General features: G+C 71.3%; 53 protein-coding genes and 6 pseudogenes (1 of these 59 cut by a window edge). 31 read left to right on the top strand and 28 right to left on the bottom strand.

The window, feature by feature from the left end; translation table 11 throughout:
- Positions 1 to 111: 111 nt before the first annotated feature.
- The 8 genes and pseudogenes from ACFW6P_RS20425 to ACFW6P_RS20460 all read left to right on the top strand — a co-directional run bounded on the left by ACFW6P_RS20425 (position 112) and on the right by ACFW6P_RS20460 (position 7,004).
- The gene (locus ACFW6P_RS20425) at positions 112 to 756 is read left to right on the top strand and encodes an HAD family hydrolase (RefSeq protein WP_386424320.1); all 645 of its coding nucleotides are present in this window, start codon (positions 112 to 114) and stop codon (positions 754 to 756) included.
- Positions 757 to 844: 88 nt separating this feature from the next.
- A pseudogene (locus ACFW6P_RS20430) lies at positions 845 to 2,030 on the top strand (MFS transporter).
- Positions 1,981 to 3,153, top strand: a complete 1,173-nt coding sequence (locus ACFW6P_RS20435; protein ID WP_386355878.1) for an acetoin utilization protein AcuC — start codon at positions 1,981 to 1,983, stop codon at positions 3,151 to 3,153. Before ACFW6P_RS20430 ends, ACFW6P_RS20435 begins: the two are co-directional and overlap by 50 nt.
- Positions 3,154 to 3,245: 92 nt before the next feature.
- Positions 3,246 to 4,061: a phosphatase gene (locus ACFW6P_RS20440; protein WP_386355875.1), complete on the top strand. Its 816-nt coding sequence runs from the start codon at positions 3,246 to 3,248 to the stop codon at positions 4,059 to 4,061.
- Positions 4,062 to 4,190: 129 nt separating this feature from the next.
- Entirely contained in the window at positions 4,191 to 4,403 is a 213-nt protein-coding gene (locus tag ACFW6P_RS20445; protein WP_004984898.1) for a helix-turn-helix domain-containing protein, read from the top strand.
- Between the two features lie 154 nt (positions 4,404 to 4,557).
- Positions 4,558 to 4,656 (top strand): 30S ribosomal protein bS22, encoded by a 99-nt coding sequence (locus tag ACFW6P_RS20450; protein WP_003948845.1) that lies wholly within the window; start codon positions 4,558 to 4,560, stop codon positions 4,654 to 4,656.
- A gap of 216 nt (positions 4,657 to 4,872) precedes the next feature.
- Positions 4,873 to 5,934, top strand: coding sequence for an NAD-dependent epimerase/dehydratase family protein (locus ACFW6P_RS20455; protein ID WP_386355873.1), 1,062 nt, complete (start codon positions 4,873 to 4,875; stop codon positions 5,932 to 5,934).
- Between the two features lie 14 nt (positions 5,935 to 5,948).
- A complete protein-coding gene (locus ACFW6P_RS20460) occupies positions 5,949 to 7,004 on the top strand; it encodes a lysophospholipid acyltransferase family protein (RefSeq protein ID WP_386355870.1) in 1,056 nt (351 codons plus the stop codon).
- A 58-nt stretch (positions 7,005 to 7,062) separates the two neighbouring features.
- Here the strand turns inward: ACFW6P_RS20460 and ACFW6P_RS20465 are convergent, their stop codons facing one another.
- The 3 genes from ACFW6P_RS20465 to ACFW6P_RS20475 all read right to left on the bottom strand — a co-directional run bounded on the left by ACFW6P_RS20465 (position 7,063) and on the right by ACFW6P_RS20475 (position 10,574).
- A complete protein-coding gene (locus ACFW6P_RS20465; RefSeq protein WP_386355867.1) occupies positions 7,063 to 8,301 on the bottom strand; it encodes a DUF5667 domain-containing protein in 1,239 nt (412 codons plus the stop codon).
- A gap of 237 nt (positions 8,302 to 8,538) precedes the next feature.
- Complete coding sequence (locus ACFW6P_RS20470) at positions 8,539 to 9,309, bottom strand: ECF subfamily RNA polymerase sigma factor, BldN family (protein ID WP_386355865.1); 771 nt, start codon at positions 9,307 to 9,309, stop codon at positions 8,539 to 8,541.
- Positions 9,310 to 9,659: 350 nt separating this feature from the next.
- Positions 9,660 to 10,574, bottom strand: a complete 915-nt coding sequence (locus ACFW6P_RS20475) for an HAD family hydrolase (RefSeq protein WP_386355862.1) — start codon at positions 10,572 to 10,574, stop codon at positions 9,660 to 9,662.
- Between the two features lie 163 nt (positions 10,575 to 10,737).
- Between ACFW6P_RS20475 and ACFW6P_RS20480 the strand changes: the two genes are divergently transcribed.
- The 5 genes from ACFW6P_RS20480 (at position 10,738) to ACFW6P_RS20500 (ending at position 16,490) form a co-directional block, all read left to right on the top strand.
- Positions 10,738 to 11,013 (top strand): glutaredoxin family protein, encoded by a 276-nt coding sequence (locus ACFW6P_RS20480; protein WP_386355860.1) that lies wholly within the window; start codon positions 10,738 to 10,740, stop codon positions 11,011 to 11,013.
- A gap of 314 nt (positions 11,014 to 11,327) precedes the next feature.
- A complete protein-coding gene (locus ACFW6P_RS20485) occupies positions 11,328 to 12,083 on the top strand; it encodes a redox-sensing transcriptional repressor Rex (RefSeq protein WP_386355858.1) in 756 nt (251 codons plus the stop codon).
- A complete protein-coding gene (locus tag ACFW6P_RS20490) occupies positions 12,080 to 13,831 on the top strand; it encodes a glutamyl-tRNA reductase (protein WP_386355855.1) in 1,752 nt (583 codons plus the stop codon). Before ACFW6P_RS20485 ends, ACFW6P_RS20490 begins: the two co-directional genes overlap by 4 nt.
- A complete protein-coding gene (hemC, locus tag ACFW6P_RS20495) occupies positions 13,828 to 14,787 on the top strand; it encodes a hydroxymethylbilane synthase (RefSeq protein WP_386355852.1) in 960 nt (319 codons plus the stop codon). Before ACFW6P_RS20490 ends, hemC begins: the two co-directional genes overlap by 4 nt.
- The gene (locus ACFW6P_RS20500) at positions 14,784 to 16,490 is read left to right on the top strand and encodes a uroporphyrinogen-III synthase (RefSeq protein WP_386355849.1); all 1,707 of its coding nucleotides are present in this window, start codon (positions 14,784 to 14,786) and stop codon (positions 16,488 to 16,490) included. The genes hemC and ACFW6P_RS20500 overlap by 4 nt, the downstream gene beginning before the upstream one ends.
- Positions 16,491 to 16,569: 79 nt before the next feature.
- On the opposite strand, the gene ACFW6P_RS20505 is transcribed toward ACFW6P_RS20500, so the two are convergent.
- A complete protein-coding gene (locus ACFW6P_RS20505) occupies positions 16,570 to 16,776 on the bottom strand; it encodes a DUF397 domain-containing protein (RefSeq protein WP_386355846.1) in 207 nt (68 codons plus the stop codon).
- Positions 16,773 to 17,606 carry a helix-turn-helix transcriptional regulator gene (locus tag ACFW6P_RS20510; protein WP_386424322.1) on the bottom strand — a complete coding sequence of 278 codons (834 nt, stop codon included), beginning with the start codon at positions 17,604 to 17,606 and terminating at the stop codon, positions 16,773 to 16,775. Before ACFW6P_RS20510 ends, ACFW6P_RS20505 begins: the two co-directional genes overlap by 4 nt.
- A gap of 207 nt (positions 17,607 to 17,813) precedes the next feature.
- On the opposite strand from ACFW6P_RS20510, the gene ACFW6P_RS20515 reads away from it, so the two are divergent.
- Genes ACFW6P_RS20515 through tgmC form a run of 3 tightly spaced genes read left to right on the top strand, consistent with a single transcriptional unit; the run spans position 17,814 to position 20,272 of the window.
- Complete coding sequence (locus ACFW6P_RS20515; protein ID WP_386355840.1) at positions 17,814 to 18,080, top strand: putative ATP-grasp-modified RiPP; 267 nt, start codon at positions 17,814 to 17,816, stop codon at positions 18,078 to 18,080.
- Between the two features lie 3 nt (positions 18,081 to 18,083).
- Positions 18,084 to 19,064 (top strand): ATP-grasp ribosomal peptide maturase, encoded by a 981-nt coding sequence (tgmB, locus tag ACFW6P_RS20520; RefSeq protein WP_386355838.1) that lies wholly within the window; start codon positions 18,084 to 18,086, stop codon positions 19,062 to 19,064.
- On the top strand, positions 19,061 to 20,272 hold the full coding sequence (tgmC, locus tag ACFW6P_RS20525) for an ATP-grasp peptide maturase system methyltransferase (RefSeq protein WP_386355835.1): 1,212 nt from the start codon (positions 19,061 to 19,063) through the stop codon (positions 20,270 to 20,272). Before tgmB ends, tgmC begins: the two co-directional genes overlap by 4 nt.
- 78 nt (positions 20,273 to 20,350) lie before the next feature.
- Here the strand turns inward: tgmC and ACFW6P_RS20530 are convergent, their stop codons facing one another.
- Entirely contained in the window at positions 20,351 to 21,325 is a 975-nt protein-coding gene (locus tag ACFW6P_RS20530) for a rubrerythrin family protein (RefSeq protein WP_386424324.1), read from the bottom strand.
- A 303-nt stretch (positions 21,326 to 21,628) separates the two neighbouring features.
- On the opposite strand from ACFW6P_RS20530, the gene ACFW6P_RS20535 reads away from it, so the two are divergent.
- Positions 21,629 to 22,165 carry a hypothetical protein gene (locus ACFW6P_RS20535; protein WP_386424326.1) on the top strand — a complete coding sequence of 179 codons (537 nt, stop codon included), beginning with the start codon at positions 21,629 to 21,631 and terminating at the stop codon, positions 22,163 to 22,165.
- Positions 22,166 to 22,254: 89 nt separating this feature from the next.
- The gene (hemB, locus tag ACFW6P_RS20540; RefSeq protein WP_386355828.1) at positions 22,255 to 23,253 is read left to right on the top strand and encodes a porphobilinogen synthase; all 999 of its coding nucleotides are present in this window, start codon (positions 22,255 to 22,257) and stop codon (positions 23,251 to 23,253) included.
- Between the two features lie 23 nt (positions 23,254 to 23,276).
- Here the strand turns inward: hemB and ACFW6P_RS20545 are convergent.
- Positions 23,277 to 23,561: pseudogene (locus tag ACFW6P_RS20545) on the bottom strand (DUF4232 domain-containing protein); the annotation flags it as partial.
- A 3-nt stretch (positions 23,562 to 23,564) separates the two neighbouring features.
- Here ACFW6P_RS20545 and ACFW6P_RS20550 point away from each other — a divergent pair.
- The 3 genes and pseudogenes from ACFW6P_RS20550 to ACFW6P_RS20560 all read left to right on the top strand — a co-directional run.
- Positions 23,565 to 23,786: pseudogene (locus ACFW6P_RS20550) on the top strand (transcriptional regulator); the annotation flags it as partial.
- 188 nt (positions 23,787 to 23,974) lie between these two features.
- On the top strand, positions 23,975 to 25,189 hold the full coding sequence (locus ACFW6P_RS20555) for a PLP-dependent aminotransferase family protein (protein ID WP_386355825.1): 1,215 nt from the start codon (positions 23,975 to 23,977) through the stop codon (positions 25,187 to 25,189).
- Between the two features lie 22 nt (positions 25,190 to 25,211).
- Positions 25,212 to 25,367 carry a hypothetical protein gene (locus tag ACFW6P_RS20560; protein WP_386355822.1) on the top strand — a complete coding sequence of 52 codons (156 nt, stop codon included), beginning with the start codon at positions 25,212 to 25,214 and terminating at the stop codon, positions 25,365 to 25,367.
- 72 nt (positions 25,368 to 25,439) lie between these two features.
- Here the strand turns inward: ACFW6P_RS20560 and argS are convergent, their stop codons facing one another.
- The gene (gene argS / locus ACFW6P_RS20565; protein WP_386355820.1) at positions 25,440 to 27,203 is read right to left on the bottom strand and encodes an arginine--tRNA ligase; all 1,764 of its coding nucleotides are present in this window, start codon (positions 27,201 to 27,203) and stop codon (positions 25,440 to 25,442) included.
- Positions 27,204 to 27,352: 149 nt separating this feature from the next.
- Between argS and lysS the strand changes: the two genes are divergently transcribed.
- On the top strand, positions 27,353 to 29,098 hold the full coding sequence (gene lysS / locus ACFW6P_RS20570; RefSeq protein WP_386355817.1) for a lysine--tRNA ligase: 1,746 nt from the start codon (positions 27,353 to 27,355) through the stop codon (positions 29,096 to 29,098).
- Between the two features lie 75 nt (positions 29,099 to 29,173).
- Here the strand turns inward: lysS and ACFW6P_RS20575 are convergent, their stop codons facing one another.
- From ACFW6P_RS20575 to ACFW6P_RS20585, 3 genes are all read right to left on the bottom strand, one after another.
- Positions 29,174 to 30,427, bottom strand: coding sequence for a DUF2637 domain-containing protein (locus ACFW6P_RS20575; RefSeq protein WP_386355814.1), 1,254 nt, complete (start codon positions 30,425 to 30,427; stop codon positions 29,174 to 29,176).
- A 115-nt stretch (positions 30,428 to 30,542) separates the two neighbouring features.
- Positions 30,543 to 31,439 carry a DUF3558 family protein gene (locus ACFW6P_RS20580; protein WP_386424328.1) on the bottom strand — a complete coding sequence of 299 codons (897 nt, stop codon included), beginning with the start codon at positions 31,437 to 31,439 and terminating at the stop codon, positions 30,543 to 30,545.
- A 118-nt stretch (positions 31,440 to 31,557) separates the two neighbouring features.
- Positions 31,558 to 32,406: a DUF3558 domain-containing protein gene (locus ACFW6P_RS20585; protein WP_386355808.1), complete on the bottom strand. Its 849-nt coding sequence runs from the start codon at positions 32,404 to 32,406 to the stop codon at positions 31,558 to 31,560.
- Positions 32,407 to 32,577: 171 nt separating this feature from the next.
- On the opposite strand from ACFW6P_RS20585, the gene ACFW6P_RS20590 reads away from it, so the two are divergent.
- Positions 32,578 to 33,771 (top strand): RtcB family protein, encoded by a 1,194-nt coding sequence (locus tag ACFW6P_RS20590; RefSeq protein WP_386355805.1) that lies wholly within the window; start codon positions 32,578 to 32,580, stop codon positions 33,769 to 33,771.
- 44 nt (positions 33,772 to 33,815) lie between these two features.
- On the opposite strand, the gene ACFW6P_RS20595 is transcribed toward ACFW6P_RS20590, so the two are convergent.
- The 3 genes from ACFW6P_RS20595 to ACFW6P_RS20605 form a co-directional block, all read right to left on the bottom strand.
- Entirely contained in the window at positions 33,816 to 34,112 is a 297-nt protein-coding gene (locus ACFW6P_RS20595) for a hypothetical protein (protein WP_386355803.1), read from the bottom strand.
- 312 nt (positions 34,113 to 34,424) lie between these two features.
- Entirely contained in the window at positions 34,425 to 35,201 is a 777-nt protein-coding gene (locus tag ACFW6P_RS20600) for an SDR family NAD(P)-dependent oxidoreductase (RefSeq protein WP_386355800.1), read from the bottom strand.
- Between the two features lie 100 nt (positions 35,202 to 35,301).
- The gene (locus tag ACFW6P_RS20605) at positions 35,302 to 35,637 is read right to left on the bottom strand and encodes a YnfA family protein (protein WP_386355797.1); all 336 of its coding nucleotides are present in this window, start codon (positions 35,635 to 35,637) and stop codon (positions 35,302 to 35,304) included.
- 86 nt (positions 35,638 to 35,723) lie between these two features.
- On the opposite strand from ACFW6P_RS20605, the gene ACFW6P_RS20610 reads away from it, so the two are divergent.
- The 5 genes and pseudogenes from ACFW6P_RS20610 (at position 35,724) to ACFW6P_RS20630 (ending at position 41,281) form a co-directional block, all read left to right on the top strand.
- Complete coding sequence (locus ACFW6P_RS20610; protein WP_386355794.1) at positions 35,724 to 36,800, top strand: LLM class flavin-dependent oxidoreductase; 1,077 nt, start codon at positions 35,724 to 35,726, stop codon at positions 36,798 to 36,800.
- Between the two features lie 107 nt (positions 36,801 to 36,907).
- Positions 36,908 to 37,627 carry a response regulator transcription factor gene (locus ACFW6P_RS20615; protein ID WP_386355791.1) on the top strand — a complete coding sequence of 240 codons (720 nt, stop codon included), beginning with the start codon at positions 36,908 to 36,910 and terminating at the stop codon, positions 37,625 to 37,627.
- The gene (locus ACFW6P_RS20620) at positions 37,628 to 39,043 is read left to right on the top strand and encodes an ATP-binding protein (RefSeq protein WP_386355788.1); all 1,416 of its coding nucleotides are present in this window, start codon (positions 37,628 to 37,630) and stop codon (positions 39,041 to 39,043) included. It abuts the gene before it with no gap.
- 185 nt (positions 39,044 to 39,228) lie between these two features.
- Complete coding sequence (locus ACFW6P_RS20625; RefSeq protein ID WP_386355785.1) at positions 39,229 to 39,678, top strand: nucleoside deaminase; 450 nt, start codon at positions 39,229 to 39,231, stop codon at positions 39,676 to 39,678.
- A 191-nt stretch (positions 39,679 to 39,869) separates the two neighbouring features.
- Positions 39,870 to 41,281: pseudogene (locus ACFW6P_RS20630) on the top strand (condensation domain-containing protein).
- 12 nt (positions 41,282 to 41,293) lie between these two features.
- Here ACFW6P_RS20630 and ccsB read toward each other — a convergent pair.
- From ccsB to hemL, 7 genes are all read right to left on the bottom strand, one after another.
- Positions 41,294 to 42,391, bottom strand: a complete 1,098-nt coding sequence (gene ccsB, locus ACFW6P_RS20635) for a c-type cytochrome biogenesis protein CcsB (protein WP_386355780.1) — start codon at positions 42,389 to 42,391, stop codon at positions 41,294 to 41,296.
- Positions 42,388 to 44,118 carry a cytochrome c biogenesis protein ResB gene (locus ACFW6P_RS20640; RefSeq protein WP_386355777.1) on the bottom strand — a complete coding sequence of 577 codons (1,731 nt, stop codon included), beginning with the start codon at positions 44,116 to 44,118 and terminating at the stop codon, positions 42,388 to 42,390. The genes ccsB and ACFW6P_RS20640 overlap by 4 nt, the downstream gene beginning before the upstream one ends.
- A gap of 3 nt (positions 44,119 to 44,121) precedes the next feature.
- Positions 44,122 to 44,895 (bottom strand): cytochrome c biogenesis CcdA family protein, encoded by a 774-nt coding sequence (locus ACFW6P_RS20645; protein WP_386355774.1) that lies wholly within the window; start codon positions 44,893 to 44,895, stop codon positions 44,122 to 44,124.
- 1 nt (position 44,896) lies between these two features.
- Positions 44,897 to 45,526, bottom strand: coding sequence for a TlpA family protein disulfide reductase (locus ACFW6P_RS20650; protein WP_386355771.1), 630 nt, complete (start codon positions 45,524 to 45,526; stop codon positions 44,897 to 44,899).
- Between the two features lie 66 nt (positions 45,527 to 45,592).
- Positions 45,593 to 46,858: a hypothetical protein gene (locus tag ACFW6P_RS20655; RefSeq protein ID WP_386424330.1), complete on the bottom strand. Its 1,266-nt coding sequence runs from the start codon at positions 46,856 to 46,858 to the stop codon at positions 45,593 to 45,595.
- A 156-nt stretch (positions 46,859 to 47,014) separates the two neighbouring features.
- A complete protein-coding gene (locus tag ACFW6P_RS20660) occupies positions 47,015 to 47,716 on the bottom strand; it encodes a histidine phosphatase family protein (RefSeq protein ID WP_386424332.1) in 702 nt (233 codons plus the stop codon).
- Complete coding sequence (gene hemL / locus ACFW6P_RS20665) at positions 47,713 to 49,029, bottom strand: glutamate-1-semialdehyde 2,1-aminomutase (protein ID WP_386355762.1); 1,317 nt, start codon at positions 49,027 to 49,029, stop codon at positions 47,713 to 47,715. The genes ACFW6P_RS20660 and hemL overlap by 4 nt, the downstream gene beginning before the upstream one ends.
- Before the next feature lie 508 nt (positions 49,030 to 49,537).
- On the opposite strand from hemL, the gene ACFW6P_RS20670 reads away from it, so the two are divergent.
- Positions 49,538 to 49,975, top strand: coding sequence for a hypothetical protein (locus tag ACFW6P_RS20670; RefSeq protein ID WP_003974483.1), 438 nt, complete (start codon positions 49,538 to 49,540; stop codon positions 49,973 to 49,975).
- 105 nt (positions 49,976 to 50,080) lie between these two features.
- Here the strand turns inward: ACFW6P_RS20670 and ACFW6P_RS20675 are convergent, their stop codons facing one another.
- The 4 genes and pseudogenes from ACFW6P_RS20675 to ACFW6P_RS20690 form a co-directional block, all read right to left on the bottom strand.
- The gene (locus tag ACFW6P_RS20675; RefSeq protein WP_386424340.1) at positions 50,081 to 50,470 is read right to left on the bottom strand and encodes a hypothetical protein; all 390 of its coding nucleotides are present in this window, start codon (positions 50,468 to 50,470) and stop codon (positions 50,081 to 50,083) included.
- 17 nt (positions 50,471 to 50,487) lie between these two features.
- Positions 50,488 to 50,748 (bottom strand): annotated as a pseudogene (tgmA, locus tag ACFW6P_RS20680) (putative ATP-grasp-modified RiPP); the annotation flags it as partial.
- A 121-nt stretch (positions 50,749 to 50,869) separates the two neighbouring features.
- Positions 50,870 to 51,232: a hypothetical protein gene (locus ACFW6P_RS20685; protein ID WP_386424334.1), complete on the bottom strand. Its 363-nt coding sequence runs from the start codon at positions 51,230 to 51,232 to the stop codon at positions 50,870 to 50,872.
- Entirely contained in the window at positions 51,226 to 51,642 is a 417-nt protein-coding gene (locus ACFW6P_RS20690) for an ATP-binding protein (RefSeq protein WP_386355895.1), read from the bottom strand. Before ACFW6P_RS20690 ends, ACFW6P_RS20685 begins: the two co-directional genes overlap by 7 nt.
- Before the next feature lie 253 nt (positions 51,643 to 51,895).
- Here ACFW6P_RS20690 and ACFW6P_RS20695 point away from each other — a divergent pair, with 253 nt between their 5' ends.
- Both ACFW6P_RS20695 and ACFW6P_RS20700 read left to right on the top strand, forming a co-directional pair.
- Complete coding sequence (locus tag ACFW6P_RS20695; RefSeq protein WP_386424336.1) at positions 51,896 to 53,149, top strand: helix-turn-helix domain-containing protein; 1,254 nt, start codon at positions 51,896 to 51,898, stop codon at positions 53,147 to 53,149.
- A complete protein-coding gene (locus tag ACFW6P_RS20700; RefSeq protein WP_386355755.1) occupies positions 53,134 to 53,664 on the top strand; it encodes a GNAT family N-acetyltransferase in 531 nt (176 codons plus the stop codon). The genes ACFW6P_RS20695 and ACFW6P_RS20700 overlap by 16 nt, the downstream gene beginning before the upstream one ends.
- Before the next feature lie 7 nt (positions 53,665 to 53,671).
- Here ACFW6P_RS20700 and ACFW6P_RS20705 read toward each other — a convergent pair.
- The 3 genes and pseudogenes from ACFW6P_RS20705 to ACFW6P_RS20715 all read right to left on the bottom strand — a co-directional run.
- A pseudogene (locus tag ACFW6P_RS20705) lies at positions 53,672 to 54,335 on the bottom strand (YdcF family protein).
- Positions 54,336 to 54,551: 216 nt separating this feature from the next.
- On the bottom strand, positions 54,552 to 54,830 hold the full coding sequence (locus ACFW6P_RS20710) for a DarT ssDNA thymidine ADP-ribosyltransferase family protein (RefSeq protein ID WP_386355892.1): 279 nt from the start codon (positions 54,828 to 54,830) through the stop codon (positions 54,552 to 54,554).
- 141 nt (positions 54,831 to 54,971) lie between these two features.
- Positions 54,972 to 55,411, bottom strand: the 3' portion of a protein-coding gene (locus ACFW6P_RS20715) for a hypothetical protein (RefSeq protein WP_386355752.1). Its footprint extends 391 nt past the window's final position; the window shows 440 of its 831 coding nt (coding positions 392-831); its start codon lies beyond the right edge, outside the window — the gene reads right to left on this strand; its stop codon occupies positions 54,972 to 54,974.

The raw sequence follows: 55,411 nt of genomic DNA on the forward strand, positions 1-55,411 counted from the left end.
CCGATGGTACTGCAGGGGGGACCCTGTGGGAGAGTAGGACGCCGCCGAACAATTATTGGGAGAACCCCCGCATCTGGTGATGCGGGGGTTCTCTGCGTTTACGCTCGAATCATGCGCTACGACCTCGTGATCTTCGACAACGACGGTGTCCTCGTCGACAGCGAACCGATTTCCAACCGGCTGCTGGCCGCCTATCTGACCGAGCTCGGCCACCCGACGTCGTACGAGGACTCCCTGCGCGACTACATGGGCTCCGCCATGCACCGCATTCACGACCTGGTGCGGGAGCGGACCGGGCAGCGGCTGCCGGCCGACTTCGACGACGTCTTCCACGCCTGGGTCTTCGCCGCCTTCGAACAGGACCTGAAACCGGTGCCCCGAGTCGAGGAGGTCCTGCAGAAGCTCGTCGCCGACTCCGTGCCGTACTGCGTGGCGTCGTCCGGAAGCCATGAGCGGATCCGGGTGGGGCACCGGACGACCGGACTCGACCGGTTCTTCGACGAGAGGCGGATCTTCAGTTCGGAGGACGTGGGCAGGGGGAAGCCGGCGCCGGACCTGTTCCTGCACGCGGCCGAGCGGATGGGGGTGGCGCCGGAGCGGTGCGTCGTCGTCGAGGACAGTCCACTGGGGGTGCAGGCGGCGGTCGCGGCCGGCATGGACGTCCACGGCTTCACCGCCATGACGCCCGCGGAGCGGCTGGCCGGGGCCGGACGGCTCTTCTCCGACATGGCCGAGCTGCCCGACCTGCTCGCGTGAGAAGCGCGTGGCAACCGAAGGAAGCTGAACCGCATTCATCTTCGGCTGGATCTACCCACGGGTAAGCCCGAGCCCTACGCTCGCCGCCATGACTGATGTGCTGCGGCGCGGCAGGGGCTCGCTGGCGTTCGGCTTCTTCGTGCAGGGGATCGCCTTCGCTCTGCTCGTGACGCGGATCCCCGCCGTCCAGGACCGGTACGGGGTGTCCGACGCCCTGCTGCCGGCGTTCCTGGCCGCGGTGCCGATCCTCGCGGGCATCGGGAGTGTCGCCACCGAGCGGCTGGTGCGGCGGCTCCCTCCGAGCCGGCTGCTGCGGTGGTCGCAGCCGGTGGTGCTGCTGGCGCTGCTCGGTGTCGGGGCCGGGGAGCGGAGGGTGGAACTCGCGGTCGCGCTCGCCGTGTTCGGGCTGGCCGTCGGGATGCTGGACGCGTCGGTGAACATGCTCGGGGTGAGCCTGCAGCGGGCGTACGGGCGCAGCATCATGCTCAGTTTCCACGCGGCCTACAGCCTGGGCGGGATCGTGGGGGCCTCGCTGGCGTGGGTGGGGGCGCACGGGGGGCTGGCGTTGCGGGTGTCGTACCTGCCGGCCGTGCTGGTGGGGAGCCGGTGGTACGTCGACGACCGGGGCGCGGGAGAAGGCCGAGGGGGAGGAGCGGGTCGTCGTCTTCCGGTGGCTGCTGCCGCTGTGCCTGGTGATGACGGTCGCGTACATCGGGGACTCGACGGTCTCCCACTGGAGCGCGAAGTACCTGCAGGACGTGCTCGGCAGTTCGGAGCAGCTGGCGACGGTGCCGTACAACGTGTACATGGTCACGACGCTGCTGGGGCGGACCATCGGGGACTTCGGGGTGCGGCGGTTCGGGGCCGTGGCGGTCGTGCGGGCGGGTGCGCTGGTGGCGGCCGGTGGGTTCGCGGTGGTGGCGGCAGCGCCCGGGGCGTGGGTCGGGATGCTGGGGTTCACCCTGCTGGGGCTGGGGTTGTGCGTGCTGGTGCCGCAGACCTTCGCGGCGGCCGGGAGGCTGTTCCCGGGGGCTTCGGACGCGGTCGTGGCGCGGCTGAACGTCTTCAACTACGTGGGGTTCCTGGTCGGTTCGCCTTTGGTGGGTGCGCTCGGCGAGCTGTGGAGCTACCGCGGGGCGATGCTCGTGCCGATGGTGTTGGTGCTGGTGACGCTGGTGTACGCCCGGTCGTTCGCGCCTCGGCCCGACCGATACGGTGGCGGGCATGAGCGGCCGCGCACAGCTGATGTGGGACGAGGCAGTAACGGGCTATGACTTCGGTCCGGGGCATCCGATGGACCCCGTCCGCCTCGCCCTGACCCGGAGGCTCGTCGACGCCTTCGGGCTGGACCGGGAGGTGGACGTGGTGGCCGCCAAGGCGGCCGGGGAGTCGACGCTGCGGCTCGTCCACCGGCAGGACTACATCGAGGCCGTGAAGGCCGCCTCGGCGGATCCGGGGGCGGCGGACCAGTCGTACGGGCTGGGGACTGTGGACGATCCGGCGTTCGCGGGGATGCACGAGGTGTCGTCGCTGATCGCCGGGCAGTCGGTCGGGGCGGCGGAGGCGGTGTGGCGGGGTGAGGCGCTGCACGCGGTGAACTTCGCGGGCGGGCTGCACCACGCGATGCCGGGCGGCGCCTCCGGGTTCTGCGTCTACAACGACGCCTCGCTGGCGATCGCCCGGCTGCTGGAGCTGGGCGCCGAGCGGGTGGCGTACGTCGATGTCGACGTGCATCACGGGGACGGGGTGCAGGCGGCCTTCTGGGACGACCCGCGGGTGCTGACGATCTCGCTGCACGAGCATCCCCGGACGCTGTTCCCGCAGACCGGGTGGCCGCAGGAGACCGGGCCGGAGTCGGCGGAGGGCTCGGCGGTGAACGTGGCGCTGCCGGCCGGGACCGGGGACGCGGGGTGGCTGCGGGCGTTCCACGCGGTCGTGCCGGAGCTGATCGCCGACTTCCGGCCGCAGGTGCTGGTGACGCAGCACGGGGCCGACACGCACTTCGAGGATCCGCTGGCGCATCTGGCGGTGTCGCTGGACGCGCAGCGGGCGGTGCAGGCGGCCTGTCACGACCTGGCGCACGCGCACGCCGACGGGCGGTGGGTGGCCCTGGGAGGGGGCGGCTACGCCGTGGTGGACGTCGTGCCGCGGTCCTGGACGCATCTGGTCGCGATCGCTGCGGGCCGGGCCGTGGACCCGGAGTCGGTGATCCCGGAGTCATGGCGGCAGCACGTGTTCGCGAGGACGCGGCAGCTGGCCCCGGGGCGGATGACGGACGGGCGCTGGCCCGTTCGGTGGGCCTCCTGGGAGGAGGGCTACGACCCGGCCGACCGGCTGGACCAGGCGGTGCTGGCGGTCCGGCGGGCGGTGTTCCCGCTGCGGGGGCTGCTGGCGTGACGCCCGGCCGGTGAGGGCGGTCCGTACGCCGGTCGTGCGGTGTTCCGGGGTTTCCGGGGACATGTGCGGCTCCGGTCACGGACGATCTTTTCGTGCTGACCTCCGAAGCTCTGCGTGCGCACCTGGTGGGCGCGCGGCTCGCCGGTACCGTGGCCACCTCGCGTGAGGAGAGCCTGCGCAGCTACCGGCTCTTCGCCGCGCGGGACCCCCGGGTGCTCCTCGGGATCGATCCCGAGGGTGCCTGGGAGCAGCGGGACGTGATCGAGTTGATGGCGGACCGGTGTGGGGTTTCGGCCGACTTCCGGGAGACTTCCGGCCAGGATGTGATCGATCCGGAGCGTACGCTGGTCGCGCTGGACGCCTTCGCGGACCGTCTGGCCGACGCCGCCCGGCGGGGTGCGCCCGTGCTTCTCGGCACCGGTCACCCGCACCGGCTGCTCGGTTTCTACGCCGCTCTGGCAGACGCGCTGTCGGCGGCGGGATGTGCCGTCCTCACCCCGGCGCAGGGTCGCTGTGTCGACATGACGACCCGGTTCGGTCTACGCACGCACCACCTCGACTACGTACGAGGCGTCGCGCTGGTGCGGACACCCGGCGCGGAACGCCCCGGTTGTGAGCCCGGCGCGCATACGCACTCACCCCTGCCGGTCCGTACGGCGCTGGCCGCTGCCGCGGAGGCCGGCGGGCCTCTGCCCGAGCTGGTGATCGGGGACCACGGCTGGGCCTGCGGGGCAGGTCAGCTGGGGTTCGAGGCCATCGGCCCGGCCGACACGGACGACCCGGCGCTGTTCGTGGGGGAGGCCGAGGGGTCCGTTTCCGTCGTCGTCCCACTCGATGACGGCGTCCGGTCCGATTACTACCTGCCGCTGACCCGCTACGTAATCAATCGGGCGTGTCTGTCACAGTAGGCCGCCGATGGGTGCACCTCTTCCCCACTCGCATCACCCGCCTCTACATTGGGGAGTGAGCACGCAGCGACGAAGAGTCACCGGAAGGGGAAGCCGGTGGCCGTCGAGTGCGGAAGGTTCAGGTGTGTCATGGCTGCAGCTGGCGAAAGGCCTCTGAACGAGGTTCAGTTCCTTACCGTGGCGGAAGTCGCCTCGGTGATGCGAGTGTCGAAGATGACCGTGTACCGGCTGGTGCACAGCGGTCATCTGCCCGCGATCCGTGTGGGGCGGTCCTTCCGCGTCCCGGAGCAAGCGGTTCACGAGTACCTCCGCGAGAGTTACGTGGGGGTGGAAACCGCCTGACGACTGGCCGGGGTGATCCCCAGAGGGCACGTCGGGATCGCCCCGGGCACCTCGATTACGACCTCAGCGCTCGGTTGGGTAGGCTGGCCCCTCGTAGGTCGTATGGGCCCATGGCGCCCAAACACCGAGTGATGAGAAGTGAGCGAGGGTAGTCGTGGGCTCTGTTATCAAGAAGCGGCGCAAGCGGATGGCGAAGAAGAAGCACCGCAAGCTGCTCAAGCGCACGCGCGTTCAGCGTCGTAACAAGAAGTAGGTTCGCGGCGCGGACTGCGCGAGAGCGTTGCTGTGGCCCCTCACCGGTCGGTGGGGGGCCACAGTCGTACCGGCTCGCGGTTGTTGCCGCTCGTACGTACGGCTGCTTCGTTCGCCTCGGGCATCGCGGGGTCGTCACAGCGCACCGCGGACCCGCTAAGTTGGCCCCACGGGGGAACGCGGCGGGACCAGAGGTTTCTGAAGGAAGGCGCTGATCTTGGGCAAGGTCGTGCTCGTCACCGCAGTGGCCCGCCCGCTGGGGGGCCGGTTCGTCCGGCGGATCCAGCGTGACCCCGAGGTGGACCGGGTGATCGCCGTGGACGCGGTGCCGCCCGAGCACCATCTGGGCGGGGCCGACTTCGTCCAGGCGGACATCCGGCAGCCCGGGATCGCGCGGGTGCTCGCCGAGACGGGCGCCGACACGGTCGTCCACCTCGACGTGACGGGCACCCCGCTGGGCAGCGGCAACCGGGCGTCCCTGAAGGAGACCAACGTCATCGGCACCATGCAGCTGCTCGGTGCCTGCCAGAAGTCGCCGGCCGTGCAGCGGCTGGTCGTGAAGTCCAGCACCAACGTCTACGGTTCGGCGCCGCGTGATCCGGCCGTCTTCACCGAGACGACCCCGCCCAAGTCGCTGCCCAGCGGCGGCTTCGCCAAGGACACCGTCGAGGTCGAGGGCTATGTGCGGGGCTTCGCGCGGCGGCGGCCGGACGTGGCGGTGTGCGTGCTGCGGTTCGCCAACATCCTCGGCCCGAGCGCGGACACCCCGCTCGCCTCGTACTTCGCGCTGCCGGTCCTGCCGACGGTGTTCGGCTACGACCCCCGGCTGCAGTTCGTGCACGAGGACGATGTGATCGAGGTGCTGCGGCTCGGCTCCCACGAGCCCCGGCGGGGCACGCTCAACAGCGGCACCTTCAACATCGCCGGCGACGGAGTCCTGCTGCTGTCCCAGTGCTCCCGTCGCCTCGGGCGCCCCACGGTGCCCCTGCTGCTCCCCGCCGTCGTCTGGGCGGGCTCGCTGCTGCGCACGCTGGGCATGTCGGACTTCTCGCCGGAACAGATCCGGCTGCTCACCCACGGCCGGGTCGTCTCCACGGGCCAGATGCGCGAGACGCTGGGATTCCAGCCCAAGTACACGACCGCGGAGACGTTCGCGGACTTCGCCCGCAGCCGAGGACCGGGACTCCTTCCGCCCGAGGCCGTCGCGGAGGCCGTCGACCGGATCGCCGCGCTGCCCCTGGCGGGCGGCGGTCAGAGCCCGGCGCAGAGCGCCGACTGAGGAGCGCATCAACGATGGTGGACGCCAAGGTCATTCCGTTCGACGACGACCGGTCCCGGGGGAGCGCCGCGCAGCGCCCCCAGCGGCGCCGGAGCGCGGGGAACCGCCGCCCGGGCACGGAGTCCACGCCGGTCCGTGAGGTGCAGCCCCTGCCCACCGGGGAGGTCCCGCAGGATGATGAGCCCGTGACGGCCGGGGAGCAGCCCCCGGAGGGGCCCCGGGGCGGCGACGGTGGCCTGGAGCGGCGGATCGCGGGCGGCCTGGCCTTCCTGCGCCGCCGCCTCACCGGCGACTACGAGGTCGACGACTTCGGCTACGACGAGGAGCTGACCGACCAGGTCCTGATGTCGTTGCTGCGCCCGCTGTACGAGAAGTACTTCCGGGTCGAGGTGAAGGGCATCGAGAACATCCCGTCGGAGGGCGGCGCCCTGATCGTCGCCAACCATTCGGGGACGCTGCCGATGGACGGCCTCATGCTGCAGGTCGCCGTCCACGACAACCACCCGGCCGGCCGGCATCTGCGGCTGCTCGCCGCGGACCTGGTGTTCATGCTGCCGGTGGTCAACGAGCTGGCCCGCAAGCTCGGCCACACCCTGGCGTGTGCCGAGGACGCGGCGCGGCTGCTGCATGAGGGCGAGCTGGTCGGGGTGATGCCGGAGGGCTTCAAGGGCCTCGGCAAGCCCTTCGCGGACCGCTACAAGCTGCAGCGCTTCGGCCGCGGCGGTTTCGTCTCGACGGCCCTGCGCGCGGGGACGCCGATCGTGCCGTGCTCGATCGTCGGGGCCGAGGAGATCTACCCGATGATCGGCAACGCGAAGACGGTCGCCCGGCTGCTGGGGTTCCCGTACTTCCCGCTGACGCCGACGTTCCCCTGGCTCGGGCCGCTCGGCGCGGTGCCGCTGCCGACCAAGTGGACGATCCAGTTCGGTGAGCCGATCCCGACGGACGGCTATCCGCCGGAGGCCGCCGAGGACCCGATGCTGATGTTCAACCTGACCGACCAGGTCCGGGAGCAGATCCAGCACACGCTGTACAAGCTGCTGGTGCAGCGGCGGTCGGTCTTCTTCTGAGCCCGCCCGGGCACGCCGGTGGGGCGCCCCTCGCCGAGGGGCGCCCCACCGATGTCGTCTAGCCCGCGTCCTCGCTGTCGATGCCGAGCCCGGGCAGCAGGCCGGGCAGCAGGGGCGGGAGGGTCACATCCGGCTCGGGGGTCGGTGTGACGCCGTCAGCGGACGGGCTGGTGCTCGTCTCGCTGTCCTTCGGCGGGTCGAGGAGACCGCCCGTGCTGCCCCCGAGCAGGCCGTCGCTCTCGCTGCCGGAGCCCGCCGAGCTGCTGGGGCTGCTCGTGCGGCCCTCGTCGCTGTCGCGGCTGCCGCCGTCGCTGGGCCGCGTCGAGTGGTCGGTGCCGGAGGAGCCGCTGGGGGCCGCCTCGGATGCCCCCCGGCGTTTGCCGTCGTCGCCGCCCTGGGCCGGGGGCTCGGGCAGCAGGGAGCGCAGCGGGGCGACGTCCTGCTCTATGGCGTCGAAGACGGACGACACCTGCTCGCTGACGTCCCCGAGCTGCACGGGCAGCCGGTCGCGCAGCTCGCCCCAGGTCTGGCGGTGGGAGCGGGAGAACGCGGACAGGGCCTGGATGGGGCCGAGTGAGTCCGGGTCGTGCTCGTACGCCTCGCTCAGCAGCCGGTGGCCCTCGGACGCGTCGTGCCGCACCGCGGACAGGGCGCGGCGGATCTCGCCCAGGGACTCGTGGTCCAGCGGGCCGCTGCGGCCGCGCTCCATGAGGCGCCGGGCCTCGCTGAGCCGGGTGGACGCGTGGTCGAGGTAGACCCGGCCGCGTTCGTCCGCCCCGTCGGCAAGGCCGAGCTTGACGTCCTCGATGCCGCGCTTGAGGCCGTAGAGCGAGTCACCGGGCAGGGCGTCGGAGCTGGCGGCGGAGACGCCGCCCAGGGCGCTCGCGGCCAGGCCGACGCTGAGCCCGCCCGCGGTGAGGCCCTTGGCGAGGCGGGACCGCGGTCGCAGCTTCTTCAGCGTCGCGCGGTGGGCGCCACGGGCCCGGGTGGAGCGCTGCCCGGGGACCGCGCGGTCCGTCGCCCCGCCTCCTGCGGTGCCCTCCTGGAGCATGGCCTCGAACGCGGCCACCAGCTGGGCCCGCTGGACGACCTTGACCTCCGGGTCGAGCACCGGCTTGGGCAACGCGTCCAGACCGGAGGCGAGCGCCAGCAGGCGCGCTTCCTCGGTCGGGTCCGCGGCCGCCGGGGCCGGGGGCGATCCTTCGGACTGCTCGGCCGCCGTGCCCTGCTCGGACTGCTCCTCCAGGGCCTGGGCGAAGGCGTTCGCCCGCCGGTGCGCCGATACGTTCGCGATCACTGGCGGCACCTCCTCTCGTCATGACGGTCGACTCCCCAGGGGGTCCTGAGGGTTGCACACCCTGACGGCGACCACACGATCGGGTGAGCGGAGTCGGCCAGGGGGTGACCACAGGGAGCCTGCATCCCGCACAACGAGCGGCGTGGCACTTGGGTTACGGACACCGGCCTGCCGAATACCGGAGTCAACGAAGTCTCACGCACGGTGAGTTGACCGTAGCCGAGGGTGCGGTCCCCATCAGCGGGCGTCTTCCGGGAGGAGCCGGGCGAGGGTGCGGACGGCCCGGTACTGGAGGGTCTTGATGGCGCCCTCGTTCTTGCCCATGACCCGGGCCGTCTCGGCGACCGAGAGGCCCTGGAGGAAGCGGAGCGTCACACACTCCTGCTGCTGGGGGTTGAGCCGCCGTACGGCGTCGAGCAGGGCGGCGTTGGAGAGGGACTCCAGGACGGAGTCCTCGGGGGAGCGCTCGACCTCGTTGGCGTCGAGCATCTCGCCGGTGGTGATCTCGAGACGGAAACGGCTGGACTTGAAGTGGTCCGCGACCAGGTTGCGGGCGATCGTGACGAGCCAGGCGCCGAAGTCGCGCCCCTGCCAGGTGAAGGTGCCGATGCGGCGCAGGGCGCGCAGAAAGGTCTCGCTGGTGAGGTCCTCGGCGGTCGCCCTGCCCCCGACCCGGTAGTAGATGTACCGGTACACGGTGTCGCTGTACTGGTCGTAGAGGCGGCCGAAGGCGTCGGCCTCGCCGGCCTGGGCGCGCTCCACGAGGTCCATCATCCGGGCACTGTCGCTGTCCGCGGCGGGCCGGCGTGCGGTGGCCGCCCCGGACGGGCGCCCTCGTCTGCCGACCGCGGCGCTGCCGTCGGCCAGTGCGTAGCACGGGCCTACGGGCGCGGCGGTGGCGAATGCGGGGACGGCGTACGCGGTGGGGACGAAGCCGCGCAACAGGTCGAGGACCGTTGCGCGCAGCGTAGCCAGGCCCGAGGCGTCAACCCCGACGTGTGGGTACACGGGACTCCCAGAGGCAGAGCTTCCATCACGTGCAGTACGGAACCGTTCACCCGTCGTAGCGACGGAGGGGTACCGGATTGCGTCTGAGGAGAATAACGCTTCGTGCAGGAGCTACTACACCGAGTTGCTCAAATCGTCGATTGCGTCGCTTCCGTAACCGATTGACACCGGATCAAGTGCCTGATCTTGCACGGTTGTTGATCGAAACGGTTCGTATGGCGCCTGAGTGCAGGGCGTCTTATGGCCGTGTGCAGCCAAGAGGACTGGACAGGCGGTTGTGGGGGTACGCCAGTTGGATTGACGTGGTGTGTCATCCCGGACACGAAGGTGTCCCGGTTTGATCGGACGGGTCAGCGGCGGCGGCGGTGCAGGGCGATGGCGGCCGCCGTGCCGCCGGCGACCGCGCCGACGCCGGCCGCGGCCGGGAGGCCGACCTTGGCGGCCTTGCGGCCGGTGCGGTAGTCGCGCAGGCGCCAGTCCAGCTGCCGGGCGTGCTTGCGCAGCTTGGGGTCCGGGTTGATGGCGTAGGGGTGGCCGACCAGCGAGAGCATCGGGATGTCGTTGTGCGAGTCGCTGTAGGCGGCGCAGCGGCGCAGGTCCAGGCCCTCCGCGAGGGCCAGCGCGCGGACCGCCTCGGCCTTCGCGGGGCCGTGCAGCGGTTCGCCGACGAGCTTGCCGGTGTAGACGCCGTCGACGGACTCGGCGACCGTGCCGAGCGCGCCGGTCAGGCCGAGGCGGCGGGCGATCACCTGGGCGATCTCTACGGGGGCCGCCGTCACCAGCCACACCTTCTGGCCCGCGTCCAGGTGGGCCTGGGCGAGGGCGCGGGTGCCCGGCCAGATGCGCTCGGCCATGTACTCGTCGTAGATCTCCTCGCCGATCGACTGCAGCTCGGCGACGCGGTGGCCCTTGACGATGGACAGCGCCGAGTCGCGGGCCTCCTGCATGTGCTCGGGGTCCTCGACCCCGGCCAGCCGGAACCACGCCTGCTGCCAGGCGAAGCGGGCGAGCTCGCGCGTCTCGAAGAACTTCCGCTTGTACAGGCCCCGCCCGAAGTGGAAGAGGGCGGCGCCCTGCATGACGGTGTTGTCCAGGTCGAAGAAGGCGGCGGCGCGGTCGTCGCCGTGTACCGGGAACTGCGGTTCCGTCGTGCCGGCGGCTTCCTGCGTGGATTTGCGGGCAGCCTCCGCCGAGGCCTCGCCTGCCAAAACGCTCCGCGCCGTGGCGGAGCGCCTACGGGGTGTGAGCCATCCGAGAGCGGCCATGGCGTGAGCATAGCCATGTCGTCCGGGGGATCCGGAGCCGCGACGTTCGGAGCGTGTGAACTCTCGGCGAGCGTGTCGTTAAAGAGGCGGAACGGGGCCGAGGGCACCCGGCGTGTCCGCTGGTGCTTGCGCGGGTCTTCCCCCCGTGCGCGGGCGCGCGACAATGGCCGGCATGAGTCTCTTCCGCCGCAGGCCCCCTCGGGACCGGCTCGTGACCCTGATCCGCAAGCCCGGCTGTCACCTGTGCGACGAGGCACAGGTCGTCGTGGAGAAGGTGTGCGGAGATCTGGGAGTCCCCTGGGAGCAGAAGGACATCACCGAGGACCGCGAACTGCACGACCGGTACTGGGAGCAGATCCCCGTCGTGCTGCTCGACGGCGCACAGCACACCTTCTGGCGCGTGAACGAGGACCGCCTGCGCAAGGCGCTGACCGACTGAGCCGGACCGCCGGGACGACTGACCGATGAGTACAAAGCGGGTCGGGAGTCGCTTGGGATCGACGGCGACTTGGTCTCGGGGGCGGGATTCACTGAGGAGAGTGTGCGGTTCCGCCCCCAGAAGAAAAGGAACGGCGGTGTCCGTGCGCCGGTTCCCCATGGGTGTGCCGGAGGTGCGTGAGCCCGGTCACGTTGGGCGGGCAAATCGGACACCATCTTTGTGCACGCGTTCACAAAGACATAGCCTGCATTCGACGGGGCGGTCATGTAGGGACGTATGACCGCCTACAGCCCCGCTCTACCCGCAGGAGCACCGTGGCAACTGGCCGAACTCACCGACCGGCGACCCGCAGCCGAGGCATTCCCGAGGCCACCGTCGCCCGGCTTCCGCTGTACCTCCGCGCGCTGACCGCACTGTCGGAGCGCTCGGTGCCCACGGTCTCCTCCGAGGAGCTCGCGGCCGCGGCGGGGGTCAACTCCGCGAAGCTGCGCAAGGACTTCTCCTACCTCGGGTCGTACGGCACGAGGGGCGTCGGCTACGACGTCGAGTACCTCGTCTACCAGATCTCCCGCGAGCTGGGCCTGACCCAGGACTGGCCGGTCGTGATCGTCGGTATCGGAAACCTCGGCGCCGCGCTCGCCAACTACGGCGGGTTCGCCTCCCGGGGCTTCCGCGTCGCCGCGCTGATCGACGCCGACCCGGCCATGGCGGGCAAGCCCGTCGCCGGCATCCCGGTGCAGCACTCCGACGAGCTGGAGCGGATCATCGAGGACAACGGCGTGTCCATCGGTGTCATCGCCACCCCCGCCGGTGCCGCCCAGCAGGTCTGCGACCGGCTCGTGGCCGCCGGGGTCACCTCCATCCTGAACTTCGCGCCGACCGTGCTGTCCGTCCCGGACGGCGTCGACGTGCGCAAGGTCGACCTCTCCATCGAGCTGCAGATCCTCGCCTTCCACGAGCAGCGCAAGGCCGGCGAGGAGGCCGCGAGCGCCGACGCCCTGCCCGCCGCCCGCAGCGACTCCGCCGACCAGGGGCCCGACGGGGACATGCCCGCCGTGATGCCGGCATGAGCCTCCTCGTCGTCGGACTCTCCCACCGCAGCGCCCCGGTCAGCGTCCTGGAGCGGGCCTCGCTCGCCGCGGACGCCCAGGTCAAGCTGCTGCAGGACACGGTCGCCGTCGAACCGGCCTCCGAGGCCGCGGTGCTCGCCACCTGCAACCGCATCGAGCTCTACGCCGACGTGGACAAGTTCCACGCCGGTGTCGCCGAGCTGTCCACGCTGCTCGCGCAGCACAGCGGCGTCGGCCTGGAGGAGCTCACCCCCTATCTGTACGTGCACTACGAGGACCGGGCCGTCCACCACCTCTTCTCGGTGGCCTGCGGACTGGACTCGATGGTCGTCGGCGAGGGACAGATCCTCGGCCAGATCAAGGACTCCCTGGCCCGGGCGCAGGAGCTGCACACCGCGGGACGGCTGCTGAACGACCTGTTCCAGCAGGCCCTGCGGGTCGGCAAGCGCGCCCACTCCGAGACCGGTATCGACCGCGCCGGCCAGTCCCTGGTCACCTTCGGCCTGGAGCAGCTGGCCGCGGGCGGTGAGGTGCAGACCTGGGCGCGGGGCAAGAGGGCCCTGGTCATCGGCGCCGGCTCGATGTCCTCGCTGGCCGCGGCCACGCTCGCGCGGGCCGGGGTCGCCGAGGTCGTGATCGCCAACCGCACCCTCGACCGGGCCGAGCGGCTCGCGGAGATACTCGGCGAGGGCGACGACACGGACGTGCTGGCCCGCGCGGTACCGATGGAGTCGGTGCCGGTCGAGCTGACACGTGCCGATGTCGCCGTCTCCTGCACCGGGGCGACCGGCCTGGTCCTGACCGCCGAGGCGGTCGCCGAGGCCGCCGGGGACCGCGCGCCGTCGGCCGCGCCCGGCGGTGACGGACCGGCGGCACCGGGCGGCGGCTCCGGCCGGGCGACCGGCCCGGGCGCGCAGCGCGACCCGTCGGGCACCGGCCTCGGCACCGAGGACGGCTGCCCGCTGGACCTCACCGCCGTGCAGGGCACCGCGGGATTCTCCGTGGCGGGCGAGGCGGCCGTGGCCGGCATGGCCGCCGCCGATCTGGAACAGCACGCCGCGTGGGTGGACAACGGCACGCCGGGCGCCCAGCGCACCGCGACCGCCGCCCGGCCCGGCACCCCCGACCCGGCCGCGGAGGCCGACGCCATCGCCGCGCTCGCCGCGACCGCCGCCACCGTGGGCCGGATCCCCGAGCGGCGCAGGCCCGAGCCGGTCGTGGAGCCGCAGCGGCCCGAGCCCGTGCTCTTCCTGCTGGACCTGGCGATGCCGCGCGACATCGACGCGGCCGTGCACCGGCTGGCCGGGGTGCGGCTGGTCGACATCGAGTCGCTGGCGGAGGCCTCCGCGGGCGCCCCGATGGCCGCCGACGTGGACCTGGTCCGGCGCATCGTCTCCGACGAGGTCACGGCCTTCGGGGCCGCACAGCGGGCCGCGCACATCACCCCGACCGTGGTCGCCCTGCGCACCATGGCCGCCGATGTCGTGGCCAGCGAGATCGCCCGCCTGGACGGGCGGCTGCCCGGCCTCGACGACAAGCACCGCGCGGAGATCACCCAGACCGTGCGGCGCGTGGTGGACAAGCTGCTGCACGCGCCGACCGTGCGGGTCAAGCAGCTCGCCGCCGAGCCCGGCGGCGCCGGGTACGCGGACGCGCTGCGGACCCTGTTCGACCTCGACCCCGAGACGCTGGCAGCCGTCTCCCGGGCCGGGGACAGCACCACCCAGAGAGACCGAGGCCCGGCATGAACGACAAGGCGCTGAGGCTCGGCACACGCCGGAGCAAGCTCGCCATGGCCCAGTCCGGGCAGGTGGCCGAGGCCGTGAGCCGGGTGACCGGGCGGCCCGTCGAACTCGTCGAGATCACCACGTTCGGCGACGTCTCGCGTGAGGCGCTCGCGCAGATCGGCGGCACCGGCGTGTTCGTGACCGCCCTGCGCGACGCGCTGCTCGGGGGCGAGGTCGACTTCGCGGTGCACTCGCTGAAGGACCTGCCGACCACGCAGCCCGAGGAGCTGGTCATCGCCGCCGTGCCCGTGCGGGAGGACCCGCGGGACGTGATCGTCGCCCGGGACGCGCTGAAGTTCACCGACCTGCCCCCCGGCGCCCGCATAGGCACCGGCTCACCGCGCCGCACGGCCCAGCTCAACGCGTACGCGCGCAGCCACGGCCTGGACCTCACGACGGTCCCGATCCGCGGCAACGTCGACACCCGCATCGGCTTCGTGCGCAGCGGTGAGCTCGACGCCGTCGTGCTGGCCGCCGCCGGACTGAACCGGGTCGGCCGCAGCGAGGAAGTGACCGACTTCCTGTCGGTCGACGCGATTTTGCCCGCCCCCGGCCAGGGGGCCCTGGCGATCGAGTGTGCCGCGGGCGACGCGGACCTCGTCGCCGCGCTCGCCGCGCTCGACGACCCGTTCACGCGGGTCGCCGTGACGGCCGAGCGGTCACTGCTCGCCGCCCTGGAGGCCGGCTGCAGCGCGCCCGTGGGCGCGCTGGCCGACATCCTGGGAGCCGGGCATGCAGTCAAGGAAATGCGCCTGCGGGGCGTCGTCGGCACAACCGACGGCACACGCATGGTGCAGCTGTCCACCACCGGTCCCGTGCCCGACACGCACGACGGGGCGACGGCGCTCGGCCGCGAACTCGCGGACGAGATGCTCGCCCAGGGCGCGGCCGGTCTGATGGGGGAGCGAGCACAGTGAGCCCCACCACCCTTTCCGCCGGTCCTGAACACGGGCACGTCACCTTCCTGGGTGCCGGACCCGGAGATCCGGGACTGCTGACCCTGCGCGCCGTGGAGGCGCTGGCGAACGCGGACGTCCTCGTCGCCGAGCACGAGGTGCTCGACGTCGTACGTCAGCACGCCAGGCAGGGCGTCTCCGAGGTGCGCACGGACACGGATCCTTCCCAGGACCCGGCGCCGGGCACAGGAGCGCCCCAGCTGACGGTAGTTGACGGCACGTCAGCCCCGGTCGCCGCCCCCGCGGTGCGAGATGCCGCACATCTTGTCATGGAGGCCGCGCGGGGCGGCAGGCGGGTCGTGCGTGCGGTGTCCGGTGACCCGGGCCTCGACACGTACGCCGCCGAGGAGATGCTGGCGTGCGCCGCCGCCGGGGTGCCCTTCGAGGTCGTCCCCGGCATCGCGAGCGCCGTCGGCGTGCCCGCGTACGCCGGTGTGCCGCTGCGGGACGCGCGGGGCACGGACGTGCGGTTCGTGGACGCGCGCACGGCGTCGGACCGGTGCTGGACGGAGGTCGGGGCGTCGGACGGCACGGTCGTCGTCTCCACGACGCTGGACTCCGTCGCCGCGGCGGCCGGTGAGCTCGTCTCCGCCGGGCGCAAGCCGGACACCCCGATGACGGTCACCGTCGCCGGCACCACCACCCGGCAGCGCACCTGGACCGCCACGCTCGGCACGATCGCCCAGACGCTGAAGCAGCTCAAGGTGCTGCCCTCGCCCGACGGTGGCCGGCCGGTGATAGCCGTGGTCGGTGAGCGTTCCTCCGCCGCCCAGCGCGACCAGCTCGCGTGGTTCGAGTCCAAGCCGCTGTTCGGCTGGAAGGTGCTCGTGCCGCGCACCAAGGAGCAGGCGGCGTCGCTCTCCGACCAGCTCCGGTCCTACGGGGCCGTGCCGCACGAGGTCCCGACGATCGCCGTCGAGCCGCCGCGCACGCCCCAGCAGATGGAGCGCGCGGTCAAGGGCCTGGTGACGGGCCGCTACGAGTGGATCGCCTTCACCTCGGTGAACGCGGTCAAGGCCGTGCGGGAGAAGTTCGAGGAGTACGGGCTCGACGCGCGAGCCTTCGCGGGCATCAAGGTCGCGGCGGTCGGCGAGCAGACCGCCAAGGCGCTGATCGCCTTCGGCGTGAAGCCCGACCTGGTGCCGAGCGGCGAGCAGTCGGCCGCCGGTCTCCTGGAGGACTGGCCGCCCTACGACCCCGTCTTCGACCCGATCGACCGCGTCTTCCTGCCGCGCGCCGACATCGCCACGGAGACGCTGGTCGCCGGGCTGATCGAGCTGGGCTGGGAGGTCGACGACGTCACGGCCTACCGGACCGTGCGGGCCTCGCCGCCGCCGGCGGAGACGCGTGAGGCGATCAAGGGCGGTGGCTTCGACGCGGTGCTGTTCACGTCGTCCTCGACGGTGCGGAACCTGGTCGGCATCGCCGGCAAGCCCCACAACGTCACGGTGATCGCCTGCATCGGCCCCGCCACGGCCAAGACGGCCGAGGAGCACGGCCTGCGGGTCGACGTGATGGCCCCCGAGCCGTCGGTGCACAAGCTGGCGGAGGCGCTGGCCGACTTCGGCGCGAAGCGCCGGCTGGCGGCGCTGGAGGCCGGGGACCCGGTGACGCGCCCGAGCGAGCGGCGGCCGGGGAGCCGGCGGCGGCGGTCCACGACCTGACCTGACCTGTCCTGACCTGATCCGACGCGACGAGCGGGGCGGACCGCGATCTGCGGCTCCGCCCCGCTCGGGTTTTGTGTCAGTGCGCGGAGGCGTACGGCAGGAAGTCCGCCCAGGTGGTGGGGGTGAGGGCGAGGCGGGGGCCGTCCGGGATCTTGGAGTCGCGCACGTGGACGGTTGCCAAGGTAGTGGCGACCTCGACGCAGGAAGGACCGTCGTCCGAGCTGTAGCTGCTCTTTATCCACTCCAGCTTGCCATCGGAACCGTCAGGAGTCTTGAGGGTCATGACTCTCCCAGCACTTTCTCGATGAGGGCCAGCGACTCTCGTGGCGTGAGAGCCTGCGCCCGGATGATCCCATAGCGCATGTCGAGGACCGTGGTCTCTTTCGGGTCGGTGATCACGCGGTTGGTGAGCTGGACTTCGTTCAGGCCTACGGCCGCTCCGTCTTTGAGCTTGAGCAGCCGGAAGGGGCCGCCGAGACCCGAGTTCTCCTCCCGGCTCAGAGGCAGGACCTGTAGGTCGACGTTCCGCATCTGGGTTACTTGCGACAACCGTTCGAGCTGGTTACGCATGACCATCTTGCCCCCGATCAGGCGGCGCAGTGTCGCCTCGCACAGCACAAAGCTGAACAGAGGGCGTGCTGTCGGGGCGCAGAAGATCTCCTGTCGATCCAGGCGGGCGGCTACCCGCTGCTCCAGCTCCTCTTCCGTGAACTGCGGTCGTCGGGAGCCGAAAACGGCCCGCGCGTACGCCTCGGTCTGCAACAGCCCGTCGATGACGGAGTTGTTGTAGGAGCAGATCTCGACGGCCTCCGCCTCCAGGCGCTTCACGTCCCGCACCTTCTTCGGATACCGGGCCTCCGCCACGTCCCTCTTCATCGCGGCGATCTTCCCGCCCGCGCCCAGGACTTCGTCCGCCGCGTCCAGGTACTCCGGCCGTGGAATCCGCCGCCCCCGCTCCACCGACGAGACCAGGTCCTCCCCGTACCCGATCGCCGTCCCGAACTCCGCCTGGGTGAGGCCGGCCGCCTCGCGCCACAGCCTCAACTGCCGTGAGACCGTGCGCATCACGGCCCCGGCCTCCTCGTCGTCCAGCCCCGCTTCCCACCCGCTCATGCTCGCCGCCCTCCCGTCGCGCACGCCCTTCCCCGGACCAACTCCGGCCGCGCGCAGTCGGTCACGCCGGACAGCCCGGACGGAACCGGACACCTCACGTACAGCCTCCGGCCGTACGAGCTGTCTGTGCTCACGCAGTACGCACCATTGGACACACTGAGCGATGTGAATCAAGAGGGCGCCACGCCATCTGAGAAGGGACACCGCATGACGACGCTCACCCCCGATGCCCCGTGGGCACTGCGCCTGGTCACCGACCGGCTGCCGGTCGGGCCGCCGCCGTACGCGACGGTGACGCTCGACCACGTCACACAGACCGCCCGTTACGCCGACGCGGCTGGACGACCGGTCGAGATGGGCAAGCACGGGACGTCGAGGACGACCGGCACCGCGTCCGTGTCCGGGGGCGGTGACGGGAACGGTCCGCAGCCCCAGACACAGGACGACACCACCACCGACTACGAGTCGGACTGACCGATGGCCTCCACTGTCCTGGTCGTCACCGCGCTGGAGGACGTCACCGCGGATCTGGTCGTCGCCGCGTTGAACGAGCGCGAGGTGCCCGTCGTCCGCGTCGATCCCGCCGACATCGGGCCCGCCCTGACGTTCGGCTTCCGCATCGACGCGGACCGTGCCGAGTGGGGCGGGCGGTTGCGTACGACGAGCCGGGAGGTGGAGCCGGGGGAGGTGGCGGCGGTGTACTGGCGCCGTCCCACTCCGTACGGCGCCCGGTTCGCGCACCTGCCCCGGCAGCAAGGGGAGTTCGCCGCTGCCGAGGCCAGGCACGGGCTCGGCGGTGTGCTGCACGGTCTGTCCGGCGCCCGGTACGTCAACCATCCGGCCGCGGTGGCCCGTGCGGAGTTCAAGCCCGCCCAGCTCAGGACGTTCGCCCGGCTCGGGCTGAGGATCCCCCCGACACTGGTGACCAATGACGAGCAGGCCGCGCGGGAGTTCGCCGCCGAGCACGGCACCGTCGTCTGCAAGACGTTCCGCGGCCTGCCCGCCGGGGACGACGGGCGCGCCGGGGCGATCTGGACCCAGCGGGTCGATCCGGAGACCTTCGACGACACGCTCGCCATGACCGCGCACCTGTTCCAGGCCGAGATCCCGAAGAGCGGCGACGTACGAGTGACGGTGGTCGGCCGTCGCGTCTTCGCCCAGCGGGTCGCCGCACCGGACGGCGCGCTGGACTGGCGCCGGGGTGATTGGGGCGCCCTGCTTCACGTGCCCGTCACCGTGCCGCCGCCCGTCGAGACGGCGCTGCACGCCTACCTGGCCTCGTTCGGTCTCGTCTTCGGCTGCTTCGACTTCGCGCTCACCGGCGGCGGCGACCGTCCGGAACACTGGACCGCGATCGAGTGCAACCCGAACGGACAGTGGGGGTGGCTTCCCGACGCACCCGACATCGCCGAGGCCTTCGCCGAGATTCTCGCTGTGGAAAGGGAGGGCTGTTCATGACCGTGCCCGTCGACCTCGAGACCGATGCCGCGCGGCTGCGCGCAGCCATGATGGAGGATCTCGCAGCACGCGGGTTCCTCGACGATCCTGCCTGGCGTGCCGCCGTGGAGACCGTGCCCCGGCACCGGTTCGTGCCCGGCTTCTACCTGCCCGCCGACGCGCGGGACGGGCAGGGGCTCACCGTGTGGCAGCCCGTCACCGCCTCGCGCGACGAGGGGCGGTGGCTGGCCGCCGCCTACTCCGACCGCACGCTCATCACCCAGTTCGACGGTGACGAACCCGACTGGGAGGACCCGGCCGAGCGTCATGGCGGGGCCCCGACCTCGTCCTCCACCCTGCCGTCCCTCGTCCTGCGGATGTGGGCTGACGCCGATGTCCGGGAGGGGCAGGCCCTGCTGGAGATCGGCACGGGGACGGGGTACTCGACCGCACTCGCCTGCGAACGCCTCGGTTCCGGCGGCGTCACGAGCGTCGAGGTGGACCCGCACCGGCTGGAGCAGGCCGCGAACGCCCTGCACGGCTGCGGCTACACCCCCACCCTCGCGGTGGCGGACGGACTGTACGGCTACTGGCCCGAGGCCCCGTTCGACCGGATCGTCGCCGCCTGTTCCTTCCGTGCCGTGCCGCCGGCCCTGGTCGCCCAGACCCGGCCGGGCGGCAAGATCCTGCTGACGCTCTCGGGCTGGCTCTACGGGTACGCCCGCGTCCTGCTCACGGTCGCCGGGGACGGTACCGCCGAGGGACATCTGCTGGGCGGCACGGTGTCCTTCATGTCGGCCCGTACGCACGCGGCGCCGGCGTTCGGCAACCCCGCCCACTGGGCTGCCGAGCTGCCCGAGAGCCCACGCATCGCCCGGCACGGGCCCGAGCGGATCACCGCCGCGACCGAGGAGGCCTTCCCTCTGCGCTTCCTCGTGCAGAGCGCGGTGCCCGACGCCCAACTGGCCATCGTCGGCGGTGTCGTGCACCTGGTCGACGTGGTCAGCGGGTCGGCCGCCGCGCTCAGCCCGGACGGGGAAGGCGGTGACGGCGGCTGGCGGGTGCGGGAGGCGGGGCCGGTGCGCCTGTGGGAACGTGTCGAGCGGATGCTCGACGCCTACGACGCGGCCGGGCGCCCGGGGCCGGAGACCTTCACGCTGTGCGTCCACGAGCACGGACAGCACCTGCGGCACCCGCAACTGCCCTGTCTCCCGCTGCCGTCACCCTGACGGGACGGCACAGCGCGGACCGTCCGGTCGGGACAGTCCGCGCCTCGGGTGACGGGTCTCACCGGCGGGCGGGCCGGGTCACCTCGGGTTGTCGAGCATCCGCTGGAAGGCCCTGGCGTGCCGGGCCTCGTCGGACGCGTTGTGGCGGAACAGGCGGGCCGCCTCCGCGTCGCCCACGGCTGCGGCGCGGCGCGCGAAGGTGGGGTACATCTCCCTCGCCTCGTAGCGTTCGCCCGCGATCGTCTTCTCCAGGTTCTCCCGGGTGCTGCGCACCAGGCCGAACAGGACGGCCTCGCCGGCGAAGTGCTCGCGCAGCTCGATCTCGGCCGTCCCCCGGAACAGGCGGGCCAGGTCCTCGTGGCCCTCGGCGGCGGCGTGCTCGGCGTAGAGGGTGTAGCGGGCGTGGGCGAGGGCCTCGCCGTGCATGGCCGTGTCGAGGTTGGCCAGGGTGCGCTCGGAGTGGACCTGCGGGTCGCCGGCGGGGACCTCGACGGCGTCGACGGGCGGCGGGGCGGGGATACGGCCGCGGCCGGTCTCGACGACCTTCAGGGCGGCGCGGAACCTCTTGAGGTGCTGGGCCTCGTCCCGGGCGATCTCGGTGAACAGCTCGGCCGCGTCGTCGTCGCCGTCCTCCGCCGCCTGCCGGGCGAACGTGGGGTACATGACCTTCGTCTCGTAGGTCTCGCCCTCGATGGCGTCGCGCAGGTTCTCCGCGTCGGAGCCGACCACGCCGGCCAGTTCGGCCTCCTCGCGGAAGTGCTCGTGGAGTTCCACCGCCGCCGTCCTGCGGTACAGCCGTGCGGTGGCCGGGAGGTTCTCGCGGTCGGCCTGGTCGGCGTAGAAGGTGTAGGAGGCGTTGGCGAAGGCCTCGCCGCGCATGGAGGTCTCGAGGTCGGCGAGGGTCTGCGGGTTGAGCCGGGCCGTGGCGGCGGGGGTGGAGGTGCCGTCGTGCGGCAGGGACGAGGGGGTGGCGGAAGCGGGGCCGGTGATCACCGCGGCGGCGGTGGCGACCGACAGGCACACCAGCGCGGCCCGGGTGGCGAAACGGTTCATGGTCTTCCTTGGTCGAAGGTCGTCGACACCCCCCTCGGCCATCAGCTCAGCACTCTCCAGGGGAATATGACGAGCGGGCATGAGCCATCGGCTCGACCGCCGCGGTGACGATTCACCCGATCGCCCGTCCCGGGCGCCGCTGCCGTCCGCCCCCGTCGTCGGCCACGACCGCCGCCCGGGCAGGCCCTCCCCGGTCGGAGGCCTCGGTTGAGGCGCCGTCGCGTGCGTTCGGGGCGTACGGCGAGCGGGGGGTGCCGGGTCCTCCTACGGTGGCCTTATCTGACCGCCGAGTCCGGAGCCGGTATGGGAACGACGACGATCAACGGGGTCCCCGCGCATCCGCTGTGGGCACATGCCGTCGTGGTGCTGGTGCCGCTTTCGGCGCTCGCACTGGTGGTCTGCGCGGCGTGGCCGGCGGTGATGCGCAGGGCCGGGATCGTGCTGCCGCTGCTCGCCCTGGTGGCGCTGGTGACGGTGCCGCTGGCGACGGACGCCGGTGAGTGGCTCGAGGAGCGGGTGCCGGAGAACGCCGCCACGGAACGCCACACGGAGATGGGCGACGGGCTGCTGCCGTGGGCCGTGGCGATCTTCGTGCTGGCGGTCCTGCTGTGGCTGGTGCACGGGGGGTTGCCGCGTCGCTTCCTGCCGGGCGGGCCGGGCGGGCAGGGTGGAGCTGCCGGGCCGGGCGGCGGGCCGGGGGCGGTACGGCTCGCCTCCCCCCGCGCGGTCCTGGTGGTGGGGGTGGGCACGCTGCTGGCCCTGGTCGTCGGCGTCGGCGCGGTGGTGCAGGTCTACCGCATCGGTGAATCCGGCGCGAAGGCGGTCTGGCAGGGACTGTGACCCCCGCCCCCGCCGGTCGGCCCGGGCGCCGTCGCGGGCCCGACTCGGCGTCGGCAAAGGGCCGGGTGGAACGGGCGTAGCGTGGACGCATGACGAAGTACGGATCCTTCCCCGGTGCGCGTCCTCGGCGGCTGCGGACCAGTCCTGTCATGCGCCGGATGGTCGCCGAGACCCGGCTGCACCCCGCCGACCTCATTCTTCCGGCCTTCGTGCGGGAGGGCGTCAGCGAGCCGGTGCCGATCACGGCGATGCCGGGCGTCGTGCAGCACACCCGGGACACCCTCAGGAAGGCCGCGGCCGAGGCCGTCGCGGCGGGGATCTCCGGGATCATGCTGTTCGGCGTGCCCGAGGAGTCGAAGAAGGACGCGCTCGGGACGGCGGGCACCGACCCGGACGGGATCCTGCAGGTCGCCCTGCGGGACGTGCGCGCCGAGGTCGGGGACGATCTCCTCGTCATGTCCGACCTGTGCCTGGACGAGACGACCGACCACGGCCACTGCGGGGTGCTCGACGCGCAGGGCCGGGTCGACAACGACGCCACCCTGGAGCGCTACGCCGAGATGGCCCAGGTCCAGGCCGACGCCGGCGCCCATGTCGTCGGCCCCAGCGGGATGATGGACGGGCAGGTCGGGGTCATCCGCGACGCACTCGACCAGATCGGGCGGGAGGACGTCGCCGTCCTCGCCTACACCGTGAAGTACGCCTCCGCCTTCTACGGGCCCTTCCGGGAGGCCGTCGGCTCCTCCCTGCGGGGCGACCGGAAGACCTACCAGCAGGACCCGGCCAACGTCCGCGAGTCCCTGCGTGAACTCGCCCTCGACCTGGAGGAGGGCGCCGACATGGTGATGGTCAAGCCGGCCGGCCCCTACCTGGACGTCCTCGCCCGGGTCGCGGACGCCGTGGACGTGCCCGTCGTCGCCTACCAGATCTCCGGCGAGTACGCGATGGTCGAGGCCGCCGCCGAGAAGGGCTGGATCGACCGGGACCGGGCGATCATGGAGACCCTGACCGGGATCCGGCGGGCCGGTGCCCGGGGCATCCTCACCTACTGGGCCACCGAGGTGGCCCGGAAGCTCAAGGAGCAGTAGGGCGGGGGAGCGGGAGGAGGCGGTCAGTAGGACAGGGCGTCGTCCATGTCCCGCAGCCAGTACGTGACCGTCAGCTTGCTGTCGTAGTACACGCCCTGGGCCGGCAGGGACGGGATCGCGGAGGGGCCGCCGCCGCTGTCCGGTGTGCGGCCCTGGAAGCCGACCGTCAGCTCGTGGCCGGTGGTGCCCGCCTCGCCGCTGCCGTCGGCCGCCGACAGCGTGACGCCCGCGTAGCCGGACTCGCCGGGGAACAGGGTCGTCACGGCCTGCGGCCGGGAGTCCTCGATCGGCTGCGGGACCCACTGCATCCCGAGTCCGACCCGGAGGTCTACTTCGTCCGGGCCGACGCCTCCGCGTACGACGTCCGCTGGTACCTGGAGCTGCGGTGGTCCAGCGGCAGCCGGCAGGGCACGCTCACGGTGGACGACAAGGGGCGCCCCTTCCGCACGAGCGGCAACAACGGGCGCCCGGCGTACGAGTTCCCGCTCGGCGGCGAGAAGTGGGCCGAGGCCGGGACGGCCGAGAAGTCCTGACCGCCGGGCCCGGAGCGGGCACCCTCGACTCAGTGGATCGACAGCGGCAAGGCGCGTCCGGCGCGGGTCTGCGACGTCTTCCTCGACGGCAAGGACCACATCCCGGAATTCTCCTTGTAGGCGGCACGCATATCCCTAGGCTGCGGGGACGAGCCCCCCTTCCGCCGTCGCAGCCAAGGAGTCCCGTCATGACCGTCACCGAGCCCGCGTCCGCCCTCAGCCCCGTGCCGCCGCTCGCCTCGCGGGCCCGGGCCGTCGGCGGCTCTCCCGTGCGGGACATCCTCGCCGTCACCGCACGCCCCGAGGTGATCAACTTCGCGGGCGGGCTGCCGGCGCCGGAGCTGTTCGACGCGGAGGGCATCGCGGCCGCGTACCGGGCGGTGCTGACCGAGACGCCGGCGCGGGCGCTGCAGTACTCCACGACCGAGGGCGAGCCCGCGCTCCGGGAGGCGCTCGCCGCGCGGACGACCGCGCGCGGTCTGCCGACCGGCCCCGACGACCTGCTCGTCACCACCGGCTCCCAGCAGGCCCTGTCCCTGCTGGCGACCGCGCTGCTGGAACCCGGCGACACCGTCCTCGTGGAGAACCCCTGCTACCTGGCGGCCCTTCAGGCCTTCCGCTTCGCGGGGGCGCGCGTCGTGGCCGTGCCGGGCGACGAGGACGGCGTCGACCCCGAGGCGCTGGAGGAACTGGTGGTGCGCGAGCGGCCCAAGCTGCTCTACACCGTGCCCACCTTCCAGAACCCCACCGGCCGGACCCTGCCCGCCGGGCGGCGTGCCGCGGTGGCGGCCGTCGCCGCCCGGCGCGGGCTGTGGATCGTCGAGGACGACCCGTACGGGGAGCTGCGCTACGAGGGCGACCGCGTGCCCTGGATCGCCTCGCGGCCGGGCGCGGAGGACCGCACGGTGCTGCTCGGCAGCTTCTCCAAGGTCATGGCGCCCGGACTGCGGCTCGGCTGGCTGCGCGCGCCCGGGGAGCTCCGCCGGGCCTGTGCCGTCGCCAAGCAGGCCGCCGACCTGCACACCCCGACCGTGAACCAGCTCGCCGCCGCCCGGTACCTCGCCGACCACGACCTCGACGCCCACGTCGCCCGGGTCGTGGGCGTCTACCGCGCACGTCGCGACGCCATGCTCGCGGGGCTGGCCGGGGCGCTGCCCGCGGGGTCGGTCTGGAACCGTCCCGAGGGCGGCATGTTCCTCTGGGCCCGCCTGCCGGAGCCCTACGACACGACGGCCCTGCTGCCGGAGGTGGTGCGGCACGACGTGGCGTACGTCCCCGGCGCTCCCTTCCACGCGGGCCCGCCCGACCGCACGACCCTGCGGCTGTGCTTCGTGACGCAGACGCCGGAGGAGATCGCGGAGGGGCTGCGCAGGCTGGGGGCCGGCATCGCCTCGGCGGGCTGAGACGCGGTCAGTCCCACCAGAAGTGCCACACCCGCTGGTCGAGGACCTGGTGCTCGGCGTAGGCCTCCAGGGTCGGGTGAACTACGGCGGGGACAAGGGAGTCATCCCGAGGGGGGTCAAGGGGACCGGTGACGCGGTCTGGTTCCAGAAGTCCAACCAGTGGGTCAACTGCCGGTGACCTGAGGGCGGAAGACGCCGAGGGCGGCACTCCACGGGGGGAGTGCCGCCCTCGGGCCGCCGTGGCCCGGGCTCAGAGCCGCTCGGGCGTCCGGATGCCCAGCAGGGCCATGCCCTGGTGGAGCGTGCGGGCCGTGAGGTCGCACAGGAACAGGCGGTTCTCCACCTGCTGCGGCGTCTCGGCCTTCAGCACCGGGCACTTGTCGTAGAACGCCGTGTACAGCGACGCCAGCTGGTACAGGTACGCCGCCAGCTTGTGCGGGGCGTACTCGGCTGCCGCCTCCGCCACCGTCTGCGCGAACGCGTCCACGTGCAGGCCCAGCGCGCGCTCCGCCGCGTGCAGCTCCAGCTCCGGGTGCGCGGCCGGGCGCAGGTCGCCGGCCTTGCGCAGGATCGACCGGATACGGGCGTAGGCGTACTGGAGGTAGACCGACGTGTCGCCGTTCAGCGAGACCATCTGGTCCAGGTCGAACTTGTAGTCCCGGTTCGCCGACGTCGACAGGTCCGCGTACTTCACCGCGCCGACGCCCACCTGGGCGCCCCGCTCGGCGATCTCTTCCTCGGAGAGGTCCTGCGCCTTCTCCCGGACCACCGCCGAGGCGCGGTCGACGGCCTCGTCCAGCAGGTCGACCAGCCGGACCGTCTCGCCCGCACGGGTCTTGAACGGCTTGCCGTCCTTGCCCAGCACCGTGCCGAACGCCAGCTGGAACGCCTTCACCTCGTCGTTCAGCCAGCCCGCCCTCCGGGCCGTCTCGAACACCATCTTGAAGTGCAGCGACTGCCGGGCGTCCACCACGTAGACGATGCTGTCCGCCTTCAGGTGGAACACGCGGTCCCGGATCGCCGAGAGGTCGGTCGCCGCATAGCCGTAGCCGCCGTCCGACTTCTGCACGATCAGCGGGACCGGCTTGCCGTCCGGGCCCTTGACGTCGTCGAAGAACACGCACAGCGCGCCCTCGGAACGGACCGCCACGCCGGACTCCTCGAGCATGCGGCAGGTCTCCGCGAGCATGTCGTTGTACCCCGACTCACCGACGATGTCCTCGTCGCGGACCTCCATGTCCAGCTTCTCGAAGACGGAGAAGAAGTAGATCTTCGACTCGTCCACGAACTTCTGCCAGACGGCCAGCGTGTGCTCGTCCCCGGCCTGGAGGTCCACCACCCGGCGCCGCGACCGCGTCTTGAACTCCTCGTCGGAGTCGAAGAGCTTACGCGCCGCCTTGTAGAGCCGGTCGAGGTTCGACATCGCCTCCTCGCCGGTCACCTCGGCGGCCTTGTGGTCCAGCTCGTGCGGGTGCTCGTCCAGGTACTGGATCAGCATGCCGAACTGGGTGCCCCAGTCGCCGATGTGGTGGCGCCTGACCACCGACTCGCCGGTGAACTCCAGCAGCTGCACCACCGAGTCGCCGATGACCGCGGACCGCAGGTGCCCGACGTGCATCTCCTTCGCCACGTTCGGCTGGGCGTAGTCGATGACCGTGGTGCCCGGGTTCTCCGCCCGGGGCACGCCGAGACGGCCCGTGTCGTCCGCGTAGCGCGCGGCGAGGGTCTCGGTGATCGCCCGGTCGGTGAGGGTGACGTTCAGGAAGCCGGGGCCGGAGACCTCGACGTCCTCGATCAGCTCACCCGACTCGACCCGGGCCACGACCTGCGTCGCCAGCTCGCGCGGGTTCGCCTTCTCCTTCTTCGCCAGGGCCAGGATCCCGTTGGCCTGGAAGTCGGCCCGGTCGCTTCGTCGCAGCAGCGGGTCCGCGGAGCCGGCCTGCGGCAGGGCCGCCGACAGAGCCGCCGCGAGGCGCTGGTGGACGGAGTCGCTGAGGGACGTGACCGAGGCCATAGGTAAGGGTGCCGTTCTCCTCGAGGGAATCGATAGACACGCTCAGTATCCCATGGGGGTAAAGCCGTTTTTCCGGGCGCGAGCCGGTCTGGGACAATGGCGCGGTCAGCCGTGCGACCGTACCGGCTGCCCGATGCAGAAAGAAGGACGTGCCGATCGTGGCTCAGAGCACCGAGACCACCGACTGGGTCTCCCGTTTCGCGGATGAGGTCATCGAGGAGTCGGAGCGCCGGGCCCCGGGCAAACCCGTCGTCGTCGCGTCCGGCCTCTCCCCGTCCGGCCCCATCCACCTCGGCAACCTCCGCGAGGTCATGACCCCGCACCTCGTCGCCGACGAGATCCGCCGCCGCGGCCACCGGGTGCGGCACCTGATCTCCTGGGACGACTACGACCGCTACCGCAAGGTGCCGAACGGCGTCCCGGGCGTCGACGAGTCCTGGGCCGAGCACATCGGCAAGCCGCTGACGTCCGTCCCGGCGCCCAAGGGCTCCCCGCACCCCAACTGGGCCGAGCACTTCAAGGCCGCGATGATCGAGTCGCTGGCCGAGCTCGGCGTGGAGTTCGACGGGATCAGCCAGACCGCCCAGTACACCTCCGGCGTCTACCGCGAGCAGATCCTGCACGCCATGCGGCACCGCGGCGACATCGATGCCGTCCTCGACCAGTACCGGACGAAGAAGGCCCCCGCCAAGAAGCAGCAGGGCCAGAAGCCGGTCGACGAGGCCGAACTGGAGGCCGCCGAGGGCTCCGGAGCCGCCGCCGAGGACGACGGGGGCTCCGGCTCCGCCGGCTACTTCCCGTACAAGCCGTACTGCGGCAACTGCGAGAAGGACCTCACCACCGTCACCTCCTACGACGACGACTCCACCGAGCTGACCTACGCCTGCACCGCCTGCGGCTTCTCCGAGACGGTCCGGCTGGAGGAGTTCAACCGCGGCAAGCTCGTCTGGAAGGTCGACTGGCCGATGCGCTGGGCCTACGAAGGGGTCGTCTTCGAGCCCAGCGGCGTCGACCACTCCTCGCCCGGCTCGTCGTTCCAGGTCGGCGGGCAGATCGTCGGCATCTTCGGCGGCAAGCAGCCCATCGGCCCGATGTACGCCTTCGTCGGCATCTCCGGCATGGCCAAGATGTCCTCCTCCAAGGGCGGCGTCCCCACCCCGGCCGACGCCCTGCAGATCATGGAGCCGCAGCTGCTGCGCTGGCTCTACGCCCGGCGCCGGCCCAACCAGTCCTTCAAGGTCGCCTTCGACCAGGAGATCCAGCGGCTCTACGACGAGTGGGACCGGCTCGACGCCAAGGTCGCCGACGGCAGCGCCCTGCCGGCCGACGTCGCCGCGCACTCCCGCGCGGTGCGCACGGCCGCCGGTGAGCTGCCCCGCACGCCCCGCCCGCTGCCGTACCGGACCCTGGCGTCCGTCGCGGACATCACCGCCGGGCACGAGGACCAGGCCCTGCGCATCCTCAGCGAGCTCGACCCCGACCAGCCGCTGACCTCGCTCGGCGAGGCCCGCCCGCGGTACGACAAGGCCGAGGCCTGGATCAACACCCACGTCCCCGCCGACCAGCGCACCATCGTGCGGGACGAACCCGACGCCGAGCTGCTGAAGTCACTGGACGAGCAGGGGCGCCAGTCGCTGCGGCTGCTGCTCGACGGGCTGGCCGGCCACTGGTCGCTCGACGGGCTGACCCACCTCGTCTACGGCGTGCCCAAGGTGCAGGCCGGTTACTCCGCCGACGCCACGCCGAAGGAACTCCCGCCGGAGATCAAGACCGCCCAGCGGTCCTTCTTCGCGCTGCTCTACCACCTGCTGGTCGGACGCGACACGGGACCGCGCCTGCCCACGCTGCTGCTGGCCGTGGGGCAGGAACGCGTGCGGGCCCTGCTCGGGGAGTGAGCAGGCACTGAGAAGGGGCCCCCGGTTCCCCGGGGACCCCTTCTCCCTTCCGTTCCCTGTCCCCGCGCGAGCGGGTCACGCGATGTGGTCCTCCTCCAGCTCCGCCGAGTGCCGCTTCTGGAAACGCTCCACCAGCGACTTCAGCTCACCGGGGCTCAGCGTCGTGCCGTAGGTGGCCTGGATGTTGCCGCCCAGGGCGCGCGGCGTGGGGTAGCTGCCGTCGATCGACTGGCGGAACACCTGGTAGTACGCCTCCTCGTCCGGCTCCGGGGCCGGGGGCGTGCCGCCGCCCTCGCCGAGTTCCCGGGTGCGGTTCGGACCCACCGGGATGGGGAAGCTGCCCGTGTCCTCCGGGGACGGCGGCTCAGGGTCGTACCGGGGCTGGTACCGCTCGGCCTCCTGCTGCTCCGCGATCCACCGGGCGTAGTGCTCGGCGGGGTCGTAGTCCGGGTCGTAGCCGCCCTGGTACTCGACCTCGCGCGGGGTGTTGAACCACGGGCTCCGGTCCGGCTCGGGCTCTCGCTCCGGGAACTCCGCCTCGGGGCTGCTGTCGAGCTCCAGGCGCTGCTCGCCGGGAGGCGCCGCCCTGCGCGGGCCGGGCACCGCGCCGTCGGACCGGTGGCCCGCCGTCACCTCCGCCTGCGGCGGCGGGGGAATCAGCGCCGGTTCGATGCCCGCCGCCGCCAGCCCCGCCGGGGCCGTCTCGCCCAGCGGCACGCCGTACTTGGCCAGGCGCAGCGGCATCAGCGACTCCACCGGCGCCTTGCGCCGCCAGCCCCGGCCGAAGCGGGAGCGCAGCCGGGCCTGGTACACCAGCCGCTCCTGCTCCAGCTTGATGACCTGGTCGTAGCGGCGCAGCTCCCACAGCTTCATCCGGCGCCACAGCAGGAACGTCGGCACCGGCGAGAGCAGCCAGCGGGTGAGCCGCACGCCCTCCATGTGCTTGTCGGCCGTGATGTCGGCGATACGGCCGATCGCGTGCCGGGCCGCCTCGACGGCGACCACGAACAGCACCGGGATCACCGCGTGCATACCGACACCGAGCGGATCCGGCCACGCCGCCGCACCGTTGAAGGCGATCGTCGCAGCCGTCAGCAGCCATGCCGTCTGCCGCAGCAGCGGGAACGGGATCCTGATCCAGGTGAGGAGCAGATCGAGGGCCAGCAGGACGCAGATGCCCGCGTCGATGCCGATCGGGAAGACGTAGGAGAAGTTCCCGAAGCCCTTCTTGAGGGCCAACTCGCGGACCGCCGCGTACGAACCGGCGAAGCCGATGCCGGCGATGATCACGGCACCGGCCACGACCACGCCGATGAGAACGCGGTGCATCCGAGTCAGCTGCAGTGGCGCGGCCACCCGTACTCCCCTCCCCTTGCGTGTTGTTGCGCGCAACAGGGTGGCACATGTGTCCGGAGAACGGGTGGCCGGTTCCCGTCGGGCCTGTTCAGCTCTTCGAGACGGGCTTCTTCGACGACCCGTCCGACGCGTCCGCCGTGTCCTTCGACGCCGACTTCGACGGGGACCCGGAAGGAGACGTCGACGTCCCCTTCGACGGGCTGCCGCTCGCCTTGCCGCCGCCCGCGTTCGCCTCGGTGACCGCCGCGACGGCCTCCTCCGCGGCCTTCTTCGCGTCCTCCAGCAGATCGGCGCCGCTCGGCGTCTTGTCACCGGCCAGACCCGCGCCGTTGTAGTCGACCGTGACGACCACGTTCTCCACGCGTGCCACGATCGTCTGCTGCTTGAAGGTGCCTTCCTTCTTCTTCAGGTCGTACGTCACCGCCGTCGCCTGGTCGCCGGTACCGGACACCGGCTCCGACGTCGCGCTCTTGGCACCCTCCACCGCCTGCGCGTCCTGCACCTGCTTCGCGTAGTACTCCTGCGCCAGCTTGTCGGCCGGACCACGCGTCACGTCCGACTCCAAACGCAGCATCGACACGTTCAGCCAGCGGAACTGGGAGCCCTTCACACCGTTGTCGTCCAGGCTGTTCCAGGAGCAGCTGCCCCGCGAGGAGACATCGTCGGAAGTGCCCTCCTTGCCTGACTTTCCCTCCGGGACCAGGTCCTCCAGCGTCTTCTTCGACAGCACCTCGCACGGCTCCGGAAGCTTGCCGTACGCCGCCGCCTGCACGGTCGGTGACGGGCTCGCCGACGCCGACGCCGCCGACTTCGCCGCCTTGTCCTCGCTGTCCCCCGAGCCGGAGTCCGAGGAGCAGCCGGCGGCGACCAGCATCACGGGGACGGCGGCCGCGCAGACAAGGACGCGGTTCAGGCGCTTCGCTCGCTCTTCTCGCTCTTCTCGCTCTACTCGCTGTGCTCGTCGCTGCATGGTTCCTTCACTCATGACGCTCGTGATTGCTGCGGTCGGAACGGGTCCGAGTGGTCACGGTACGCGGTGGAACAGCGATGTGTTCTTCCCTCGAATGCTTCGCGGGCACCCGTGAAGCGGCCGTGAACGGGCCTCAGTCACCCAGCGAATCCGCCAGTTGCGACGCCAGTTCCTGCGCCCTGTCCTGCATTTCCTTGCTGTCCGGGACGACCCCGACGGTCGCCGGCTGCTCCGTGTACTCCACGGTCACGATGACGTTCGACGTGCGGAACGCCACAGTCACCGTCCGCTGCTTGGCCGTCGAACCGGAGCTGCTCAGCGCGTCGTCGATGAACGCCTCGTCGCCCAGGTCCTCCAGCACGCGAGGCTGCAACTCCGTCGGGGCGGCGGACACGGACGCCGACGGCGAGGGGGAGCCGGACGGACTCGCCGAGCGGCCCGCCGAGGGCTTCCCGGAACGGGAACCGCTCGGTGAGGCGGAGGAACCACCGGCCGGCGGGCCACCGGACTCCGCCGAATCCGCCGCCGTCGGCTCCGGCAGATGGGCCGCCGCCTCCTGCTCCGCGAACAGCCGCTCCGCCTGACCGTCGTCGCTCACGGCGCTGTCGTAGGAGACGACCCGCTGGAAGTCGACGAGCAGATGGTCCGTCGCCCGCCGCCCGTCCACCTTCCACTGGCAGCCGACCTTGCGGTCCGTGTCGAACGTGACCGTCGGCACGCCCTCGTAGGCCTTCTCGCGCTGTTCCTCGTCCCTGATCTCCCGGATGCCGGGCAGGAGTTCGTCGAGCGTGCCCTGGCCGACCGCGGTGCAGGGCTCGGGCAGGGTGCGGTACCGGCCGGGTTCTGCCGCGGCCGAGGCCGTGCCCGCGTCGCCGGGGGCGGCGTCGGCCGTCGTGCCGCCGTCGCCGGAACCGCCCGTGCAGCCGGCCAGCAGGGTCACGAGGAGCACGGCGATACCGGGTGCGTACGCCCTCCGTTGCACGTGGTGGCTCCTCTCGACGCGGATATTGCCTTGCCGCCGCGAGGCAGCCGATGGGAACAATGTCTATCGCACGCACTGCCGTGAACGCCGGTCCGGAATCCCTTTCGTCGACCTTGGCTCCGGTATTTGCTCTTGAGGACTTCTGTTCTTTTACGGGGGATTGGGGATGTTGTGTCGTACGTAGAGGTGCCCGGCGCGAAGGTGCCGATCCGGATATGGGCCGACCCGGCCACGGTCGAGGGCTCGGCGCTCCAGCAGCTGCAGAACGTCGCGACGCTGCCGTGGATCAAGGGCCTGGCCGTCATGCCCGACGTGCACTACGGCAAGGGCGCGACGGTCGGCTCGGTCATCGCGATGAAGGACGCGGTGTGCCCGGCGGCGGTGGGAGTCGACATCGGCTGCGGCATGTCGGCGGTGAAGACGTCCCTGACGGCCGACGACCTGCCCGGTGACCTGTCGCGCCTGCGGTCGAGCATCGAGCAGGTGATTCCGGTGGGGCGGGGGATGCACGCCGAGGCCGTCGACCCGGGGCGGCTGCACGGGTTCGCGACGGGCGGGTGGGACGACTTCTGGGTCCGGTTCGGTGGCGTGGCGGAAGCGGTCAAATTCCGTGAGGAACGCGCTACGAAGCAGATGGGAACGCTCGGATCCGGCAATCATTTCATCGAAGTATGCACGGATACGACCGGTTCTGTCTGGCTCATGCTTCACTCCGGTTCCCGCAACATCGGCAAGGAACTGGCCGAGCATCACATCGGCGTGGCCCGGAAGCTGCCGCACAACCAGGGCCTGGTCGACCGCGACCTCGCCGTCTTCGTCGCGGACACCCCGCAGATGGCGGCGTACCGCAACGACCTGTTCTGGGCGCAGGAGTACGCGAGGTACAACCGCTCGATCATGATGGCGCTCCTGAAGGACGTCGTCCGCAAGGAGTTCAAGAAGGCGAAACCGGCCTTCGAGCAGGAGATCTCCTGCCACCACAACTACGTGGCCGAGGAGCGCTACGAGGGCATGGACCTGCTCGTGACCCGCAAGGGCGCGATCCGGGCCGGCTCCGGCGACTACGGGATCATCCCGGGCTCCATGGGCACGGGTTCGTACATCGTGAAGGGCCTCGGGAACGACAAGTCCTTCAACTCCGCGTCGCACGGCGCGGGCCGGCGCATGAGCCGCAACGCGGCCAAGCGCCGGTTCTCCACGAAGGACCTGGAGGAGCAGACGCGGGGCGTGGAGTGCCGCAAGGACTCCGGTGTCGTGGACGAGATCCCGGCCGCGTACAAGCCGATCGAGCAGGTCATCGACCAGCAGCGGGACCTGGTGGCGGTCGTGGCGAAGCTGAGGCAGGTCGTCTGTGTGAAGGGCTAGCGGGGCCTCGGGCCCGGCGACGCCCTCCTCGCCTCACCGGTGTGTCAGCCAGGCAGGCGCACCACTCCGTCGCGGAGCGTGTTGAGGCGAGCTCGGCACGCGTTGAGGGAGTGGCCGAGTTCGGCGCATGCCATGTCGATGCCGGGTGCCGACAGCAGGATCCTGTCGTTGTCCGTCGTCCAGTGGATCCGCTCCGGCCCTGGTCTCCCGCGGGGCGGGCGGACCCACTCGAGCACCTGCTCGGCGGCCGTCTGCTTGCGTCCCGACGACAAGCAGCCCGGGTGGTGGAGATCCTCGGTCAAGACGCGTGCGGCCGCACCGGTGTAGACGATGTTGTACACGCGGTCCCGTTGGTTCGGGCGAGGGTTGCGCAGAGCTCCGGATACCTGCTCCGCACGGGAGCACAGATACAGCCCGATCGCCTTGCTGGCCGTGCCGGGAGGGACGAGGGGCGAGTTCTGCCCGGTGTACGCCGCCGACCCATCTGCGGCGATGATGCACGTGTCGGTCAGGCCCTCGGCCGGGATGCCGGGATGCCGGTCCCGGTCGAGGGCCGTCGTGTTGACGGGTGTGGCGCGAGCCTGGACCGCCTGTTCACGTGCCGCCCGGGCGATCGGGGACGTGCATCTCTGTGGGTTATGCCGATGAGGGCATCAGATGTCCCGGTGCACCTTCGTGTTCGACGCCTGGGCGCGGGGGCGGAGGATCAGGAGGTCGACGTTGACGTGGGCGGGGCGGGTGACCGCCCACGTGATGGTGTCGGCGACGTCGTCGGCGGTGAGGGGGTCGGCGACGCCCTCGTAGACCTTCTCGGCCTTCTCCTTGTCGCCGTCGAAGCGGGTCAGGGCGAACTCCTCCGTCCTGACCATGCCGGGGGCGATCTCGATGACGCGGACCGGACTGCCGACTATCTCCAGGCGCAGGGTCTCGGCGAGGACGTGGGCGCCGTGCTTGGCGGCGACGTAGCCGGCGCCGCCCTCGTAGGTGCCGTGGCCCGCGGTGGAGGAGACGACCACGACCGTGCCGTCGCCGCTCGCGGTCAGCTTGGGCAGCAGGGCCTGGGTGAGGTTGAGGGTGCCGATGACGTTCGTCTCGTACATCCGGCGCCAGTGCTCCGGGTCGCCGGTCGCGACCGGGTCGGCGCCGAGTGCGCCGCCCGCGTTGTTGACCAGGACGCCGATCGTCTTGAACGCCGTCGCGAACTCGTCCACGGCCGCGCGGTCGGTGACGTCCAGCGGGTAGGCCGTGGCCCGGTGGCCCGCCTCGTTGATCTTCTCGGCCAGCGCCTCGATGCGGTCCTTGCGGCGTGCGGTGAGGACGACCCGGTAGCCCGCCTGGGCGAGCTTGCGGGCCGTGGCGGCGCCGATTCCGCTGCTCGCACCCGTGACGACGGCGATGGAGGAGGCTGCGGACGGGGCGGCGGTGGCCATGGGAGCTCCGTAAGTCGTGGGGTGGCCCGGTAGGGCCGGATGTGGCTTATGGGGTCGTCCGGTTCTTCTGGTGCGGGCTCCGGCCAGGATAGGCGGGGGCTCAGTTCCCCCGCGGGGCGTACATGATCACTGCCATGCCGGCGAGGCAGATCAGCGCGCCCGCGATGTCCCAGCGGTCCGGGCGGTAGCCGTCCGCGATCACGCCCCACAGGAGCGAACCGGCGACGAAGACGCCGCCGTAGGCGGCGAGGACCCGGCCGAAGTGGGCGTCGGGCTGGAACGTCGCGACGAAGCCGTAGGCGCCGAGCGCGAGGACGCCGCCGGCCGCCCACAGTGCGCCCTTGTTCGCGCGCACGCCCTGCCAGACCAGCCAGGCGCCGCCGATCTCCAGCAGGGCGGCCAGCACGAACAGGGCGACGGAGCGCAGGATCGGCATGCGGGCAGCTTAGGTCCGGCCGGCCGCGCTCCGGCCACCGCTCCCCTGTATGGTTGAAGGATGAACAACCTGGAGGGTGAGCGACCATGCAGTTCGGGATCTTCAGCGTCGGCGACGTGACCCCCGACCCCACCACCGGCCGGACCCCGACCGAGCGCGAGCGGATCAAGGCCATGGTCGCGATCGCGCTGAAGGCCGAGGAGGTGGGCCTGGACGTCTTCGCCACCGGTGAGCACCACAACCCGCCGTTCGTGCCGTCCTCGCCGACGACCATGCTCGGCTACATCGCCGCCCGCACCGAGCGGCTGATCCTCTCCACGGCCACCACCCTGATCACCACCAACGACCCGGTGAAGATCGCCGAGGACTTCGCGATGCTCCAGCACCTGGCCGACGGCCGGGTGGACCTGATGACGGGCCGCGGCAACACCGGCCCGGTCTACCCCTGGTTCGGGCAGGACATCCGGCGGGGCATCGACCTCGCGCTCGAGAACTACGCCCTGCTGCGGCGGCTGTGGCGCGAGGACGTCGTCGACTGGGAGGGCACGTTCCGCACGCCGCTGCAGGGGTTCACGGCCACGCCCCGGCCGCTGGACGGGGTGCCGCCGTTCGTCTGGCACGGCTCGATCCGCTCACCGGAGATCGCCGAACAGGCCGCCTTCTACGGCGACGGCTTCTTCCACAACAACATCTTCTGGCCGGCCGACCACACCCGGCGCATGGTCGAGCTGTACCGGGAGCGGTACGCGCACCACGGGCACGGCACGCCCGAGCAGGCGATCGTGGGGCTGGGCGGGCAGGTGTTCATACGGAAGAACAGCCAGGACGCGGTGCGGGAGTTCCGGCCGTACTTCGACGTCGCACCGGTGTACGGGCACGGGCCGTCGCTGGAGGAGTTCACCGAGCAGACCCCGCTGACCGTGGGCTCCCCGCAGCAGGTCATCGAGAAGACCCTGGCCTTCCGCGAGTACGCCGGTGACTACCAGCGCCAGCTGTTCCTGATCGACCACGCGGGGCTGCCGCTGAAGACCGTGCTCGAACAGCTCGACCTGCTCGGCGAGGAGGTCGTGCCGGTGCTGCGCAAGGAGTTCGCCGAGAACCGCCCGGCCGGCGTGCCCGAGGCGCCGACGCACGCGGCCCGGGTCGGCGTCGCCCGGCCATGACCGCGGGGGCGGCCGGCCACCGGGCGTCCGGTGAGAACGCGGTGGGAAGAACGCTCCGGCCCCACCCGTCCGGACCCGGCGCCCCGGTCCCTTGGCACACTGGACGCGTGCCCCACACCGTGCTGCTCGCCGAAGACGACCGCGCCATCCGCAACGCCCTGGAGCGCGCCCTGACCCTGGAGGGCTACCAGGTCGTGGCGGTGGCCGACGGTGTCGAGGCACTGGCGCAGGCCCACCGCAGCCGGCCCGACGTGCTCGTCCTGGACGTGATGATGCCCGGCATCGACGGGCTCCAGGTGTGCCGGGTGCTGCGCGCCGAGGGCGACCGGACGCCGGTGCTGATGCTGACGGCCCTGGTGGAGACCGCCGACCGGATCGCCGGGCTGGACGCGGGCGCCGACGACTACGTCGTGAAGCCCTTCGACGTGGAGGAGGTCTTCGCCCGGCTGCGCGCCCTGCTGCGCCGCACCAGCCCGGTGGGGGCGGTGCCGACACCGGTGGCGGAGACGCCGAGGGCGCTGCCCGAGCGGTTCCTGGAGGCGGCGGGCCTGCGCATGGACCCGCAGGCGCGCCGGGCCTGGCGGGGCGGCCGCGAGCTGGAGCTGACCCGCACCGAGTTCGAGCTGCTGGAGCTGCTGGTGCGCAACGCGGGCATCGTCCTGGACCACGCCACGATCTACGACCGCATCTGGGGCTACCACTTCGGCCCCGGCTCGAAGAACCTCGCCGTCTACGTCGGTTATCTGCGCCGCAAGCTCGACGAGCCGGACGCGCCGCAGCTGATCCACACGGTGCGCGGTGTGGGTTACGTGCTGCGGGAGGGCTGAGTGGGCGGGCTCGGCCGGCTGACGGCGGGGCGGCGGCCGAAGCTGGTCTCGCTGCGCACGACGTTCGCGGTGTCGTTCGCGGCGGTCACCGCGGCCGTGACGATCGTGGTCGGCATCCTGTCGTACAACGCGGCCGCGCGGCTGGTGCGGGTCGACCAGCAGACCGTCTTCGACGAGGTGGTGCAGGACCTGCGCAGCGAGGTCAGCGAGAACCGGATGGCGCCCGGGGACTTCTCCTCCGCCGCGCCCGGCCACGACCTGGTGCGGCCCGCCCGGACCGACGTGCAGGTGCTGGGCCCGGACGGGCACGTCGTCGACCCGGGCAGTCCGGGGCTGCCGGTCACCGGGACCGACGTGCGGATCGCCGCGGCCGCGGACTCGGGGCGGGTGGCCGAGCACCGGGACGTGAACGTGGGCAGCGACGTCTACCGGGTGGCGACCGTCTCCCTCGGCGGTGGGCGGGGCGCGGTGCAGGTCGCGCAGGAGTTCAGCGACGTCGAGGACCTGCTGCGGGCGCTGCAGCGGCGGACCCTGCTGCTGATGGCCGCGGTGGTGGTCGGGGCCGGACTGTTCGGCTGGTGGCTGGCCCGGCGGATCACCCGCCGGCTGGTGGTGCTCACGGACGCCGCCGAGGACGTCGCCCGCACCCGGCGGCTCGGCATCCAGGTGCCCGTGGCCGGCCATGACGAGGTGGGCCGGCTGGGCCGGGCCTTCGACCGGATGCTGGGCCGGCTCGCCCAGTCCGAGGAGGACCAGCGCCGTCTGGTCCAGGACGCCGGACACGAGCTGCGCACGCCGCTGACCTCGCTGCGGACGAACATCTCCCTGCTCCGCCGGATCGACGAACTGCCGCCGCGGGCCCGTGAGGAACTCGTCGCCGACCTGGGCCAGGAGGCCCGTGAGCTGACCGACCTGGTCAACGAACTGGTCGACCTCGCGGCCGGGCAGTCCGACACGGAGCCGCCGCGGCGGGTGGACGTCGCCGACCTCGCGGGGGAGGTGGCGGCGCTCGCCCGGCGCCGCAGCGGACGCCGGATCCTGCTGCGGGCGAGCGGCGACACCACGACCGACGGCCGTCCCGGGATGCTGACCCGGGCGCTGTCCAACCTCGTGGAGAACGCCCTGAAGTTCGACGAGGGCGGCACGGAGCCGGTCGAGATCGTCGTCGCCGGGCCCGCCCGCCCCGGCACCATCCGCGTGGAGGTCCTCGACCGGGGTCCCGGCATCGCGGACTGCGACCTCGCCCGCGTCTTCGACCGCTTCTACCGCGCCGCCGACGCCCGCTCCCTGCCGGGCTCGGGCCTGGGGCTGTCCATCGTGCGGGAGGTTGCCCTCGCGCACGGGGGAGCGCCCTTCGCGGTCCGGCGGGACGGGGGCGGCACGGTGATCGGGTTCACGGTGGGCGGGGGCGCCTGACCGGATCGGCGCGGCGATCCGGCGCCGTCGTCGGTGGGGCGGTGTCCTTGTTCCGGGGTTCTTGCGCTCGTGGGTGGGGCGGTGTCCTTGTTCCGGGGTTCTTGCGCTCGTGGGTGGGGCGGTGTCCTTGTCCCCGGGCTCCTGCAATCCCCGGGGGGCGTCCGGTGTGCTGCGACAGTGATCCCATGGATCACGCACAGGCACGAGCATGGCTCACCACCGCCCTGGAGGAGGCCCGCGCCGGGCTCGCCGAAGGGGGCGTTCCGATCGGTGCCGCCCTCTACGGCGCGGACGGCACCCTGCTGGGCCGCGGCCGCAACCGGCGCCTCCAGGACGGCGACCCCACCCTGCACGCGGAGACGGCCGCCTTCCGCGCGGCCGGGCGGCGGCGCTCCTACCGGGGCACGACGATGGTCACCACCCTGTCCCCCTGCTGGTACTGCTCGGGGCTGGTGCGGCAGTTCGGCATCCCCCGGGTGGTGATCGGCGAGGCGGTCACCTTCCACGGCGGCCACGACTGGCTCGCCGCGCACGGCGTGGAGATCGTGCTGCTGGAGGACGCCTCGTGCGTGGCGCTGATGCGCGACTTCATCGCCCGCGAACCCGCCCTGTGGCACGAGGACATCGGCGCCTGAAGCCGGACCGGACCGCCCGCGGGCGTTCGCGTCCTCGCGGTACGGCCGTCAACACGGCGCGACGACAGCACCTCGCAACGTCGTTCGACATGCCATCCGTTTCCCTGAAATGCCGCGACACCCCCTGTGGTCGGCTGCCCCGTCGGCATTGTCTTGATCGGGTCTGTCCCCACTGCGAACGGAGACGCCCCGTGCGAATGACTGACCTCCAGCGCTGCGACGTCCGGCCCGGACGACTCGTCGAGTGGACGCTCAGTCCGGCGACCGTCGCGGCGGCGAAGGCCCTGCCGGAGGACTCGCGTCCACCCGCCTACATCCAGGAGGCACACCTGCGGACGGCGCGCACGGTGCGCGAGGACGGACTGTTCGTGCCGACCTGGATCGGCGCGGCCTTCGACCTGCCCGGCCGGGCCGACCTCGACGCGCTGGGCGAGGCGCTGCGCGGCTGGACGCTGCGCCACGAGACACTGCGCAGCGGCTTCCGCTGGGTGGGCGGGCCCGGTGACTCGATCCGCCGCTTCACGCTCGACGCGGACGCCGTCTCGCTGCACCGCGAGGACGCCGGGGACTTCACCGACGCCGCGGCCCTCGCCCGGCATCTCCAGGACCGCTTCGACACCACGGCGGACGCCCTGCGCTGGCCGAACCTCATCTACACGGCCGTCGTCCGGGACGACTCCACCAGCGTGTACATGGCCTTCGACCACAGCAACGTCGACGCGTTCTCGATCTACCGCATCCCGGCCGAGGTCCACGAGCTGTACGCCGCCCACCGCACCGGCCGGCTCCCGGACCGGCCACCGGTCAGCAGCTACGTCGACTTCTGCGAGGCCGAACGGGCGGACGCGGACCGGATCGACGCCGACCACGAGATCGTCGCCCGCTGGCGGGAGTTCATCCGGCGCTGCGACGGGCGGCTGCCGAGCTTCCCCGTGGACCTCGGCCTGGCGGACGGCGGCGCGCTGCCCACCCAGAGGCTGATGCGCGAGATGCTCGTGGACGCGGACGCGGCCGCCGCGTTCGAGGCGTACTGCCGCCCCTGCGGCGGCAGCCTCGTCGGTCTGCTGGCGGCGACCGCCCTCATCGTCCAGGAGATCGGCGGTACGCCCGTCTACCGCACCGTGGTGCCCTTCCACACCCGGCGAGGTCGGTGTACTCGGACTCCGTGGGCTGGTACGTCGGCGGCGCGCCGATCGAGGTGCCCGTGGCCCGCACGCCCGACTTCCCCGCCACGCTGACGACCGTGCGCAACGCGCTGCACGCCGCCCGGCCGCTGGCCCGCATGCCGCTGGCCAGGGTACTGGGGCTGCTCGGCGCGGACTTCCGGCCGACCTCGCCCGACATGTACTCGATCGTGTCGTACGCCGACGCCCGGGACATCCCGGACTCCACGAGCTGGACCGAGCGCAACGCCTACGGCCTGATCCGGGTCTCCCACGGCGACCAGGTCTGCGCGTGGGTCACCCGGCTGCACGAGGGGCTGTGGTTCGCGGCCCGCCACCCGGACACCGACGTCGCCCACAAGAACCTGCGGCTGTACGCCGACCGGCTGCGCGACGTCATCCTGTCGGTCGCGGACCGCGCCCCCCGCACCAGGCGCTGAGACGCCCCCGGCCTACACGCCCGCGTACGAGTGCAGGCCGGAGACGAACATGTTCACGCCGTAGTAGTTGAACAGCCAGCAGCCGAAGGCGGCGAGGGCCAGGTAGGCGGCCTTGCGGCCCTTCCAGCCGGCCGTGGCGCGGGCGTGCAGGTAGCCGGCGTAGGCGACCCAGGTGATGAACGACCAGGTCTCCTTGGGGTCCCAGCCCCAGTAGCGGCCCCAGGCGTCGCCCGCCCAGATGGCGCCCGCGATGATCGTGAACGTCCACAGCGGGAAGACCGCGGCGTTGACGCGGTAGGCGAACTTGTCCAGGGAGGCGGACGAGGGCAGCCGCTCCAGGACGGACGTCGCGAAGGTGCCGGGCCGGCCGCCGCCCGCGAGCTTGTTCTCGTAGGAGTCCTTGAACAGGTACAGGATCGTGGCGACCGCGCCCACGTAGAACACCGCGCCGCAGAGGATCGCGGTGGAGACGTGGATGTACAGCCAGTACGAGTGCAGCGCCGGGACCAGCTGGTCGCTCTCCGTGTACAGGACCGTGACCGCGAGGCCCAGGTCGAGCAGGACCGTGGTGGTCAGGAACAGGCCCAGCCAGCGCACGTTCTTCCTCAGCGCCAGCAGCAGCAGGTACACGCCGACGGCGACCGTGGAGAAGGTGATGTTGAACTCGTACATGTTGCCCCAGGGCGCCCGCTGCACCGAGGCCGCGCGGGTGACGACGCCGCCCGCCGCGATGAGGAACCCGAGCACCGTGAGGGAGACGGCGATCCGGCCGTACAGGTCGCCCTGCTCGTCCCCGCCGTGCGCGCCCGGGCCGTCCGGCACGTCCCGCCGGCCGGCCGCGGCCCGCACGGTCACCTTCGGCCGCTCCAGCACGGCCGTGCCGCCCGCCTTGTTCACGGTGACGGCGGGCGCCTTTCCGCCCTCGGGCGCGGCCGTCAGCGCGGCGGCGGTCCGGGCGACCTTGCTGCGGCTGCCGAAGAGCCATTCGGTGATGTACGCGAAGAAGGCCAGGGTGTAGACGGCCATCGCGGAGTAGATCAGCGTGTTGCTGACGTTCGCGAGGTTCTCGTTGGTCGCGGCGGCCAGTTCGGTTGCGGCGGCGAGAGTCACTGCTGCTCAGCCCCTTCGGCGGGTACGGGGGTGTCGGTGCCCGGCTCCTGGCCGGGGTCGGGCGGATCTGCGGGGTCGGGCGCTCCGGGCGCATGGTCGTACAGGATCCCGGCGAGGGTCCCCAGTTCCTCGGGGACCTTGGCGGACTCGCTGCGGCCGAGGCCGGCCATCTCCACCACGGTGACGCCGTCCGGGCCCGGCACCGCCCGCACCCAGACGCGGCGGCGCTGCACGAACAGCGAGCCGGCCAGGCCGAGGATCGCGGCGACCGCACCGCCCAGGGCCCAGCCGCTGGCGGGCTGCCGGGTGATCTGGAACTGGGCCCACTCCTTGACGTCCTTCTCGAAGGTGACCGAGCCGGCGCCGTTGGGCAGCTGCATCGTCTGCCCGGGCTTGAGGAGCTTCTTCAGCAGCTTGCCGTCGGAGTCCTTGAACTCCTTCATGTTGCGCTTGTCGAGCTGGTAGACGCTCTGCGGCAGGCCCGAGTCGACCCCCAGGTCGCCGTGGTAAGCGTTCAGCGCGAGCACCGGGCTCAGCAGCGCGGGGAACTGCGAGACCATCGCGCCGCCCTCGTAGGTGGGCACGAAGAACGCCTGGAAGCCGAGCTGTTCCTTCTCGCCCGCGGCGTTGCGGTAGCCGTCCATGACCTTGACGGCGCCGGAGGAGGTGGCGAAGCCGTCCAGCGGCAGCAGTGGCACGGCCTCGCGGTAGACGACGTCGCCCTTGCCGTCGCGGACGGTGATGACCGGGGCGTATCCGTGGCTGGCGAGGTAGACCTTGGTGTCGCCGACGGTCAGCGGCTCGTTGACCTTGATGGTCCGGTGCCGTTCCTCGCCGTAGGCGCCCTCGCTGTAGTCCACCGTCGCCTGGTAGGTGCGCGGGGTGCCGCGGTTGGGGCCGCTCATCTCGTAGGTGCCCTCGAAGTCCTTCAGGCGGAAGCTGAAGGGGTTCAGGTCGTCCTGCGTGAAGAGGTTGCCGGACTTGAAGTCGTCGTACTGGGTGAGCGTGTTGGAGAAGCCGTCGCCCTCGACGACCAGCTTGAAGCCCTCGGCCTTGAACAGCTGGCCCCAGGCGAAGGCGATCAGCATCACGATCAGGGCGAGGTGGAAGACGAGGTTGCCGACCTCGCGCAGGTAGCCCTTCTCGGCGGCGACCGCGTCACCGGCGACGTGCGCGCGGAAGCGGCGCTTGTCCAGCAGGGCGAGCGCGGCGGTCCGGACCTCCTCGGGCGCGGCCGTCGTACGCCACGTGGTGTGGGCGGGCAGCCGGTTCAGCCGCTTCGGCGCGCCCGGCGGCCGGCCGCGCAGCTGGCCGACGAACTGCCAGGTGCGGGGCACGATGCAGCCGATGAGGGAGACGAACAGCAGGATGTAGATCGCGGAGAACCACACCGAGCTGTAGACGTGGAACAGCCCGAGCTTGTCGTAGACGTCCCCGAGGGTGGGGTTGTTCTTGCGGAAATCGGCGACCTTGGTGGCGTCGACGCCGGTCTGCGGGATCAGCGAGCCGGGGATCGCGCCGAGCGACAGCAGCAGGAGCAGCAGCAGCGCGACCCGCATGGAGGTGAGCTGCCGCCAGAACCAGCGGGCCCAGCCGAGCGCGCCCAGGGACGGCAGTCCCGGCCCGTCCTCCCGGGGGGCGGTGGACAGCCGGGCCCCGGCGTCGCCGAGGTCGCGGTTGTCGGAGGTGCCGGCGGGGGCCGGGTCGGTGGTGCCGGTCTTGCTCATCGCTCAGATCCCCACAGTGAAGCCGTTGGACCAGGTCTGCATCTCCTGCACGATGCCGTCCCAGGCGCCGGTCAGCAGCAGCAGACCGGTGACGATCATCATCGAGCCGCCGATGCGCATCACCCAGACATAGTGGCGCTTGACCCAGCCGAAGGCGCCGAGCGCCTTGCGGAAGGCGACGGCGGCCAGCACGAACGGCAGCCCGAGGCCGAGGCAGTAGGCCACGGTCAGCAGGGCCCCGCGGCCCGCACTGCCCTGGTTGGAGGAGAGCGCCAGCACGGAGGCGAGGGTCGGTCCGATGCAGGGCGTCCAGCCGATGCCGAACAGCGCGCCCAGCAGCGGCGCCCCGACCAGGCCGGTCACGGGCCGCTTGTGGAAGCGGAACTCGCGCTGGGTCATCCAGGGCATCAGCCCCATGAAGAACACGCCCATGAGGATCATGAGCCCGCCGAGCACCTTGGACAGGACCCCGCGGTTGGCCTGGAGGGTGTCGCCGAAGTAGCCGAACAGCGCCCCGGAGGAGACGAACACGGCGGTGAAGCCGAGCACGAACAGGGAGGCGCCCGCGATCATCCGCCCGCGCCGGGCCTCGGCGAGGTCGGTGCCGGTGACGCCCGTCACGTACGACAGGTAGCCGGGGACGAGCGGCAGCACGCACGGGGAGAAGAAGGAGACGAGACCGCCGAGCAGCGCGATGGGCAGGGCGGCCAGCAGGGCGCCGTTGAGCACCGTGCCGTTGTAGCCCGTCGCCGCGAGCGTGGTGACTGCGGAGGTCACGTCACTTCTCCGCGAGGACCGGGGCGATCATCTTGCGCAGCTTCTCCTCGCTGAGCGCCTGGAGCGAGCGGGCGGCGATCCGGCCCTGCCGGTCGAGGACCAGGGTGGAGGGGATCGCCTGCGGGTTGAGCGTGCCGCGCTCGAAGCGGAGCATCAGCTTGCCGGTCGGGTCGTACAGGCTCGGGTACGTCACGCCGTAGGCCTTCTCGAAGGCGAGGGCCGGGCCGGTGCCGGTGTCGCGGGTGTTGATGCCGACGAACTGCACGCCCTGGTCCTTCAGGTCCTGGGAGACCTTCTGGAAGCCGGGGGCCTCGGCACGGCAGGGCGGGCACCAGGAGCCCCAGACGTTGACGACGACGACCTTGCCCTTGTAGTCGTCGACGTTCAGCTGCTTGCCGTCGACGGTCCTGCCGGACAGGTCCGGGGCGTCCGCGCGTTCGCCCTTGTCCGCGGTGGCGATGCCGTCCTCGCCCAGGACGAAGTTGGTGTCACCGCCTCCGCCGGAGGTCCCGCCGGAGCCGCACGCGGACAGCGTCAGGGCCGCCGCCGCGGCACCGGCGGTGAGCAGAAGGGCCCTCGGGGGGCGGCGGGTGCGGTTCGAGCGCAGGGGGGCGCGGCTGGCGGCACTCATGTGAAAAGTTTCGCATGTCCGTTCCGGGGATCTTTCCCACCCCCCTCGCGGGTGGAGCACCGCACGTCAGGCGGCGTTCAGGGAGGGTGCGCCGGAGTCGCCGGGGGCCGCCTTCAGGAACTCCTTCCAGCCGCCGGCGGGCTGCTGCCCGACGTCGAGGGTGCGCAGCCTTGCGAGGATCTCGGGCTTCTGCGCGTCCATCCAGTCGACGTACTGCCGGAATGAGACGAGACGCACGTCCCCGCCCCTGTCCTTCTCCCGTGCGATGTGCCGGAAGGCCTCCTCGACGGCGTCCATGTAGATGCCGCCGTTCCACTGCTCGAAGTGGTTGCCGATGAAGAGCGGTGCCCGGTTCGTCTCGTAGGCCCGCTTGAATCCCCGGATGTACGCCTGCGCCGACTGCTCCCGCCAGCCCGGGTAGTGGTGCGCCGGGGCCTTGGTGGAGTTCAGGGACTGGTTGGCCAGCATGTTGTAGTCCATGGACAGGACCTCGAAGCCGCGACCGGGGAAAGGTATCTGCTGCAGGGGCAGGTCCCATATTCCCGCACGCTTCACGGGCCACACCTGGCGGCCGCCGGGCGAGGAGGCGTCGTAGCGCCAGCCGAGTTCGCGGGCGGTGGGCAGCAGGTTGTCCTGGCCGAGCAGGCAGGGCGTGCGGCCGCCGACGAGCTCCTTGTCGTAGTCGAAGGGCAGGGACGGCAGGTCCGTCCAGCCGGTGTGGGTGCGCCACCGCTTCACGAAGGACTTCGCCTGGTCGATCTCGCTGCGCCACTGCCGCGGCGTCCAGTTCCTGACCGAGCCGTGGGACTCGCCGCAGAAGTGCCCGTTGAAGTGCGTGCCGATCTCGTGGCCCTCCAGCCAGGCGCGGCGCAGGTACTTCAGCGTGTCCTTGATGTGCGCGTCGGTGAGGTAGCCGATGTCGGAGGCGCCGCGCGGGTTGTTCGGGGGGTCGTAGAGGCGCTTCTTCGACTCGGGCAGCAGGTACAGCCCCGACAGGAAGAAGGTCATGCTCGCGCCGTGCTCCTTCGCCAGGTCCAGGAAGCGCGGGAAGAGCCCGGTGCCGACCTCGCCGGCACCGTCCCAGGAGAAGACGACGAACTGCGGGGGCTCCTGACCCGGCTTCAGCGGCTCGGGCCGTGCGGGCTGGTGGGGCTGCCTGCCGGTGTAGGCGGTGGACCCGTCGCCGATCGGCCGGGCGGTGGGCCCGGGTTCGGGCCCGCCCTGCGCGGAGTGGCCGGAACCGTCCGCGCGGCCGGAGTCGTCCGAGCCGGTGAGGCCGCCGCAGCCGGCGAGCGGGACGGCGGCCGCGGCTCCCGCGCCGATTCCGAGCATTTCCCTACGGGTGAGAGCGCGCATGGCATCCCCGATTCGTCACGTCGTGCCGGTCACCCAGTAGGAGGACGTGACGAACCGGTAGGTTCCGCCGGTATTTGCAGATTCAGTAACGAAGCGGTCGTTGGCGACCAGAAGGGGACGAGACGCTTCCTGTCAGGCGCCGAACGCCTTGTCCTTGCCCTTCACCGGCTTCGCGCCCGCCAGCAGGTGCGCCGGGACGAGATCGCGGGCCGGCTCGCTGTAGCCCACGGAAACGATTCGGTCGCCGTGGTACGTGAAGCTCGTCAGGGACGCGAGGGTGCACTGCCGCTTGCGCGGGTCGTGCCACAGCCGCCGCCGCTCGACGTAGGACCGCACGATCCAGATGGGCAGCTGGTGGCTGACCACGACGGCCTCGTGCCCGCGGGCCTTGTCCTTCGCCGCTCCCAGGGCGCTCATCATCCGCACGACCTGGTCGATGTACGGCTCGCCCCAGGACGGCCGGAACGGGTTGACCAGGTGCTTCCAGTTGCCCGGGTTGCGCAGCGCCCCGTCCCCGACGCCGAAGGTCCTGCCCTGGAAGATGTTGGCGGCCTCGATCAGCCGGTCGTCGGTCGCGAGGTCCAGCCCGTGCGCCTTGGCGATCGGCTCGGCCGTCTCCTGCGCCCGCTCCAGCGGGGAGGCGACGACGTACGTCACATCGCGCCCCGACAGGTGCTCGGCGACCCGGTCGGCCATGCGGCGGCCCAGGTCGGACAGGTGGTAGCCGGGCAGGCGGCCGTAGAGGATGCCGTCCGGGTTGGCGACCTCGCCGTGCCGCATGACGTGCACGACGGTGGCGTCGCCGTCGCTCCCGGGGCTCGTCGCCTCGCTCATGCCGTCGCCTCCGCCGCCGCGCGGGCCGCCGCCGGGAGGGCGTCGGCGATCCGCTGCAGGGCGCGCTCGTCGTGCGCGGTGGACACGAACCAGGACTCGAAGGAGGACGGCGGCAGGTAGACGCCGTTCGCGAGCAGCGAGTGGAAGAACGCGGTGAAGCGGAAGGACTCCTGTGCCTTGGCGTCCTCGTAGTTCCGCACCGGCCGGTCGGTGAAGAAGACGGAGAACATGTTGGAGGCGGTCTGCAGCCGGTGCGCGACTCCTTCCTTGCCCAGGGCGTCGGTGACGAGCCCCTGGATCTCCTTCGACACCGCGTCGACCTTGGCGTAGGCGGCGTCGTCGAGCAGCCGCAGCTGGGCGAGCCCGGCCGCGGTGGCCACCGGGTTCCCGGAGAGCGTGCCGGCCTGGTAGACGGGCCCGGCCGGGGCGAGGTGGGCCATGACGTCCGCGCGCCCGCCGAAGGCCGCGGCCGGGAAGCCGCCGCCCATGACCTTGCCGAAGGTCATCAGGTCGGGCACCACGCCGTCCACCCCGAACCACCCGGCGCGGCTGGTCCGGAAGCCGGTCATGACCTCGTCGGAGACGTAGAGGGCCCCGTGCTCGGAGCAGATGTCCTTCAGGCCCTGGTTGAACCCGTCGGCGGGCGGTACGACGCCCATGTTGCCCGGGGAGGCCTCGGTGATCACACAGGCGATCTCGCCGGGGTGGGCGCGGAAGGCCTCGCGGACGGCGTCCAGGTCGTTGTACGGCAGCACGATCGTGTCGCCGGCCTGGGCGCCGGTGACGCCCGGGGTGTCCGGCAGCGCGAACGTGGCGACGCCGCTGCCGGCCGCGGCGAGCAGCGAGTCGACGTGCCCGTGGTAGCACCCGGCGAACTTGACGACCTTGGTGCGCCGCGTGAACCCGCGCGCGAGCCGGATCGCCGACATGGTGGCCTCGGTGCCGCTGGACACCAGCCGCACCTGCTCCAGCGGCGCGACCCGGGCGACCATCTCCTCGGCGAGCGCGACCTCGCCCTCACCGGGCGTGCCGAAGGACGTGCCGCGGGCGACGGCGTCCTGGACGGCGGCGATCACCTCGGGGTGCGCGTGCCCCAGGATCATGGGGCCCCAGGAGCAGACGAGGTCGACGTACTCCCGCCCGTCGGCGTCGGTCAGAAAGGGACCGGTGCCGGACACCATGAACCGCGGTGTGCCGCCCACGGCGCGGAAGGCCCGGACCGGTGAGTTCACGCCACCGGGCGTGACGGCCGCGGCCCGGTCGAACAGAGCCTGCGAGGCCGGTGCTTCATACGGATATGTCAGTTCGCTCATGACCTGCGACTTCTCCGACCTTCTCCGACGTCGTCGGGCTCCGGGTGTCAGTGACCTGTTCAGGGTAGGTCAGGGCCACGGGGAGCCGGGGTGTGGGACGACCGCTCGCGGGCCCCCCGTCGTCTGCGAGACTGGGACCTGGTACACACAGCTCCGGCGGCCCGGGTGGCCGGAGGCTGCGAAGATCCTTCGGCCGGATGTTTCGAGGCACGTTTCGGCGGACGGCCGCGGGGGAGGTCACTGACACGATGATCGGGTTGCGCGGGGGCGACGCGTCCTGGAAAAGCAGTCGGGTGGAGATATGCATCGCGGTGGCGGACTGGGCGAGGGGACTGACGACCTGGGTCCTCGGCGAGCCCGGCGGGGAAGGCACCGGCGCGAAGCGGAGGACACGCAGGAACCACGCCACGCGCAGGGCCGGAGCCGGCCCGCTGAACCGGAGCGCCTCGACGGACGTACTGAACGCCGAGTGGACGATCTTCGGGCGGAGAGCGGGAACGGTGGTCGGGTGGGGGTGACGTACAAGTACTTCGGCGCGCCCGACGGCGCGACCGCGGCCCGCGTCCCGATCTCGATGCGCCCCGAGGAGCTCGGCGGCGACGAGCTCGGCATGAACGGCATGTTCACCAAGATCAAGCCGGAGACGATGGCCGCGATGGTCCTGACGGGCATCGAGGGCGTTCCCCTGCACAAGGTCCCGCCCCTGGAGCTGGTGGTCCTCCACCCCGACTACGCCGTGGTCAAGCTCCCCATGACGGTCGTCGACCCCCTGCGCGGCATCGGCGAGGAGGCGGTGGGCGCGGCGGCGTTCATCTGGTCGACGGTCCCGGACCGGGGCGGTCCGCGAGACGCGTTCAACGTGTACCAACTGCTGCACGAGTGGCAGGACTTCAGCCACCGGCTGCATGAGGCGGGGCATCAGCCTTATTGCCTGGTGTGGCCGTGAGCTGAGGTCTCCCCGAGTTCGGGGCGAGGTTTTCGGACCCCGCCTTTGTTATGTGCGGAGGGGGCCGCCAGGGACACGGAGGGAGCACTGGCGCGGCGGCGTTGATCACCTTTCTGCCCGGCCGCCACCGTCCGGCCAGGGCGCCTGGGGTTTGCGGTGCTTGCCGGTGCCGGAGCCGAGCGGCTTCGGTGTTCCGGTGCCGATCTCCAGCACGCTCATGCCGTCCTGCACATCCAGGTCTTCGAGCATCCGGACCACGAGGCTCGGCAACGTCGACGACGAGGTTGGGGCCGCGTTGCTGATCGGCTTCGGGTCGGCCCAGTCGATGTCCTGGCCGTCGAACTGAGTCATCCATGTCTCGTCGGTGTAGACGAGCCGGAGCCACTCCTCCTTGCCGACCGTTTCCGGTGTGACCGGCTCCCAGGTGGTGGCGCCCGGGACATGGCTCTCCCGGTAGAAGCGCGGGATGAACCTGTGCCGGGGCACGGCCTCCACGGCGGCCCGCCATTCAGGGTGTTGCGGTCGCCCTGGCCCGTGGTGCCGGTCGCGGGGTTCGTACCGGAGGATGTGCCGTGGCCCGGGGACATGGTGGGCACCCCGGACGTGTCGAAGTACCGGGCGGTCTGCGTCTGCGGATCCAGCGTCACCGTCGCGTAGACGGGGCCCTCGACGGGCGGGTACGGGGCGATGCGACGCAGACCCCACGGGGCCGCCGTCAGATGCCCCTGCGGCAGCGGGCTACCCGTGGGGAATCGGTCCATGTGGTTGAACACGGTCTTCCTTCCTGTCAGAAGTTCTCTACTTCGCCTGACTTGCTCACCCGCACGGCATCGAGGAACGCGATCCTGCTTGTGCGGGAGTCTCAGGGGCGCCGGGAACAATAGGCACCGGGCCCTACGTCGAGACCGGACCGGGATTCCGCAGCCCGTCCAGGACTCGTTGAAGGAGGCTGATGTCCGGTGCGCGGGCCTCGACTGCCAGTCGGCCGTCGCCGTACCAGCGGCTGAGCTGCTGCCGCCACGCGATCTCGGCACGTTGCATCTCCGCGCGGATCTCGCCGAGAGCCAGTCCCGACTCGACGCGCAGCCGCACAAGGTCGGCGGGAGTTATCCGGACCGACTCTGGGACAGCAACCGCGCCGGCCTCGTCAGGCGGACGCGTCGGGCCGAAGGCCAGCTGCACGCACGCGTCCGGGAACGGGTCGCCGGCCAGTTCCTCCGAGGGCAGGAGTCGTAAGGAGACGCGCGAGATCAGCATGCGGCCGGCACCCGCAGCTCTGCCCAGACGAGCTTGCCCCAACGATGCAGGTCGTAGCCCCACCGCCAGCTCAGCGACTCGACCAGGAGCAGACCACGGCCGCCCTCGGAGTCACCTTCAGGGCAGCCCGGTTCCGGGGTGTCTCGGCACGTGTCGGCAACGCCGATCCGAATCACTTCGGCCGTCTCACGCCGAATCACCACACGGACCACGCGACATCGCGTGTGGCTGACGGCATTGCTGATCAGTTCCGAAACGATCAGAGTGCCCACCTCGGCCAACTCGCCTATGTCCCAAGTGTCCAGAGTCGCGGAGACAAGCAGACGTGCGCGGCGCGCGGATTCCGGCTCGCACGGCACCGTCTCGGTGTAGCCCGGAACACCAGTCGCGGTTGGCTTGGCGGCGGTCATGGTCACGGGGTCATCCCTCCGAGGCTGGGACGCCCGCCCCGCGAAGGGTACGCAGGAGCGGGCTTTCCTCCACGCCATCGAGAGGCGGGAAGGGGAATCTCGCCCGCTCAACGGCTGGTACCGAGTCAACGGCCCTTGGCCGACGACGAACAGGAAAAGTCGCGCCCCACAGCACCTACGCGAACCGGAAGACTTTACGCTTCGGTGACCTCGGGTCTGGTTCGGCCGGTAACCACAGGGCTACGGTCGGTCCATGGGAGCGAACGCCATCCTCAAGAGCCGGATGGAGGAACTCGGGCTCACCCAGGAAGAACTGGCTGGTCGGATGAACGCTGCGCTGGCAGAGATCACCGGCAGGCCCGGTGACGTCTCCGACCGCACAATCCGCAACCTCCTCAATGGGACCTCCCGCCGCCCCATCGGACGCACGTGTGCAGCCCTGGAGCGAGTGTTCGGTTGCCCCGTCAAGGACTTAGGGTTCAGCGCACCACGCACCATGCAACACCCGCAGGAGGACCCCGTGCGGCGTCGCACTTTCCTCACCTCAACGACCGGGGGCGCGGCTGCCGCCATTCCCTTGGTGGCTCAACGCCGGACGGTCGGCATGTCGGACGTGGCTCGCGTCGCTGCCGGCATGAACGCCCTTGTCGAAGCCGACGACCGCCAGGGCGGACACACGGCACTGGAGAAGGCCGCGGCCCAGGGCCGCACCAGGGTGCTGGAACTACAGCAGCGCAACGCCGGCGAACGCGTCCGCCGAGCCCTGTACGCGCTGGCCGCCGAGTACACCACCATCGCCGCCTGGTCTTGCATCGACGCCCGCAACCTCGACCAGGCCCAGAGCTACCTGAACGAATCAGCGACGTACGCCGGCCTCTCCCAGGACGGCCCTACTGAAATCCGGGTGTGGGTCAACCTCTCGATGCTCGCCTATCAGCGGCAGAACTGGCCCGAAGCGCTCGCAGCGGCCCAGGCCGCTCAAGCCTCCTCAGCGGCTCGCCGAGACCCGTTCTTCGATTCGCTGGGCCGAGTCCGCGTCGCCCTCGCATACGCGGCTCTCGGCGACGGCCGTGCGGGCCTGCGTTCACTGGGATCAGCCCAGGACACCTTCACGAGGGTGGCCGACCGAGAGCGTCCGCGCTGGACCGCCTTCTACGGGCAGGCCGAACTTGACCACCTCGCCGCAATCGTGCAGTTCAACAGCGGACGCCACGCTCATGCCGAAGCCATGGCGCACCGCGCCCTGGCCAGGATCCCGATGGCCTTCCGGCGCAACAAGGCCCTCGCGACCGCCCAGCTCGCCCTCGCACAGCTCCACCAGGGAGAAGCCGAACAGGCCACGGCCTCAGCCACTGACGTCTTCCAGATCATGGGTCGCGACCCGCTGCCCGGCCGTATGCGCACACTCATGGGCGACTTCCACCGGGGCCTGTTCGTCATGGCCCCCTCCACCTCCTACGCACGAGACTGGGCAGACCGCATGCGAACCGTATGGAGCCGAGCGTGACCGACCTGCGTCACTTCCAGCACGGAAGCCTCCCCGAGGTCTTCCGGCAGATGCTCATCGACGTACACGCCGACGCCTACGCCGACCAGATGGACGACCCCTTCCACCAGCGCTTCGCCTGGTTCGTCGACCACTGGACCGGCATGGACGGCTTCTCCTGCGTGGTGGCCTACGACGAAGACGAACCGGTCGGCTTCGCCTACGGCGCCCCGCTCGCCCCCGGCCGCGAATGGTGGCGCTCCACCGCCTACGAGCCGAACAACGGCTATTCCTCCACCTACGCGGTCTCCGAAGTGATGGTGCGCCCAAGCTGGCGTAAGCAGGGAATCGCCGACCGCCTGCACGAGGCGCTACTCAAGGAACGTACGGAAGACCTCGCCGTGCTGCTGGTCGACGTCACACACCCCAAGGTCCAAGCGCTCTACGAGACATGGGGATACGCCAGAGTCGGCGAACAGCAACCGTTCGCCGACTCACCGGTGTACGCGGTCATGGTCAAAGACCTTCGGGACTGAGTCGCCGTCAGCCAGTGACAAGACGGCTGTCGAACCCGGCCCGCACAAGTCGCTCGTAGGCGTCATACACATCCGCTGGCACTTCCTGCTCGACGGCGAAGCCGAGCTTCGGATACTCGATCACCCGTTGCAGATCGCCCACCAGCATGTCCACGACGAGCTTCTCGTCGCCGATGGACTTGATGTAGTCGTCCAACTCCAGCGGCTCGGAGGCACACACGACGTCCACCTCAGGCCACAGCTTGCGGCAGGTCGCGTACGAACGGCGCTCCATGTACGGCTTGGAGATCAACAGGAGCGACTCGACCCGGATGCCGGCCTTGGCCAACAACTCGCGGGAGAAGGTGATGTTCTGGCCAGTGTTGGCTGCCTTTGACTCGACCAGGACCGCCTCGTCCGGCACGCCCAGGCTCAGCGCGTGCTCGCGGTAATGGACGGCCTCGCCACGCGGGAAGCGGGCCCATGGGACTGTTGCCGCCACTGAACACCACGACTTTGAAAAGGCCAGCGCGGTACAAACCAGCGGCCGCGGTGGCCACACCGAGGTCGTGGCTGCCCAGGCCGATCGCCGCCGAGCACGGCCGCTGCTCGTGTCCCATCTGGTGGTAGTTCCAGATCAGCGTCGCATCGCAAAACTGTTCGTCACCGATCCGGTCCTGCTGGTGCATCATCGCTGTAGGTTCCTGCAGGAAGATTTACAGCGGCTCCGAATTTACCCCCAACGCGGCGCTTCCACTCCAAGGGCTCCAGCAAAGCACGCCCGGCAAGACGGCGGTGCATACCCGCCTCATCCGTTAGCTCGGTAACAAATCCCAGCGAATCAGCCCAAGCCGCCCATAGTGCTGAATTTGTGCGTCGCTGAAGAACCTCTGTAGCGTCAGTGGGGCTCATGTGAAAACCTCGGGTGCGCAGACGACCGGTACAGCAGGAGTGGACGGGAAACTGGCGAACCACCCGCTGATGTCATCCGCATGATGCTCCTCCCGCACGTACACACGCTGCAACTTCACCAAGGACAAGCGCCCCGGGTACAGCACCTCCGCCTGACGATCCGTAGTCCAAGAGGCAGACTGACCAGCGAATCGTGCCATCGGTTGGGAGTAGCGACCACTGACGACGTCAGCGAACATCGCGTTCAGTCCGTCCGCTCCTGTGGCGCGGCGCACGGACCAGGCACCGACTCTGCGCGCCAGCCGGGTGGCGGCCGACAGTCCGGACAAGCCCGACCCGGTCTCCCGGCTGCGCCGGCTGATCTCGTGGGGGGACAGGGCCGCGCCAGAAGCCGAAGGCTCTGGCGCGGCACCGCTTCAGCGTGTGCAGCCGGGTACCGTGCCGGCGCAGTTGGTCGGCGTGTTACCGCGGACACGGCTGCTGTTGAGGCTGACCGTGCCGTTGGTCCTGAGAATGCCGCCGGCGCCTGCTCCGTCCGTGGCCACGTTGCTGTTGACGTTGGTGCGGGTCAGGTCGGCGCTGCCGCCGATGTTGGCGATCCCGCCACCATCACGCGCCACGTTGTCGTTGATGTTGCTGGCCTGGACCGTCAACTGGCCCTGGTTGGCGATTCCGCCCCCCAGGTTTCCGGCACTGTTCCCGATGACTCGACTGTTGGTGATGGTCCCGATGCCGTCGGCGATGAAGCCACCACCCGTCTGCGTCGCCCTGTTGCCCGAGATGGTGGTGCGATCGACCGTGACCGTCGTACCCGAAAGGCCACCGATTCCGCCGGAGAAGGCGGCCTGATTGTTGA

This window comes from Streptomyces sp. NPDC058741 (genome assembly GCF_042746715.1).
Taxonomy (GTDB): domain Bacteria; phylum Actinomycetota; class Actinomycetes; order Streptomycetales; family Streptomycetaceae; genus Streptomyces.

Excerpts from the sequence above, each read along its gene's own strand:
- hemC (WP_386355852.1), top strand. The coding sequence starts at position 13,828 with ATGAACGACAAGGCGCTGAGGCTCGGCACACGCCGGAGCAAGCTCGCC.
- ACFW6P_RS20555 (WP_386355825.1), top strand. The coding sequence starts at position 23,975 with ATGACCGTCACCGAGCCCGCGTCCGCCCTCAGCCCCGTGCCGCCGCTC.
- ACFW6P_RS20535 (WP_386424326.1), top strand. The coding sequence starts at position 21,629 with ATGGGAACGACGACGATCAACGGGGTCCCCGCGCATCCGCTGTGGGCA.
- ACFW6P_RS20695 (WP_386424336.1), top strand. The coding sequence starts at position 51,896 with ATGGGAGCGAACGCCATCCTCAAGAGCCGGATGGAGGAACTCGGGCTC.
- ACFW6P_RS20510 (WP_386424322.1), bottom strand. The coding sequence starts at position 17,606 with ATGAGCGGGTGGGAAGCGGGGCTGGACGACGAGGAGGCCGGGGCCGTG.
- ACFW6P_RS20640 (WP_386355777.1), bottom strand. The coding sequence starts at position 44,118 with ATGAGCAAGACCGGCACCACCGACCCGGCCCCCGCCGGCACCTCCGAC.
- ACFW6P_RS20650 (WP_386355771.1), bottom strand. The coding sequence starts at position 45,526 with ATGAGTGCCGCCAGCCGCGCCCCCCTGCGCTCGAACCGCACCCGCCGC.
- ACFW6P_RS20580 (WP_386424328.1), bottom strand. The coding sequence starts at position 31,439 with ATGAGTGAAGGAACCATGCAGCGACGAGCACAGCGAGTAGAGCGAGAA.
- ACFW6P_RS20445 (WP_004984898.1), top strand. The coding sequence starts at position 4,191 with ATGGCTGCAGCTGGCGAAAGGCCTCTGAACGAGGTTCAGTTCCTTACC.
- tgmC (WP_386355835.1), top strand. The coding sequence starts at position 19,061 with ATGACCGTGCCCGTCGACCTCGAGACCGATGCCGCGCGGCTGCGCGCA.
- ACFW6P_RS20690 (WP_386355895.1), bottom strand. The coding sequence starts at position 51,642 with ATGACCGCCGCCAAGCCAACCGCGACTGGTGTTCCGGGCTACACCGAG.
- ACFW6P_RS20435 (WP_386355878.1), top strand. The coding sequence starts at position 1,981 with ATGAGCGGCCGCGCACAGCTGATGTGGGACGAGGCAGTAACGGGCTAT.
- ACFW6P_RS20660 (WP_386424332.1), bottom strand. The coding sequence starts at position 47,716 with ATGAGCGAGGCGACGAGCCCCGGGAGCGACGGCGACGCCACCGTCGTG.
- ACFW6P_RS20460 (WP_386355870.1), top strand. The coding sequence starts at position 5,949 with ATGGTGGACGCCAAGGTCATTCCGTTCGACGACGACCGGTCCCGGGGG.
- ACFW6P_RS20700 (WP_386355755.1), top strand. The coding sequence starts at position 53,134 with ATGGAGCCGAGCGTGACCGACCTGCGTCACTTCCAGCACGGAAGCCTC.
- tgmB (WP_386355838.1), top strand. The coding sequence starts at position 18,084 with ATGGCCTCCACTGTCCTGGTCGTCACCGCGCTGGAGGACGTCACCGCG.
- ACFW6P_RS20490 (WP_386355855.1), top strand. The coding sequence starts at position 12,080 with ATGAGCCTCCTCGTCGTCGGACTCTCCCACCGCAGCGCCCCGGTCAGC.
- ACFW6P_RS20625 (WP_386355785.1), top strand. The coding sequence starts at position 39,229 with ATGGATCACGCACAGGCACGAGCATGGCTCACCACCGCCCTGGAGGAG.
- ACFW6P_RS20655 (WP_386424330.1), bottom strand. The coding sequence starts at position 46,858 with ATGCTCGGAATCGGCGCGGGAGCCGCGGCCGCCGTCCCGCTCGCCGGC.
- hemL (WP_386355762.1), bottom strand. The coding sequence starts at position 49,029 with ATGAGCGAACTGACATATCCGTATGAAGCACCGGCCTCGCAGGCTCTG.
- ACFW6P_RS20480 (WP_386355860.1), top strand. The coding sequence starts at position 10,738 with ATGGCCGGCATGAGTCTCTTCCGCCGCAGGCCCCCTCGGGACCGGCTC.
- ACFW6P_RS20605 (WP_386355797.1), bottom strand. The coding sequence starts at position 35,637 with ATGCCGATCCTGCGCTCCGTCGCCCTGTTCGTGCTGGCCGCCCTGCTG.
- ACFW6P_RS20610 (WP_386355794.1), top strand. The coding sequence starts at position 35,724 with ATGCAGTTCGGGATCTTCAGCGTCGGCGACGTGACCCCCGACCCCACC.
- ACFW6P_RS20600 (WP_386355800.1), bottom strand. The coding sequence starts at position 35,201 with ATGGCCACCGCCGCCCCGTCCGCAGCCTCCTCCATCGCCGTCGTCACG.
- hemB (WP_386355828.1), top strand. The coding sequence starts at position 22,255 with ATGACGAAGTACGGATCCTTCCCCGGTGCGCGTCCTCGGCGGCTGCGG.
- ACFW6P_RS20515 (WP_386355840.1), top strand. The coding sequence starts at position 17,814 with ATGACGACGCTCACCCCCGATGCCCCGTGGGCACTGCGCCTGGTCACC.
- ACFW6P_RS20575 (WP_386355814.1), bottom strand. The coding sequence starts at position 30,427 with ATGCACCGCGTTCTCATCGGCGTGGTCGTGGCCGGTGCCGTGATCATC.
- ACFW6P_RS20505 (WP_386355846.1), bottom strand. The coding sequence starts at position 16,776 with ATGACCCTCAAGACTCCTGACGGTTCCGATGGCAAGCTGGAGTGGATA.
- ACFW6P_RS20530 (WP_386424324.1), bottom strand. The coding sequence starts at position 21,325 with ATGAACCGTTTCGCCACCCGGGCCGCGCTGGTGTGCCTGTCGGTCGCC.
- argS (WP_386355820.1), bottom strand. The coding sequence starts at position 27,203 with ATGGCCTCGGTCACGTCCCTCAGCGACTCCGTCCACCAGCGCCTCGCG.
- ACFW6P_RS20425 (WP_386424320.1), top strand. The coding sequence starts at position 112 with ATGCGCTACGACCTCGTGATCTTCGACAACGACGGTGTCCTCGTCGAC.
- ACFW6P_RS20475 (WP_386355862.1), bottom strand. The coding sequence starts at position 10,574 with ATGGCCGCTCTCGGATGGCTCACACCCCGTAGGCGCTCCGCCACGGCG.
- ACFW6P_RS20685 (WP_386424334.1), bottom strand. The coding sequence starts at position 51,232 with ATGCTGATCTCGCGCGTCTCCTTACGACTCCTGCCCTCGGAGGAACTG.